Origin of the sequence: Collinsella tanakaei, from assembly GCF_016902615.1 — a bacterium.
Taxonomy (GTDB): domain Bacteria; phylum Actinomycetota; class Coriobacteriia; order Coriobacteriales; family Coriobacteriaceae; genus Collinsella; species Collinsella tanakaei_A.
Genome location: NZ_JACJMB010000006.1, coordinates 57,672 through 112,282 on the forward strand (window position 1 = coordinate 57,672; position 54,611 = coordinate 112,282).

At 65.3% G+C, this 54,611-nt stretch carries 43 protein-coding genes (1 of these 43 only partly in view); 17 read left to right on the forward strand and 26 right to left on the reverse strand.

What is annotated here, in order from left to right; genetic code table 11:
• Window positions 1-812: the 3' portion of a MerR family transcriptional regulator gene (locus tag H6A21_RS03475; RefSeq protein WP_204560255.1), read on the forward strand. The gene continues 28 nt to the left of window position 1, outside the view; 812 of the gene's 840 nt are visible here — the last part of the coding sequence; the start codon falls outside the window, past its left edge; it ends in the stop codon at window positions 810-812.
• Between the two features lie 127 nt (window positions 813-939).
• Here H6A21_RS03475 and ffh read toward each other — a convergent pair whose 3' ends face one another.
• The 14 genes from ffh to H6A21_RS03545 all read right to left on the reverse strand — a co-directional run bounded on the left by ffh (window position 940) and on the right by H6A21_RS03545 (window position 16,230).
• On the reverse strand, window positions 940-2,427 hold the full coding sequence (gene ffh / locus H6A21_RS03480) for a signal recognition particle protein (protein WP_204560257.1): 1,488 nt from the start codon (window positions 2,425-2,427) through the stop codon (window positions 940-942).
• Window positions 2,428-2,567: 140 nt separating this feature from the next.
• Entirely contained in the window at window positions 2,568-3,482 is a 915-nt protein-coding gene (gene ftsY, locus H6A21_RS03485; RefSeq protein WP_204560259.1) for a signal recognition particle-docking protein FtsY, read from the reverse strand.
• Entirely contained in the window at window positions 3,482-7,018 is a 3,537-nt protein-coding gene (gene smc / locus H6A21_RS03490; protein WP_204560267.1) for a chromosome segregation protein SMC, read from the reverse strand. The genes ftsY and smc overlap by 1 nt, the downstream gene beginning before the upstream one ends.
• A gap of 12 nt (window positions 7,019-7,030) precedes the next feature.
• On the reverse strand, window positions 7,031-7,756 hold the full coding sequence (rnc, locus tag H6A21_RS03495) for a ribonuclease III (RefSeq protein WP_204560269.1): 726 nt from the start codon (window positions 7,754-7,756) through the stop codon (window positions 7,031-7,033).
• A 5-nt stretch (window positions 7,757-7,761) separates the two neighbouring features.
• Window positions 7,762-8,004: an acyl carrier protein gene (locus tag H6A21_RS03500; protein WP_204560271.1), complete on the reverse strand. Its 243-nt coding sequence runs from the start codon at window positions 8,002-8,004 to the stop codon at window positions 7,762-7,764.
• Window positions 8,005-8,093: 89 nt separating this feature from the next.
• Window positions 8,094-9,116, reverse strand: a complete 1,023-nt coding sequence (plsX, locus tag H6A21_RS03505) for a phosphate acyltransferase PlsX (RefSeq protein WP_204560273.1) — start codon at window positions 9,114-9,116, stop codon at window positions 8,094-8,096.
• A 101-nt stretch (window positions 9,117-9,217) separates the two neighbouring features.
• Window positions 9,218-9,397, reverse strand: a complete 180-nt coding sequence (gene rpmF, locus H6A21_RS03510; RefSeq protein ID WP_204560275.1) for a 50S ribosomal protein L32 — start codon at window positions 9,395-9,397, stop codon at window positions 9,218-9,220.
• Window positions 9,398-9,539: 142 nt separating this feature from the next.
• Entirely contained in the window at window positions 9,540-10,091 is a 552-nt protein-coding gene (locus H6A21_RS03515) for a YceD family protein (protein WP_204560277.1), read from the reverse strand.
• The gene (locus H6A21_RS03520) at window positions 10,091-10,588 is read right to left on the reverse strand and encodes an ATPase (protein WP_204560279.1); all 498 of its coding nucleotides are present in this window, start codon (window positions 10,586-10,588) and stop codon (window positions 10,091-10,093) included. Before H6A21_RS03520 ends, H6A21_RS03515 begins: the two co-directional genes overlap by 1 nt.
• A gap of 249 nt (window positions 10,589-10,837) precedes the next feature.
• Entirely contained in the window at window positions 10,838-11,347 is a 510-nt protein-coding gene (gene coaD, locus H6A21_RS03525) for a pantetheine-phosphate adenylyltransferase (protein WP_204560281.1), read from the reverse strand.
• Window positions 11,348-11,376: 29 nt separating this feature from the next.
• On the reverse strand, window positions 11,377-11,970 hold the full coding sequence (gene rsmD / locus H6A21_RS03530; RefSeq protein ID WP_204560283.1) for a 16S rRNA (guanine(966)-N(2))-methyltransferase RsmD: 594 nt from the start codon (window positions 11,968-11,970) through the stop codon (window positions 11,377-11,379).
• Window positions 11,967-14,144: an ATP-dependent DNA helicase RecG gene (gene recG / locus H6A21_RS03535; RefSeq protein ID WP_204560285.1), complete on the reverse strand. Its 2,178-nt coding sequence runs from the start codon at window positions 14,142-14,144 to the stop codon at window positions 11,967-11,969. Before recG ends, rsmD begins: the two co-directional genes overlap by 4 nt.
• Window positions 14,145-14,154: 10 nt before the next feature.
• On the reverse strand, window positions 14,155-15,813 hold the full coding sequence (locus H6A21_RS03540; protein WP_204560286.1) for a DAK2 domain-containing protein: 1,659 nt from the start codon (window positions 15,811-15,813) through the stop codon (window positions 14,155-14,157).
• Window positions 15,814-15,843: 30 nt separating this feature from the next.
• Entirely contained in the window at window positions 15,844-16,230 is a 387-nt protein-coding gene (locus tag H6A21_RS03545; RefSeq protein WP_204560288.1) for an Asp23/Gls24 family envelope stress response protein, read from the reverse strand.
• A gap of 344 nt (window positions 16,231-16,574) precedes the next feature.
• On the opposite strand from H6A21_RS03545, the gene H6A21_RS03550 reads away from it, so the two are divergent.
• Window positions 16,575-17,060, forward strand: a complete 486-nt coding sequence (locus H6A21_RS03550) for a histidine phosphatase family protein (protein ID WP_204560290.1) — start codon at window positions 16,575-16,577, stop codon at window positions 17,058-17,060.
• 57 nt (window positions 17,061-17,117) lie between these two features.
• Window positions 17,118-17,462 carry a phenylpyruvate tautomerase MIF-related protein gene (locus tag H6A21_RS03555; RefSeq protein WP_342636048.1) on the forward strand — a complete coding sequence of 115 codons (345 nt, stop codon included), beginning with the start codon at window positions 17,118-17,120 and terminating at the stop codon, window positions 17,460-17,462.
• A gap of 182 nt (window positions 17,463-17,644) precedes the next feature.
• On the opposite strand, the gene nudC is transcribed toward H6A21_RS03555, so the two are convergent.
• Window positions 17,645-18,751 (reverse strand): NAD(+) diphosphatase, encoded by a 1,107-nt coding sequence (nudC, locus tag H6A21_RS03560; RefSeq protein WP_204560293.1) that lies wholly within the window; start codon window positions 18,749-18,751, stop codon window positions 17,645-17,647.
• Between the two features lie 140 nt (window positions 18,752-18,891).
• Here nudC and H6A21_RS03565 point away from each other — a divergent pair, with 140 nt between their 5' ends.
• On the forward strand, window positions 18,892-19,626 hold the full coding sequence (locus H6A21_RS03565; protein ID WP_204560295.1) for an acyl-[acyl-carrier-protein] thioesterase: 735 nt from the start codon (window positions 18,892-18,894) through the stop codon (window positions 19,624-19,626).
• Between the two features lie 8 nt (window positions 19,627-19,634).
• Here H6A21_RS03565 and H6A21_RS03570 read toward each other — a convergent pair whose 3' ends face one another.
• Window positions 19,635-20,138, reverse strand: a complete 504-nt coding sequence (locus H6A21_RS03570; RefSeq protein WP_204560297.1) for an NUDIX hydrolase — start codon at window positions 20,136-20,138, stop codon at window positions 19,635-19,637.
• Window positions 20,139-20,371: 233 nt separating this feature from the next.
• Between H6A21_RS03570 and H6A21_RS03575 the strand changes: the two genes are divergently transcribed.
• From H6A21_RS03575 to H6A21_RS03590, 4 genes are all read left to right on the forward strand, one after another.
• The gene (locus tag H6A21_RS03575; protein WP_204560299.1) at window positions 20,372-20,992 is read left to right on the forward strand and encodes an HAD family hydrolase; all 621 of its coding nucleotides are present in this window, start codon (window positions 20,372-20,374) and stop codon (window positions 20,990-20,992) included.
• 225 nt (window positions 20,993-21,217) lie between these two features.
• On the forward strand, window positions 21,218-22,339 hold the full coding sequence (locus H6A21_RS03580; protein ID WP_204560301.1) for an ABC transporter substrate-binding protein: 1,122 nt from the start codon (window positions 21,218-21,220) through the stop codon (window positions 22,337-22,339).
• 5 nt (window positions 22,340-22,344) lie between these two features.
• Complete coding sequence (locus tag H6A21_RS03585) at window positions 22,345-23,394, forward strand: FecCD family ABC transporter permease (protein WP_204560303.1); 1,050 nt, start codon at window positions 22,345-22,347, stop codon at window positions 23,392-23,394.
• Entirely contained in the window at window positions 23,391-24,548 is a 1,158-nt protein-coding gene (locus H6A21_RS03590) for an ABC transporter ATP-binding protein (protein WP_204560304.1), read from the forward strand. The genes H6A21_RS03585 and H6A21_RS03590 overlap by 4 nt, the downstream gene beginning before the upstream one ends.
• Window positions 24,549-24,770: 222 nt before the next feature.
• On the opposite strand, the gene H6A21_RS03595 is transcribed toward H6A21_RS03590, so the two are convergent.
• From H6A21_RS03595 to rpmB, 8 genes are all read right to left on the reverse strand, one after another.
• Window positions 24,771-25,568, reverse strand: coding sequence for a gamma-glutamyl-gamma-aminobutyrate hydrolase family protein (locus H6A21_RS03595; protein WP_239462623.1), 798 nt, complete (start codon window positions 25,566-25,568; stop codon window positions 24,771-24,773).
• 258 nt (window positions 25,569-25,826) lie between these two features.
• A complete protein-coding gene (locus tag H6A21_RS03600) occupies window positions 25,827-26,585 on the reverse strand; it encodes an amino acid ABC transporter ATP-binding protein (protein ID WP_275052451.1) in 759 nt (252 codons plus the stop codon).
• Between the two features lie 20 nt (window positions 26,586-26,605).
• Window positions 26,606-27,436, reverse strand: coding sequence for an amino acid ABC transporter permease (locus H6A21_RS03605; protein WP_204560305.1), 831 nt, complete (start codon window positions 27,434-27,436; stop codon window positions 26,606-26,608).
• Window positions 27,433-28,092, reverse strand: coding sequence for an amino acid ABC transporter permease (locus H6A21_RS03610; RefSeq protein ID WP_204560307.1), 660 nt, complete (start codon window positions 28,090-28,092; stop codon window positions 27,433-27,435). Before H6A21_RS03610 ends, H6A21_RS03605 begins: the two co-directional genes overlap by 4 nt.
• A gap of 120 nt (window positions 28,093-28,212) precedes the next feature.
• Entirely contained in the window at window positions 28,213-29,211 is a 999-nt protein-coding gene (locus tag H6A21_RS03615) for a glutamate ABC transporter substrate-binding protein (protein ID WP_204560309.1), read from the reverse strand.
• A gap of 171 nt (window positions 29,212-29,382) precedes the next feature.
• Window positions 29,383-31,200 (reverse strand): ABC transporter ATP-binding protein, encoded by a 1,818-nt coding sequence (locus H6A21_RS03620; RefSeq protein WP_204560311.1) that lies wholly within the window; start codon window positions 31,198-31,200, stop codon window positions 29,383-29,385.
• Window positions 31,200-33,509, reverse strand: coding sequence for an ABC transporter ATP-binding protein (locus H6A21_RS03625; protein WP_342636049.1), 2,310 nt, complete (start codon window positions 33,507-33,509; stop codon window positions 31,200-31,202). Before H6A21_RS03625 ends, H6A21_RS03620 begins: the two co-directional genes overlap by 1 nt.
• A gap of 333 nt (window positions 33,510-33,842) precedes the next feature.
• Window positions 33,843-34,031 (reverse strand): 50S ribosomal protein L28, encoded by a 189-nt coding sequence (gene rpmB / locus H6A21_RS03630; protein ID WP_066832438.1) that lies wholly within the window; start codon window positions 34,029-34,031, stop codon window positions 33,843-33,845.
• 870 nt (window positions 34,032-34,901) lie between these two features.
• On the opposite strand from rpmB, the gene adhE reads away from it, so the two are divergent.
• The gene (gene adhE, locus H6A21_RS03635; protein WP_204560312.1) at window positions 34,902-37,547 is read left to right on the forward strand and encodes a bifunctional acetaldehyde-CoA/alcohol dehydrogenase; all 2,646 of its coding nucleotides are present in this window, start codon (window positions 34,902-34,904) and stop codon (window positions 37,545-37,547) included.
• Between the two features lie 86 nt (window positions 37,548-37,633).
• A complete protein-coding gene (locus H6A21_RS03640) occupies window positions 37,634-38,398 on the forward strand; it encodes a phosphotransferase (RefSeq protein ID WP_204560348.1) in 765 nt (254 codons plus the stop codon).
• Window positions 38,399-38,844: 446 nt separating this feature from the next.
• Here H6A21_RS03640 and H6A21_RS03645 read toward each other — a convergent pair whose 3' ends face one another.
• Together H6A21_RS03645 and H6A21_RS03650 are read right to left on the reverse strand one after the other, a co-directional pair.
• A complete protein-coding gene (locus H6A21_RS03645) occupies window positions 38,845-39,519 on the reverse strand; it encodes a thiamine diphosphokinase (protein WP_204560314.1) in 675 nt (224 codons plus the stop codon).
• Window positions 39,516-40,223 (reverse strand): HAD family hydrolase, encoded by a 708-nt coding sequence (locus H6A21_RS03650; protein WP_204560316.1) that lies wholly within the window; start codon window positions 40,221-40,223, stop codon window positions 39,516-39,518. The genes H6A21_RS03645 and H6A21_RS03650 overlap by 4 nt, the downstream gene beginning before the upstream one ends.
• A 670-nt stretch (window positions 40,224-40,893) precedes the next feature.
• Here H6A21_RS03650 and glgB point away from each other — a divergent pair.
• The 7 genes from glgB to H6A21_RS03685 all read left to right on the forward strand — a co-directional run bounded on the left by glgB (window position 40,894) and on the right by H6A21_RS03685 (window position 54,406).
• Window positions 40,894-43,113 (forward strand): 1,4-alpha-glucan branching protein GlgB, encoded by a 2,220-nt coding sequence (gene glgB, locus H6A21_RS03655; RefSeq protein WP_342636051.1) that lies wholly within the window; start codon window positions 40,894-40,896, stop codon window positions 43,111-43,113.
• 41 nt (window positions 43,114-43,154) lie between these two features.
• Window positions 43,155-45,584, forward strand: a complete 2,430-nt coding sequence (locus H6A21_RS03660; RefSeq protein WP_204560319.1) for a glycogen/starch/alpha-glucan phosphorylase — start codon at window positions 43,155-43,157, stop codon at window positions 45,582-45,584.
• A gap of 129 nt (window positions 45,585-45,713) precedes the next feature.
• Complete coding sequence (locus H6A21_RS03665) at window positions 45,714-46,859, forward strand: glucose-1-phosphate adenylyltransferase (protein WP_204560321.1); 1,146 nt, start codon at window positions 45,714-45,716, stop codon at window positions 46,857-46,859.
• 4 nt (window positions 46,860-46,863) lie between these two features.
• Complete coding sequence (gene glgD, locus H6A21_RS03670) at window positions 46,864-47,970, forward strand: glucose-1-phosphate adenylyltransferase subunit GlgD (RefSeq protein ID WP_204560323.1); 1,107 nt, start codon at window positions 46,864-46,866, stop codon at window positions 47,968-47,970.
• A 130-nt stretch (window positions 47,971-48,100) separates the two neighbouring features.
• The gene (glgA, locus tag H6A21_RS03675) at window positions 48,101-50,467 is read left to right on the forward strand and encodes a glycogen synthase GlgA (protein ID WP_204560325.1); all 2,367 of its coding nucleotides are present in this window, start codon (window positions 48,101-48,103) and stop codon (window positions 50,465-50,467) included.
• 261 nt (window positions 50,468-50,728) lie between these two features.
• A complete protein-coding gene (locus H6A21_RS03680) occupies window positions 50,729-54,037 on the forward strand; it encodes a 4-alpha-glucanotransferase (RefSeq protein ID WP_204560327.1) in 3,309 nt (1,102 codons plus the stop codon).
• Window positions 54,038-54,160: 123 nt separating this feature from the next.
• Window positions 54,161-54,406, forward strand: coding sequence for an FmdB family zinc ribbon protein (locus H6A21_RS03685; protein WP_204560329.1), 246 nt, complete (start codon window positions 54,161-54,163; stop codon window positions 54,404-54,406).
• Window positions 54,407-54,611 lie beyond the last annotated feature (205 nt).

Sequence of the window (54,611 nt, forward strand, 5' to 3'; positions counted from 1 at the left end):
ACCGTATCGGAGAGATCTCGAAGCTGTTCGGCATCGGCCAGGATTCGCTGCGTTACTACGAACGTTTGGGCATACTCAAGCCGCACCGCACCGCCAACGGCTACCGCGTCTACGACCTTAACGACATGTACAAGCTCTCCATCATCAAGGACCTGCGCAGACTCGACATGCCGATGGCGCAGATCGGAGCGTACCTGAACGACCAGTCGCTCGCCAAGACCGAGGAGATGCTCACCCGCGAGCTCGAACTGATAAGCGAGCAGGTCCGCAGCCTCGGTGAGCGCGCTTGGGCCGTCGAGAGGCGCGCGCGAGCACTCGAGCGCGCCCAGTCCGCCGAGGTGGGCGTCTACGTCATCAAGCGCTACCGGACACGGCAATGCGTGCGGCTCGCCACGCGCCTGGAGCGCGACGAGGAGATGGACTTCGCCATCCAGCGGCTCTATCGCGAGCACGAGGCGCTGCTGCCCGATCTGGGCAGCATGAGGATCGGCGGTGTCCTGTCGGGGGCGGAAATCGAGGCGGGGCGCACGAACGTGTACGACTCGGTGTTCTTCATCCTCGAGGACACCGACGTCCCCGCCGATTTCGAGCTGCCCGCCGGCAGATACCTCACGGTGCGCTACCGGGGCCCCTACGAGCAAAACGGTCCCATCGCCCGCGCAGCGCTCCGCTATGCGCGCGAACAGGACCTCACGGTATCAGGCGACCCCATTGAGCTCTACGAGATAGACAACCGCGACACCGCGCGCGAGGAGGAATTCCTGACAACCATCGAGATCCCCCTCGGTGCGGACGAGCGACGCGGTGCTTGATCGGGCAGCCTCACCGCACAAGCAAACGGGCCTTCAGCCGACAGATCCGTCGAGCTGAAGGCCCGTCACGTTCATGCAACGTGGCACCAAACTACCCCGTCCCGAATGAGGACAGATGGGACATAGGTTACTTGTTGCGCAGCTGGCGCTCCATCTCGCGGAGCATGTCCATCTCGGAGCCGCCGCCCGCGCCCGGAGCCCCCATGCCGGCAAACGGGTTGGCCCCGCCCATGCCGCCGAGGTTGCCCATGCCGGGAATCCCGGGCATGCGAAGCTTCTTGCCCTTTTTGCCCTTCTTCCCCTTCTTGCCGGCCGCGGCCTGATTGGCCATGCTGCGCACGCGGCCCATCATCTTGTTCATCTCGCCCCACTGCTTCATGAGCTGGTTCACGTCGGCGGGCGTGGTGCCCGAGCCGCGGGCGATGCGGGCACGGCGCTGGCCGTTGATGATGGAGGGACGGTTGCGCTCCTCCTTCGTCATGGACATGATCATGGCCTCGTTGCGCGCGAAGATGCTCTCGTCGAGGTTGCCGCCCATCTGGTTCAGCATCTTCTGGCCGCCCGGCAGCATACCGAGGATGCCCTTCATGCCGCCCATCTTCTTGACGGCCTTCATCTGCTCGAGCATGTCGTTCATGGTGAAGCCGTCGCGCAGCATGCGCTCCGCAGAGGCGAGGGTCTCCGCATCGGCGGCCTCCTGGGCCTTCTCGATGATGCCGATGACGTCGCCCATGCCGAGGATGCGCTTGGCCATGCGGTCGGGATGGAACGTCTCGAGCGAGTCGGGCTTCTCGCCCATCGACACGAACTTGATGGGCTTGCCGGTCACCGCACGGACCGACAGCGCGCCGCCGCCGCGGGCGTCGCCGTCGAGCTTGGAGATGATGACGCCGTCGAAGTCGGTGCGCTCGGCGAAGGTGGACACGACGTTGACGATGTCCTGACCGGTCATGGCGTCGACGACCATGAGGACCTGGTCGGGCTTGACCGCGCGCTTGATGTCGACGGCCTCCTGCATCATCTGCTCGTCGATCTGCAGGCGGCCGGCGGTATCGACGATCACGACGTCACGCATGGTGGCGACGGCCTCGCGGATGGCGTCCTGGGCTATCTGGACCGGATGCGCGCCGTCACCGCGGAAGACCGGCACGCCGATCTCGCCGCCGAGCGTGGCGAGCTGGTCGGCGGCTGCGGGGCGGTAGACGTCGCAGGCGGCGAGCAACGGCGAACGCCCCTGCTTCTTCAGCAGGTAGGCGAGCTTCACGGCAGCGGTCGTCTTACCGGAGCCCTGCAGGCCGACGAGCATGATGACGTTCGGGATGCGGCTCGAGAACACGAGCTTGCTCTCGGTGGAGCCGAGCAGCTCGGTCAGCTCGTCGAGCACGATCTTGACGACGTTTTGCGCCGGGGTGAGCGATTCCATGACCTCGGCGGTCATGCAGCGCTCCTTCGTCTTGGCGACGAAGTCCTTCACGACCTTGAAGTTGACGTCAGCCTCGAGCAGCGCCATGCGGATATCGCGCATCGCGCTCGTGATATCGGCCTCGGTGAGCTTGCCCTTGCCGCGCAGGCGGTCGAAGGTGCTGTTCAGGCGGTCGGACAGGCTTTCGAACATAGCGATTCTCCTAGCAGCGAAGATACTGGCAGAAAACGGGTAGCGACCCGATCGCCTGCGCATGCGGTCCGCAGGTGATCGAGGGGTGCAGCGGGGCGAAAAAGAAAGATGGCTCTCCCCTACCGCCGCCGCGCGAGCGGCTACTCGGCGCCCACGAGGGCGCGGCAAAACGCGTGGGCGTCGAAGGTCTGCAGGTCGTCGACCTGCTCGCCCACGCCGATGCGCAAGATGGGCAGCTTCAGCTTCGAGGCGACCGCCATGGCGATACCGCCCTTGGCCGTGCCGTCGAGCTTCGTCATGATGATGCCGTCGATGCCGAGCGCCTCGTTGAACTCGAGCGCTTGCGACAGGCCGTTCTGACCGGTAGCAGCGTCGATCACGAGCACGACGGAGACCGGCATGGGGCCGGCCGCGCACTTCTCGGCGCGCTTGCGGGTGACGTTCACGACCTTCGCGAGCTCGCGCATGAGGTCGGAGGAGGTGTGAAGGCGCCCCGCCGTGTCGATGAGCACGAGCTGGCTCCCCTCGCGATCGGCAGCGTCCAGCACGTCGTAGCACACGCTCGCCGGGTCGGCACCGCGCTCGCGCTTGATGACGGGTACGCCCGCGCGCTCGCCCCAGACATCGAGCTGCTCGATGGCGGCGGCGCGAAACGTGTCGGCGCTGCCGATGACGGTCCTGATACCCGAGCGCGCCGCCGAGCTCGCGATCTTGCCGACGGTCGTGGTCTTGCCCGCGCCGTTGATGCCGACAAAGAGCACCACGGAGGGCACGTCGGAAAACGGGTCGCGCGCAGGCGGGATAAACGTCTGCTCCAAGCGGTCAGCCAGGGCGTCTTTCAGCTGACGGGCGGTCGTGAGGTTCTTCTTGGCCGCAAGGTCGCGCAGATCGTCGGTCACCGACATGGCGACGTCAGCGCCCATGTCCCCCATGACGAGCGTGTCCTCGAGGTCCTCCCAAAACGTCTCATCGACGTCGCCGCCGAAGTAGAAGACCTCGTTTAGGGCCTCGCGGCTGCGCTCGAGGCCGCGCTTCAAGGTATCAAAGAAACCCATTATGCATTCACTACCTTTCCGGTTTCGCGGTCGAGCCGCTGGCTCACCACGCGGCTCACGCCGTCGGCCTGCATGGAGACACCATACAGCACATCGGCGTCCTCCATGGTGCGCCGCTGATGGGAAATGACGAGCAGCTGCGTCGTCTTGCGCAGATGGTCGATGGCGCCGATGAGCTTGCCGAGGTTGGAGTCGTCAAGCGCCGCCTCCACCTCGTCGAGGACGTAGAACGGCACCGTGCGCGTACGGTAGACGGCAAACAGCAGCGCGAGCGCCGTCAGGCTCTTCTCGCCCCCGCTCATGAGCATCATCTTCGTGATGCGCTTGCCGCGCGGCTGGGCGACGACCTCGACCCCCGTCGTCGAAGGATGGTCGGGATCGGTCATCTCCAGGTGCGCGTTGCCGCCCGGGAAGAGCATGCCGAACACCTCTCGGAAGTTCGCATCCACCTTCTCGAACGTCGTGACGAACTGGCGGCGCATCTTGCGGTCGATCGCGGCGGTGATCTTCGTCAGGGCCCCGCGGGCGCTCTCGAGATCGGCGAGCTGAGCGGCGATGTAGTCGGCGCGCTCACGCAGCCGCTCGTACTCCTCGAAGGCGACCTGGTTCACCGGGCCGAGGTTGTTGATCTGACGCACGAGGTCGGCAAGCTCGCGCTCGCAGGCGGCCCGGTCATCGGGAGCGGGCAGCATGAGTGCCTCCTCCAAAACCGTCGCGCCGTCGGCGGTGATGGCGGAGATGGCGTTTTCCACCTGCACCTCGAGCTTGCCGCGCTCGATGGCCACCTGGGAGACCTCGGCGGTCGCGGCGTCGACCGCCTCCTTGGCCCGGTCGACCTCGGCGCGGGCGCCCTCGATCGTCTTCTTGAGCGACGCAGAGTCCGCCTCTTCGATGGATGCCTGGTCGCGCAGGCGCGCCGCCCAGTCCATGGCGCGCTCCGAGATGGCCATGTAGCGGTCGTGCAGCGGGTCCACGCGCAGGCGGAGCACCTCGAGCGAGCGCGATGCCTGCCTCGTGGCGCGGATGCGGCGGTCGGTGCTCTCCAGGCGGCGCTCGAGCTCGGGTCGGCGCGCCTCGAGGCTCTTCAGCCGCTCGGCTGCCTGCGCGGCGCGCACCTTCGCATCGGCGAGCTTGCCTGCAGCCTCGGAGTCGTCGCGCCGGACGCGCTCGAGCTCGTCGGTTGCCTCCTCGACCTGGCTCGACAGCTCGTCGACCTCGGCGCGCGCCTCGTCGCGAGCGGATGCGAGCTCATCCAGGCGGGGCTGCGCCGCACGCACCGAGGCGCTAGCCTGCTCGCGGCGACGTTCCACCTGCGTGCGCTCGGAGGTGGTGCGCGAGAGGTTCTGCTCGAGCCGACCGATCTCGGAGAGGATCGAGGAGCGCTCGCCCTCCAGGCGCGCGATCTCTCCGGCGAGCTCGCCATCGGTGCTGCGGGCGCGGGCGAGGGCCTCCGACGCCTCCGTCACGAGGGCGATCGCGCGCTCCAAGCGGGCAGAGAGCTCGGGCTCGATGTCCTCGAGTTCACGGATGCGACGCTTGCGCTCGAGCGTGCCCGCCGCGGCGTCGCCTGCCGAGCCGACGCGCACGACACCGCGCGCGCTCACCCGCGCTCCGTCCGCCGTCACGTAGGTCACGCCGGCGATCGCCGGCGCACACAGGGCGTCCTCGAGCGAATCGACGACGTAGACGCCGCCGAGCAGGGCGGCGACGGCGGGGCCAAAGCCGTCTCGCACACGCAGGCGCTCGACCAACCGGTATCCCGCGGCACCCTCGACCGCGGCGGCGGCGTCCGCCTCGCGGGACAGCAGCACCGCCTCGCCCGAGGAGGAGCGCTGCTCGAGTGCGAAGGTCGCGAGCGAGCCGAGCGCCTCGGCGTTATCGACCACCAGCGCGTCGATGTCGGATGCGAGCAGGCGCTCGACGAGATCCTCGAGCTCGCGGGGCGCCTCGATGATGTCGCCCAGGTGCGCGCGGACGGTCCCGGCGTGCGTGCGGGCGACCTTCGAGGCGAGCGGGCTGGAGGAATCCATACGCTCGTCGACGCGTTTCAGGCTCGCGAGCTCGGAGGTCACCTCAGAGGCGGCGGTGCGGGCCTGGGTCTCCTGGGCACGGCGATCATCAAGGGCGGCCTTGGCCGTGTCGGCGGCCTGCCGCGCCTCATCGCGACGGGCGTGCGCCTCATCGAGGGCGTCCGCGAGCTCATCGGCACGCTCGCGCCTGCTCTCCAGCTGGGCACCGAGCGTCTCGATCTGCTCTTCGAGCTGCTCGAGCCGAGAGGCGAACATGGAGTCCTCGAGCTCGGCGTTCGAAAGGGTCTCCTTCACCTTCACGTATTCGAGCGCGGCGTCATCGGCGGTGCGCTGCGCGTCGCGACGGGCGCGCGTGAGGCGACTCAGCAGTTCATCGAGCTCGACGCGACGCGCATGCAGCGTGTCCGCAGCGGGTTCGAGCTCGGCCACATCGGCGCGGGCGACCTCGGCGGCGGCACGGACCTCGTCGAGCTGGCGGCCGATATCCTCAAGATCCGCCACCACGCGGCGGCGCTGGTGCTCGGAGCCCGAGAGCGTGCCGCGCATCTCCGAGAGGCGGGCCACCATGTTGCGGCCCTTCTCCTCGAGCAGGCGCATATCGGAGCCGATGCGGCCCACGATATCCTGCATATGGCGGCGCTGCTCGCCCAGATCGCCTACGAACAGGCCCTTCTCCTCGAGCATGACCTGGAGCTTCTCGAGCTCGTGTTGCTTTTCGGAGAGCCGGTAGCGGGCGAGCTCGAGGGCGGCGTCAGCCTCCTTGCCGCGGGCCTCGAGGTCGCCCCAGAGCGCCTGCAGGCCGCGCAGCTCGTCGACCGCGAGAATCTGGGTCAGCTCATGGGCGCGCGCGGTGAGGTCGCGGTGCTTCCGGGCGCGGTCCACCTGGCGCTCGAGCGGCTTCAGCTGGCGGTTCACCTCGCGGTTGATGTCGCGGGCCCGCTTCAGGTGCTCGTCCATCGAGGCGATCTTTCTGGCGGCGCGCTCGCGGCGGCGCTTGTGCTTGGAGATGCCGGCGGCCTCCTCGATGAGGCTGCGGCGCTCCTCGGGGCGGCTCTGCAGGATGGCATCGAGCTTACCCTGGCTGATGATGGAGTGCGTGTCCTTGCCGAGACCCGAATCATGCAGGATGTCCTGGATGTCCATCAGACGGCACGGGCTCGAGTTGATGAGATACTCTGACTCGCCGGAACGGTACATGCGGCGCGTGACGGCGACCTCGTCGAAATCGACGGGCAGCACGTGGTCTGAGTTATCGAGCACGAGGGTGACCTCGGCGACGCTCACGGGCTTGCGCGCCGATGAGCCGGAAAAGATGACATCCTCCATGGCCTGGCCGCGCAGCTGCTTTGCGCTCTGCTCGCCCAGGACCCAGAGGATGGCATCGGAGATATTCGATTTACCCGAACCGTTGGGTCCGACGATGACGGTCAGACCCGGCTCGAATGACATGTGGGCGCGGTCGGCGAACGACTTGAAGCCCTTGAGCGTGAGGGATTTGAGATACACGGGTGAGCCTCGCTATCCCTGCTTGCGCTTCAAGATGACGCCGTTGTGCGTGTATCCCATGCGCTCGAGGGCATCGAGGGCGGCCGCCGCCTCCGCCTCCTTCTTCGACGAGCCGCTGCCGCGTCCGCGGCGAACGCCGTCCACGAGCGCGACCGCGGTGAAGGTGGGCTCGTGCGCGGGACCGCTGCTGCCGACGAGCTTGTAGGCGGGCGGCTCCATATGGTCGCGCTGCACGCATTCCTGCAGAAACGACTTCGGGTTCGAAGGGTGCTCGGCGCGCTCCGTCGCCAGATGCGGCTTCAGGGTACGCGTGATGAACGCCTCCGCGGCCTCCCAGCCGCCATCGAGATACAGGGCTCCCACGAGCGCCTCGTAGACGTTCTCCAGCGCCGAGTGAAGCCCGCGTGCGCCCGTTCCGGTCTCCGAGGCGCCGAAGATGATGCACTCGTCGATACCGAGCTCCTGGCCGACCTCGGAAAGCGTCATGCCGCTCACGAGCGATACCTTGAGCCGCGTCAACTTGCCCTCGTCGAAATCGGGATAGGCCTCATAGAGCGCTACGGCCACAACGGAACCCAGGATGGAGTCGCCGAGGAACTCGAGACGCTCGTAGGAGGCGTCCACCGGCTGACCCTCGACGGCAGAGGGATGGGTGATCGCGGAGCGCAGGAGCTGATGGTCGGAGAAGGTGTGGCCGCAGATCTCCTCGATCCGCGTGAGTCTTGCGGAAAGGGTCACGGACGCTAAGCCTCCTGAGCGGACTCGATGGCCTCGATGGCATCGGCGACCGAGGCGATGGACATGAGCTTCTCATCTGCGATCTCGAGCTCGAACTCGTCCTCCATGGCGGTCACGAGCTGCAGGCGGTCAAGAGAATCGGCCTCAAGGTCGTCGAAGGTGGTCTCCATGGTGATGCGGTCGGGCTCCACGCCCAACACGTCGGAGGAGATGTCGACGATCTTAGCGAAGATTTCAGAACGGTCCATATGCGTACTCCTTTCCTTGCCGGCCACAGGCCGTCACGGCGTGTAAGCGAAACGATTCTACCCAAAAACAGCGCGCGGGCGTGCGGGCGCTAGCGGACGATGTTGTCCATGGAGGCGGCGAGCATCTCGACGAGGTTGCTGCGCACCGCGCGGGCGGCGGCGAGCGTGCCGTTCTTCACGGCCTCGACGCTCGTGGCGCCGTGACCGATGAGGACCACGCCCTGCAGGCCGAGCAGCACCGCGCCGCCGTAGGCGTCGCCGGAGAGCTTCTGCTGGATGGCCTTGAGATCGTTTTTCACCAGCAGCGCCGCAATCTTGCCCTTCGTGGACGCCAGCAATGTGTCCTTCAGCTCATGCAGGATGAGCTTCGCGGTGCCCTCGATGGACTTCAGGGCGACATTGCCGGCGAAACCGTCGCACACCACGACGTCGACGTTGCCGGAGGTGAAGTCGCCGCCCTCGCAGTTGCCCGCGAAGCCCTTCACCTTCTGCTTCATGAGCGGGAAGCACTCTTTCGTGAAATGGGAGCCCTTCGTATCCTCCGTGCCGTTGGAGAGCAGCCCGACGCGCGGGTTCGCAATGCCGCAGACGATGCGGGCGTAGGTGGCGCCCATCTGCGCGAAGCGAACGATGTCCTCCGGCTCCACATCCGGATTGGCGCCGAGATCGCAAAAGACGGTGTGCCCTCCTTTGCGGTTCGGGATGGCGCTCACGATGCACGGGCGGATGGGCCGCTTCTCGCCGTCATCGGTCAGATACTTGAACGGCGTCACGTAGGCGGTCGCCGCCGCCGTCATGGCACCGGTCGCGCCTGCCGAGAAGAACCCGGCGGCCTGCCCCTTCTTGACGGCGCGGCACGCGAGCACGATCGAGCTTTTGCGCTTGCGCATGACGGCCTGGATGGGATCGTCCTCCATCGTGATGACATCCGGGGCGACGAGCGCGCTCACGCGCTCACGACTCTCGACGAACGGCTCGACGAGCTCGGCGGGACCGACTGCGAGCACCTCCAGATCGGCATCGGCAGCGAGCGCCGCGTCGATGCCATCGAGTACAACCTGCGGCTCCTCGTCGCCGCCCATGACGTCGACTGCGATACGAACCTTCTGCATGCTTCCCCCTTATACAAGAAATGGCCGACTCGGGGAGTCGGCCATGCACATCCGATTCAGTTCACACTGCATCTCACTGCGCGATCGGGTGGTCCACCGAGCTACTCGGTGACGATGACCTCACGATCCTTATAATAACCGCAGTTGGGGCAGACGTGATGGGGAAGCTTGACGGCGCCGCAGCGAGGGCAGACGGAGCGGGAGGGGGCGTCAATCTTCATGTTTGCGGAACGACGGGTGTGGGTGGCTCCGCGGCCCTTCTTTTGCTTAGGTACTGGCATGATGACCTTCCTTAATAACTATCTCCGAGCACGATTACGCGCAAGTAGCGATATTAGCACACGAGACGGCATTGTACAGCACTTTATAATCTCCACACGCGCCACGAGGCCGCCCAGACAATCGCTTCACAACTCGGGTGTCCTAATCGAGCTTTAGGTTTTTGAGTGCCGCGAAGGGGTTCTCGTCGCTGTCGACCCACGCCTGCTCGGCGGCCTCGGCGCAGCCGCACGGACCCTCGTTCAGATTCGCGCCGCACATCGGGCACAGCCCGGCGCAGTCGGGCCGGCAGAGCACCACGAACGGCGTATCCATGACCATAGCGTCCCAGATGGCGCCCGACAGGTCGACGGTGCGGTCGGGACCGACGAGCTCGAAACCGTCCTCGTAGGCCTCAGCGTCCTCGGGCTCCTCGAACAGGTAGTACTCCTCGATCTCGCCGGAGATATCGAACGACGCCGGCTCGAGGCAGCGGTCGCACTGCCCCTCGGCGTGGCCCCGGACGATGCCGCTCACGAGGATGCCGTCTCCGGCATTCGTGAGCACCACGTCATATGAGACGCCGTCGGCGAGCGTGAACTCCTTCTCGCCGGTCGAATACGAATCGATGGGAAGCGATCCGGTGAGCGGGAGCGAGTCGCCCGGGTTCTCGAGCGTCTCGCCGATCTCGACGATAACGGGCTTGAGCGTATCCATTACCACTGACCGTTCTGGTTGTTGGCGCCCTCGTTCAGCTGCTGACGGCAGCGCGCCACGGTGGACGTGAGCGACTTCAGGTTCTCCTCGAGGTGCGTGAACACCTGCTCCGCGTAGTCCTCGGCGGCATAGCGCGTCTCGCGCTCGTACTGCTGGGCGCGCTCGCGGATGTCGTCGGCCTGCTGCTGGGCAAGGCGCACGATCTCCTGCTCACCGGCGATGGTGAGCGCCTGCTGCTGGGCGTCGGCAATGATGGAGTCGGCCTGTGCCGTCGCGCTCGCCATAAGCTCGTCGCGCTCCTTCAGGATGCGACGGGATTTCTGCCACTCCTCCGGATAGCTCATGCGAATCTCGTCCAGGATGTTGAGAAAGACATCGGTCTCGATGACTTTGTACTGAGCGGATTTACCGAAAGGCGGCCTGGCTTCTTCGATGTAGGCCCAGAGCTCATCGACAAGGCTTTCAATCCTCTCGCCGGGAAAATTGTCGCCAGCCATCAAGTCTCCTTCCGTCGGCTCCTATCAACCGCACATAATACCACACAGAGTTCTTGTACCCGTTATGAGCACACAGGCGAACGCACCCTCCCGGCGCTTGCCGCGAAACCCTCAACAAGACGTTCAGATGCGCCACTCGAAGCGAGGCGCGAAAGGCGTCGCGCGGACGCGACGCGACATAGCACGCAAAGGACTTGCAGCGTTATACCCAAAACCTAGCCGGCGCCGACGCTCCGCGCCCGATTGCGCCTATCTGGCTGCGTCAGAGAAATGGTCGCGTAGCGCATCGGCCACGTTTTGGGGCACGAGGCTCGATACGTCCCCGCCGAACGAGGAGATCTGGCGCACGACCGAGGAGGAGATGTAGCCGTACTGCGGCGCGCTCATGACGAAGATGGACTCGAGCTCGGCATCGAGCCGGTAGTTGAGGTCCGCCTGCTGCAGCTCGTACTCGAAATCCGTCATGGCGCGCAGACCCTTGACGAGAGCACCGGCCCCGACTTCGCGCGCGAAGTCGACAAGCAGCCCGCAGAACGGGCGGACCTCCACCCCGTCGATACCGGAGAGTGCCTCGCGGGCGAGCTCGACGCGCTCCTCGAGCGAAAACGTCGTACCGACCCCGTTTTTGCCGATGGACTCGGCCACCGCGACCGTGACGTAGGGGAACAGCCGGCGGGCGCGGCGCACGACGTCGATATGGCCGAACGTGATGGGGTCGAACGTGCCGGGAACGAGCGCGTGCTCGATGTTACTGATCATGGGTGCACATCCTCATGTTGGATAACCGGTTATGCAAGCGGGCTGCCAGGCGATGCGAGGCGAAGCAGGTCGACGCATGTGGACCCGTAGCGCTTCTCGCGCACGACCTCGAACCCGGCGGGCGCAGGCGCAGCGTCGCCGGCGGCATGCTCGCAGAGCAGAAGCGCCCCGGGAGCGAGCAGCCCCTGGGCCGCGCACGCGCGCGCCAGGCGTTCCGCGGGCTCCGCCCCATATGCATAGGGGGCGTCGACGAGCACGAGGTCGAAGGGACCGCCCGCGATGCGGCCGCGCTCGGCATGGGCGAGCACGTCGCCTGCGACCACCCGATAGCGGGCGGGCGCACACCGTACGGTACCCAGATTCTCACGCACGAGCGCGGCGGCGGTGCGGTCCACATCGAAAAACGTCGCGAAGGCGGCACCGCGCGACAGCATCTCGATGCCGAGGGCGCCCGAGCCGGCAAACGCATCGAGCACGTGCATGCCCTCGATGCCGTCCTCCCGGGCAGCGTCGATCATCGACGCCATCGCCTCGCGTACCCGATCGGTCGTGGGCCGCGTCACATCGCGACCGCTCGGCTCCTTGAGCTTGCGCCCGCGCCACTCACCGGCAATGACCCTCATCCGCCGCTGACCTCCTTGAAGATATCTCCGTACCTGTCGATGACGTCAAAGCGTAGCGGAATGAGCGTCCGCGCGGCAAGCGTCGGCGATTCCCGCAAAAGCTCCACGGCATCCGCATGAGCGGCCTCGATCAGATCGGCGTCGGCATCGAGGTCGACGAAGCGCAGGGTCACCCCGCCGTGCTGGCGCAGGCCCAAGATCTCGCCCTCATGGCGCAGGCGCAGATCGAGCTCGGCGAGCTCGAAGCCATCGGTGGTCCTCTCGAGAGCCTCCAGGCGCTCGTGGGCAGGCGCGGGCCGCCCCTTGCGCGACGTGGGCGCCATCACGAAGCACCGACCGGCAAGCGAGCCGCGCCCCACGCGCCCGCGCAGCTGATGCAGGGTCGCCAGGCCGAAGCGCTCCCCGTTCTCGATGATCATGACCGTAGCGTTCGGGACGTCGACGCCCACCTCGACCACGGTGGTCGACACGAGCACCGAGATGTCGCCAGCGCGGAACCGGTCGATAACCTCGTCTTTCTCGCGCGCGCCCATGCGGCCGTGGAGCATCTCCACAACCGCGTCGGGAAAGATACGGGAAAGGCGCTCCACCTCGGTGTCGACGGCGTGGAGCGCAGGCGCGCGCACCTCGCGCCCGTCGTCGTCGCGCTCGATGCCCGGGACGTCCTCGAGCTCTTCTGCCCCGTCGCGCTCGCTGACAAGAGGGCAGATGACGTAGGCCTGCTGCCCTGAGGCGAGTGCCTCGCGCACCGCACCGAGGGCAAGATCGCGATTCGTCTCGTCAAGCACGCGCGTCGCCACCCCGGCACCGGGGTTCGGCCGGTGGCGGATGATACTCGTATCCAGGTCGCCGTAGATGGAGAGCGCAAGCGTGCGCGGGATGGGCGTTGCCGTCATGACGAGCAGATCTGCCCCCGGCCCCTTGGCGCGCAGGCTCGCGCGCTGGTCGACGCCGAAGCGATGTTGCTCGTCGATGACCGCAAGCGAGAGGTGCGAAAACGCGATGTCCTCGGAGAGCACCGCATGGGTGCCGAACAGCACGTCGAGTTCCCCGGCAGCGAGCCCCTCGACGATACGGGCGCGATCGGGCGCGGGCGTGGCGCCGGTGAGCAGCGCCGAGCGGATACCCGCCCGCTCGAGCACGGGCGCGCACGTGGTGGCGTACTGGCGCGCGAGCACACCGGTGGGCGCCATCACGCACGCCTGCGTCCCCGTATCGGCCGCTGCGGCGAGCGCCACCATGGCGACCGCGGTCTTGCCCGTGCCGACATCGCCCAGAAGCAGCCGGTTCATGACGTGATCGCCATCGGCCATATCGCGCAGGATGTCGTCGGCCGCCGCCTGCTGTTCATCTGTGAGCGAGAAGGGCAGCGCGCTGTAGAGCCTCTGCACGTGCTCGCCCGGCGTATGCGCCACCGGGCGGATGTCGAGCAGGTTCGCATCGCCGCGCAGGCGCAAGGCGAGCTGGAGCATGAGGGTCTCGTCGTAGGCGAGCCGCCGACGCGCCAGGTCGCGCTCCCCCATCGACGAGGGGAAGTGGATGCAGCGCAGCGCCCGCGACCGACTCATGAGGCCGCGGCGGGCGCGCAAGGACGCCGGCAGTGCGTCGCAGAAGGTCGCGGCGCTCTCGAGGGCACCGGAGACGATGCGGCGCATCCAGGCCTGGCTGATGCCCTCGCCCACCGGGTGCACCGGCAGGATCGTGCCGCCCGTCGCATGCGCGTCGAGCTTCTCGAAATGCGGGGAGGACATCTGCTTGAAACCGTAGGCGAACTCAATCTTGCCCATAAGGGCAAGGCGGTCGCCCTGCGCGAGCTCGCGCGCGATCCACGGCTGCTTGAAGAACGCGACTTGCAGGATACCCGTGTCATCGGTGAGATAGACCTCGGTGACGGTCAGGCGCGGGCGGGGCCGTTTCTGCACGATGCGGTCGACCGTCGCCACGACGGTGCAGACCCGCCCGAGCGGTGCGGTCTCGATCGTGTAGGCGCGCGTGAAATCGAGGTAGCGCCGCGGGATATGGTAGAGGAGGTCCCCCACCGACTCGATGCCGAGCCGGCGAAGGGCCTCCTCACGCGATTCCGATGCGTATTTGAGACGGGAGATGTCCTGCTCGAGGACAGAGCTGCGCGCAAGGCGCGCGGCGGCCCGGGGCACGCTGACGGCTTCCGTCATGGCGTTGCGCCTACTCGATGGAGAAGATGACCGGATAGAGCGGCTGCTCACCGCGATGCGGATCGATCTCGAGGTCGGGATAGGCGTCCTCGATGGCACCCACGAGGTCCTCGAACTGCTCGTCGTCCATATCGGCGCCGGCGAGAATCGTGAGGGTGTCACCCTCCTCCTCGTCCTGCATGCGGGCGATGCAGTCGAGCGTGACCTGCTTGACGTCGTTTCCCACCACATCGATGGAATCGCAGATGATGCCCATGACGTCACCCGCATGGATGGGGCTGCCGTCGGCCGCCTGCGAATCGCGCACCGCAGAGGTCACCTCGCCGTCGCGCACCGCGGCGGCGGCCTCGGTCATGGCCTCGACGACCTCGTCGAGCGGGGTTTCGGGCATGACGGCGAACAGGGCGGAGAACGCCTGGGGGACGGTCTTGGTGGGAACGACCGCCACGTGCTTGTCCTCGCATGCGGAGGCAGCGGCCTCGGCGGCCATGCGGATGTTGCCGTTGTTCGGCAGGATGATCACGGACTCGGCGTTCACCTTGTTGACGGCGTCGAGCAGGTCGGCGGTGGACGGGTTCATGGTCTGGCCACCGGAAACGACGACATCGACGCCCATGGAGGTGAGGATGTCGGCCTCGCCGGAGCCGGCGGCGACGGCCACGAAGCCGAGGGGCCTGGCGGGTTCGGATGCCGCCTCCTCGTCCGCGTGGATCTTGGCCGTGCGCTCATGGGACTCCATGTCCATGTTGTGGATGAAGACCTCGTAGATCTGGCCGAACTGCAGCATGTGCTCGAGCACGAGGTTCGGGGTGTTGGAGTGCACGTGCACCTTGTAGTCGGGATAGGAGCCGACGAGCAGCTCGCAGTCGCCCATGGACGCGAGGAACTCCAGGCACTCCTCCTCGTCGAAGCGCTTCTCCGCCTTGAAGAGGAACTCGTTGCAGTAGCGGTACTGCGAGCCCTCCCAGTCGTCGTTTGCCTCGATCTTCACGCGATCGAGCGCGCTGTCGCGTGCCGAACCGGCGTCGAAGGTCGTCGAGAAGTCCTCGATCTGGGCGGCACGGCCCTGGGCGGCGGCAACGAAGTTCTCCAGGAAGATCGCGAAACCGAACGCGCCGGAGTCGACCACGCCGTTCTCCTTCAGAACGGGCAGCAGATCGGGCGTGCGGGCCACCGACTGATACGCCTCCACGACGATGGCGTCGAGCGTCTCGTCGACCGAGAGCTTCTTCTTCTCGCACTCGTCGGCCTTCGTCGAGATGTCGCGCAGCACGGTGAGGATCGTGCCCTCGACCGGCTTGCGGACCGCCTGGAAGGCTACCTTCACGGCGCGGCGCAGCGCCGTCGCGATGTCGGCGGACGTCGCGGGGCTGCCGGCGCCGATGAGGCCCTCGGCCACACCGCGCAGGATCTGCGAGGTGATGACGCCAGAGTTGCCGCGCGCGCCCATGAGCGAACCGTGGGTAATGGCCCCGGCGATGGCCTCCATATCGGCATCGGCGGGAAGCTCGGCGAGCTCCTTCACCACCGAGCCGAGCGTCAGCGACATGTTCGTGCCCGTGTCGCCATCGGGGACCGGGAACACGTTGAGCTTGTTGATGTCCTCCGCCTTGTCGGCCACTGCCTTAGCCGCGATCGGGAAGCACGTGCGAATGGTTTTCGAGATCATCTTGCTTTATCTCCATTACTCGATAGGTGCTCAGCCGCGCGACTTGAGCGCGTCGATGTGGATGTAGATCTTGAGGTTCGCGGGGTCGATCTGCGCGATCTCGGCCAGGGTGAACGACACCGAGCTGGCGAGGTTGTGGCAGACGGACTTCATGTTCACGCCGTTATCGAGCACGATGTGCAGATCGAGGGTCAGGCCCTCGTCGGTCGTGGAAACGAGCACGCCCTTGCGCAGGCGCTGTCCGGGAAGCAGGCGCACGGACTCCATGCCCTGCTGCTGTTCGGCCATGCCGACCACGCCGTAGCACGACATGGCCGCATAGCCGGCGATATCGGCGATCACGTCGTTGGAGACGCTCAGGCTGCCGGGAATATTCTCAGACACGGTAAATCTCCTTCCTGAATGCGCGGGACGCATCGGACATGGAAGCATTCATCAGCCTATTCTACAACGTAGCGGCATCTGCGAACGCAAGGACTCGACGCTCCACATGTACGGTTGTACCCAGACGGCGGGCGGCGGGACGCCGCGGTTGAAAATGGATCGGGAGAAGCCGGCGGGGTCGCCGCGGGCAAATGGTTTCCATCGAGGCTATTTCTACCGCAGGCCGCTTTGCCGCACTGCGCATCAGCACCCCTCGAGTACAATGCCTACAGGGTCCGTGGGCGCACGGGTCGAATGGCCGGGGAGGTCCACGAGCACCGTACCCGATCGACGCCCGCGGCAGAAGGGATCTGCCACCGAAGGTAAGGATGGTCACCGTGATCAAAAAGCTCATCCTCGTTCGCCACGGTAAGGCCCAGGGCTTGCAGCCGGGTCAGTCCGACTTCGACCGCGCGCTTACCGACGAGGCCCGCTCGGTACTCGCCTCGGTCGATGGATTCATGCGCTCGTTCTACCTGCTCGACGCCCACAGCGCCTCGCACGCGACCCTGTGGTCGAGCCCGGCGGTCCGCGCCATGCAGACGGCGCACGAGGTGGACCTCGCACTCGGAGCCGGCCACGACATCGTGCCCGTCGACAGCATCTGGGAGCAGGACGCGGACACCTTCGCCGACCAGATAGCCGCCACCGACGCCGACTGCCTCATCGCCGTGGGCCACATCCCCATGCTGAACGACATGATCGAGCGCCTCTGCGGCGTGGAGCTGTCGTTAAAGCCCGGTGGCATGGCCGCCATCGATATGGATGAGACGGGCAGAACCGGTGAGCTCGAATGGTTCGTCCAGGGCCCTGCCATAGATTAGGCGGACCCGGACCCGATAGGAGATCCGACGCGACATCAAGGAGGAGCGCCCATGCCCGTGATTCAGCTTCATACCTCCGCCCCGATCGACGACGAGGCGCGCATCACGTTGAAGACCGCCTTCGGTCAGGCCATCGCGGCGGTGCCCGGCAAGTCCGAGCAGTGGCTCATGTGCCTGTTCGACGACGAGGTTCCTATGTATTTCGCCGGCGACGACTCCAAGCCGTGCGCCTATCTGGAGATAGACGTCTACGCGACCTCCGAAGTTCCCGCCACCGCCTGGGAAAAGCTCACCGAGCGCCTCACCCCGGAGGTCTCAGATACGCTCGGCATCGATCCCGCTCGCATCTACATCCGCTACGGCAGCACCGCCCATTTCGGCTGGAACGGCACGAACTTCTAGCAGGTGAGTCAGGGCTGTCCTCATCGGGGACGGGGTGGCACCAAACTACCCCGTCCCCGATGAGGACAGCATCCAACTGGGAGCCGTTAGGAACATCATGATGTTCCGTCAGGGGTAAAACATGTGTCCCTCTTCTCGAAGGGAAAACGAAGTCCTTCGCGTGCCCCTCTGGACTGCGCCCCCTACGACAACGGCGCGCCGAGCCACCACTCGATCATATGCCGCGCGATCGAAGCGCGCCCCGGCGGCTCGATCGCGCCCGAGGCGACGGCGTCCGCGAGCTCGTCGCGCGTGAACCACCGGGCACTCTCCACCTCATCATGGTCGACCTGCACCGCGCTCGATACCGCATGGGCGCAGAAGCCCAGCATGATCGACGCGGGAAACGGCCAGGGCTGAGACCCCAGGTAGACAACCTCATCGATCGCGACCCCGACCTCTTCGGCCGCCTCGCGCCGCACTGCCCGCTCGAGGCTCTCTCCCGCCTCGACGAACCCTGCGGACACCGAGAAGAACCCCGGGCGCCAGGCGCGGTTGTGCTGCAGCAGCAGCCGGTCGTCATCGTCCACGATGGCCGTGATGACCGCGGGCTCGATGCGTGGAAAGAGCATGCGGTCGACATCATCCGGATTCGTGCACCGCTGCGCCCAGCCCGACCAGATCGGACGCACGGCGGAGCCGCAAGCAGGGCAGAACCGCTGCGACGCGTGCCAGGCGCAGACCGCGACCGCGCTGGTCGCGAGGCCGACATCGCGCGCGCCCGCGCACGGTGCGAACGAGCGCAGCTCGACCCAATCGTATCGCTGGAGCACCCATTCGGCATCGCAGGCGGGCTCCCCGCCCAAATCGAGGTCGGCGCCCATGCCGCCCGCAGGATGGGCGGCCGTCCGCGTGATGTCGAGTGCGATATACGACATCGGATCCGCCCCCGCCGCATCGCGCCCCAGATACACCGCGAGCGTCCCGGGGCAGGTCGCCAACTGCCGGGCGGCATGAGCATCGAGCCATGCGGGGGCGAGCGGGGCCGCGGGCGCGCATGCGTCGGGACGGGGTGCCGCGGGATCGTCTGCGCAGGCGAGCGCAGCGGGCGCGCTTGACGCCACGTCGCGCGCCACCGCGATCAGGCCATGGTTCACAAGCATGACGCGGGTCGTGGCGGTGTTGAGGAGCCGCTCGATCAGATGCTCGTCGGGCCGTGACGCGACGTCGAGGTCGACCATCGATTGCGCCAACGGCAGATCGCGCAGGCAGCCCGCCGCGCGCACGCGCTCCAGAAATCCCTCACCCATGGAATACCTCCGTTCATGCACATCCAAGTATCGCACAGGCGCCAAAGCACCTCGCATATGGCGCCGCCACCGTGCAAAAGGACACAGTGCTAGACTCATACGGACACAAACGACCCCACTATTACGCAGGGAGACAACCCATGGCGATCATCGACCTCGCGCAGGACCTCACGACCTTCGAGTACCCCAGCGCGGTCCGCTACAGCGAGGTCGGCCACCGCGGCCTCATGACGCTGCCTGCCGTCATCAACGCCTTCCAGGATTGCAGCACCTTCCAGTCGGAGGCGCTCGGCGTCGGCATGGCCTGGCTCAAGCACGTGCAGCGCGCCTGGGTGCTCACCCACTGGCATATCATCATCGACCGGTACCCGTCGCTGTGCGAGGAGATCTCGGTCGGCACCTTCGCGACGAGATTCCGCGGCTTTTCCGCCCATCGCAACTTCTACCTCAAGGACGGCAGCGGAAGCCTCATCGCCCGCGCGAGCTCCACCTGGGCCTTCATCGACCTCACGACCGGCAAGCCCATCCGCCCCACCGCCGAGCACGTCGCGCCCTACGGCACTCATGAGCCGCTCGATATGCCTGCTGAGAGCCGCCGCATCCGCGTGCCCGAGCATCTCGAGCCCGGCGAGCCCATCTCCGTGCGTCGCGGCCTCATCGACACGAACGAGCACGTCAACAACTGCCAGTACGTGCAGATGGCGATCGAGATGCTCCCCCGGGAGACCGCGCCGCGGGCCGTGCGCGTCGATTTCAGGCGCGCCGCCGTGCTCGGCGACGTCATCTACCCCGCGATCGCCCAGGAGGAAGAGCGCACCGTCGTGACCCTGAGCGACGCCGATGGCGATACCTACGCCGTCGTCGAGCTGAGCTAGCGCCCCCATCACGACCTGAACAGGCAATGCGCGTCCCCGTGGCGCAGGCGCGCCCGGTACTCGTCGACAAGCGCCATGCGCTCCCGCGTGGTCTCCGAGAGATCCTGCGGAAGCTCGCCGCGGTAGAACCAGCCGACCTCGAGGCTCTCCTCATCCCCCACGCGCGCCGCCTCGGCACCCGCCTTCGCATGGCAGCAGAACAGCAGCTCAAGATACTGGACCTTGTCGCCGTTCGCGTAGGTGATCATGCGCGGATCGGCCACCACGCTCACAAGTTCGTCCGGCTCGATGGCGACGCCGGTCTCCTCGAGCGCCTCGCGCACGATGGTCTCCGCTGGCTGCTCGCCGGGCTCGTTGATACCCGAGACGAGCGCCCACCGACCCGTGTCGGAGCGCCGGCCCAGCAACACGCGCCCGCGGTCGTCCTCGATGTAGCCGGTGACCCCGATGAGCCACAGCGGGTCGTGGCCGATCTTCTCGCGCAGTCGGATGATGAACTCAGGCGTCGGCATGGCAATCCCCTCGCATTCGTGCAATCACGTGGCGCTCTTCGCATCGTAGCGCTTATACCCTGCCGCAAGGCCTTCCCTGCGCACGCGTCATCGAAAGGTACCCGAGCCCGGCCTTGCATGCCCTCGCGCGCAACGCCGCGCGCGAGGCCGCAGGGTCATTCGCATCATGCGATAATCAAGCGAGCGGGCACCCTGCAGCGGCGTCCGCGCACATCACGACATCGGGAGGCATCATGGTGAACATCGAGCACGTCATCTTCGATATGGGCAGCGTTCTCATGACCTTCGACGGCCCCGCGTTCTCGCAGGCCTTTACCGAAAACGAAGAGGACGCGAACCTGCTGCAGGACGCCCTCTTCGGCCGCCCCGAGTGGGCGCTGCTCGACGCCGGCGCCATCGACCACGCGACGATGCTGCGCATCGCCAAAGCGCATCTCGCACCCCGCCTGCACCCCGCGCTCGAGGCGTGCTTCGAGCAGTGGCCCGAGCACTCCGAACCCCTCGCGGGGGTATGCGAGCTCGCGCAGAAGCTCGTGGATGCCGGCATCGACATCTACCTGCTGTCGAATGCGTCGACCACCATCGACCGCCAAATCGGGCGCTGCCCGGTGAACGACCTGTTCGCGGGACGCGTGGTGTCGAGCTTCGAGCATATGATGAAACCAGATCCCGCCATCTACCGGCTGCTGTGCGAGCGCTATGGGCTTCATGCCGGCTCCTGCCTGTTCATCGATGACAACGCCGACAACTGCACGGGCGCCGAGGTGGCAGGCATGCAGTCGTACCGCTTCGATGGCGACCTCGGCGCACTTGAGCGCACCCTTGCCTCACGCATATCCCTCCTGCGCCCCTGACGACGAAAGCGGGCGGGCGCGGCGGGCGCGTTCGCGGCGCATTCGGTCTATCATGGACCAATAGGCTACCTTACGACTATCAAAGAAATGAGATACCGCATGTTCCGAGTTCCCTGTCACCCGCAGCGCAGCATCACTGCCTGTCTTGTTGCCATCGCCTGCACCCTGGCGGTAACTGGATGCACCGGAAACCCTGCCGCTTCCGGCACTGCAGCCGGATCGGCCATGGCAACGAACGGGAGCGCGGCTGTCATTTCAGCCCAGCCCGCGTCATACGACCCAGAGTTTCGCACCATCGACCTCGGGTGCGATCTCGCCCATACCGGCCGGATGCAGCTCGACTACGCGAAGAACTTCACGGTCGATGAGTTCGAGGGCGGCGTTCGCCTTGTCTGCGAGGCGAACGGCGAGCGCTTCCTCGTCGTTCCCGCCGGCGCCAGCGCACCGGATGGGCTGGATCCCGATATCGCCGTCATTCAGCAGCCGCTCGACAGCGTCTACCTCGTCTCGACCGGCATGATCTGCCTGATCGACGAGGTCGGCGCTCTCGATGCGGTCACGGTCTCCTCCGTCTCTGCCGAAGACAGCCCGAACGCGGACCTCACCGCCGCGCTCGAGGACGGGCGCACCGACTTCGGCGGTAAATACAGCGCCCCCGATTTCGAGCTCATCGCCGAGCGCGGCTGCACGCTCGCCATCGAGAACACGAAGATCAACCACGCCCCCGAGGTGAAGCAGAAGCTCCAGGACCTGGGGGTCACGGTGCTCACCGAGCTGTCGAGCTCGGAACCGGAGGTGCTCGGCCGCCTCGAGTGGATGAAGCTCATGGGCGTCCTGTTCGGCCGCGAGGACGAGGCGAACGCGCGCTTCGACGAGATCGCCCAGCGCGTCTGGGCCGTCGCCGACCAGGCGCCGACCGGCAAGACGGTCGCGTTCTTCTACATCAACGACGACGGTGCCGCCGTGACGCGCCGGTCGACCGACTACTTCGCCCAGATGATCCAGCTCGCCGGTGGCGACCCCATCTCCTTCGACCCGGATGCCGAGGCAGAAGGGTCCTCATCGATCCAGGCGGTCATCGACCTCGAGACGTTCTATGCCCAGGCGAAGGACGCCGACGTCATCATCTACAACACGACGGTCGACACCTCTGTGAAAAGCATCGCGGACCTCACGGCGAAAAACCCGCTGTTCGCCGACTTCCGGGCCGTCCAAGACGGCGAGGTCTACGCCTGCGATGAGAACATGTACCAGGCCATGACCGATATGGATGCCATCTTAGAGGACCTGCGCTGCGCGCTTACCGGGTCAGGCGAGTCCGCAGGCTTCATCTGGAAGTTGGACTAGCGCCGATGGGGCGCACCGAGGCGCACAGGACCGCACGCACGGTCGACGCCCGTGCCGCGCGCGCGATGGTCGTGTGCGCGGCCCTCGTGGCAGCACTCGCGCTCCTCGCGCTCATGAGCCTATGCATCGGCAGCGCGTCTATCGAGCTTCCCGATATCTGGCGCCTCATCGCCGCCGGCCCCGCCAGCTCGACCGAATCGTGCATCATCTGGGATATCCGCCTGCCGCGCATCGTCACCTCGATCCTGCTCGGCGGCGCGCTGTCCCTGTCCGGCATGCTGCTCCAGACCTTTTTCAACAACCCCATCGCCGACCCGTTCGTCCTCGGCATCTCGTCGGGCGCACGCTTCACGGTCGCCCTCACCATGATCGTCGTCCTCGGCGCGAACGGGATCATGGGGCCCTGGATGTCGGTCGCCGCCGCGCTCACGGGCTCGCTTGCGACCATGGCCCTCGTTCTGCTCATCGCCCGCCGCGTGCGCACGCAGAGCATGCTCATCGTCGCCGGCGTCATGGTCGGCTACATCTGCTCGGCCGCAACGAACTTCCTCATCGCCTTCGCCGACGACCAGAGCATCGTCAACCTGCAGAACTGGTCGCAGGGCAGCTTCTCGGGGTCGCGCTGGTCTGACGCCGTCCTAATCGCCGTGTTCGTCGTGGCCGCTTTGGGCGTCGTGCTCGCGCTGTCGAAGCCGCTTGGCGCCTACCAGCTCGAAGAGACCTACGCGCGCAGCGTCGGCGTGAACGTGCTTGCCCTGCGACTGGCCATCGTGCTTATCTCGAGCCTGCTTTCCGCCTGCGTCGTGGCCTTCGCCGGACCCGTCTCCTTCGTGGGAATCGCCGCTCCGCACATCGCGAAGCTGCTCTGCGGCACATCGCGCCCCCTGCTCGTCACGCCGGCGTGCTTTTTGACGGGAGCGGTGTTCTGCTGCGGCTGCGACCTGATCGCGCGCACCCTGTTCTCCCCCGTCGAGCTGTCGGTCAGCGCCGTAACCGCCGTGTTCGGCGCCCCCATCGTCATCGCCCTCATGCTCAAGCGGAAGGGGATGCGATGATGGGACCCGACCGCACGTACGACACGAGCCGCCCCGCCGCCCTCGAGCTTGATGGGGTATCCGTGGGCCATGGGCGCCATGCGCTCGTGCGCCACATCTCCTTCGCGCTCGCGTCCGGCGAGGTCATGGCCCTGATCGGCCCCAACGGGTCGGGCAAGACGACGATCTTGAAGACCATCGCCGGCCAGCTCGCCCCGCTCGCGGGCACCATCGCCCTCGGCGGCAGAGACCTGCGCACCCTTCCCGCGGCCACGCGCGCCCGCCGGCTCGCTGCCCTGTTCACCGCACGGCCCCGCACCGAGCTTCTATCCTGTAAGGACGTCGTCGACGCGGGGCGCTACCCCTACACCGGGCGGCTCGGCATCCTGTCGGAGGCCGACGAGGCCTGCGTGCGCGCCGCCATGGAGGCAACCGGCACATGGGAGTTACGCAACCGAGATTTCGCCCACATGAGCGACGGGCAGCGTCAACGCGCCCTCATCGCACGGTCGCTGAGCCAAGATCCCGACGTGCTCATCCTCGATGAGCCGACGTCGTATCTCGACATCCAGGCCCAGCTCGACATGCTCCGGCTCCTGCGCGAGCGCGCCCGCGCGCGCGGCATGGCGGTGCTGTGCTCGCTGCATGAGATAGATCTGGCCAGCAAGGCGGCGGACCGCGTCATATGCGTACACGACGGCACGGCATCTGCCGCAGCCGCACCGGACGAGGCGTTCACAGCCGCGCGCATCGAGGCGCTCTACGGCCTGCGGGAGGCGGCATACCTTCCCGCCTTCGGCAGCTTCGAGATGGATCGCCGCGAAGGGGCGCCCCGGGTCTTCGTCATCGCCGGCGGCACCGCCGGTGTCGATACGTTTCGCGCCCTGCAGCGTGCGGATATCCCCTTCGCGACCGGTGTGCTTTCGCCCGATGACGCCGACGGCATGCTCGCCCGGAGCCTCGCTGCCCGCGCGATATTCTCAGAACCGTTCGAGCCCGTCGGGCGCGAACAGGTCGAACGGGCACGAGAGGTGCTCGGACGCTGCGAGGCGCTCATCTGCTGCGTGGAACGCTTCGGCACCGTGAACGCAGCGAATGAGGGGTTGCTCGAGTTCGCGAAGGCGCACGGCATCCCCTGCTACCGCTCGGCCGCACACTACCTCGCGCATCGCTGAGGGGCCGCATCGGCTCACGCATGCCGCCAACCGGGCTTCGCGCGCAGCCGTATCAACCGGCATTCATGCCTTGATGACTGCATACGTTTCCACGTCGCTTCACGCGCGCGGAGGCACCCGGTATCATAAGCGCGCATGGCGCGCCGCAGCGCACGCGGAATGTCCATCTATCCGCCCAGAGGACACCCCCCCTGAGGTCCATGCACCATACGGGTGAGGTCGCTAGCCGAGATCATCCCCGCGCGCAGCGGCCACGAAGCTCTTCCAGAGGTTGAAATCGGTCGGGAGGCTTCGCCATGTGTACTCAGGGTGCCACTGCACGCCCAAGCAGAAGCGCTCGGAGGGAACCTCGATGCCCTCGGGAACGCCGTCCGTGGCACGGGCCACCAGCTCGACCCCGCGCCCCAACGTATCGACGCAGCAATGGTGGCTCGAATTCACCTGAATCGACGTGGCGCCACCGACCGCCCGGTAAAGCAGCGACCCCTCCTTCACCTCGACGGGATGCGCCGGGTCGGAGAGGATCGGCGCATGACGCCAGAGGACCATGCCGTCGGCAGGCGTCATCCCGGGGACATCCATGCAGAGCGTGCCGCCGAGGGCGACGTTCAGGATCTGCGCGCCTCGGCACGTCGCGAACAGCGGCTTATGGGCAGCGAGCGCCGCGCGGACGAGCTTCATCTCGAAACGGTCGCGCGGCGGGCACAGCAGCGCGGCGTCATACGGGCCCTCGTCGCCCCAGAGCTTCGGGTCGACGTCCTGCCCACCGGGGATGGCGATGCCACCTGCCATGTCGACCATGCGCGCGAGCACATCATCGTCCTCGGTCAGCGGCATCATGAACGGCAGGCCGCCGGCAGCAAGGATCGCATCGAGAAACACGGTCGCCGCAGCCTCCTCCGGCGCCAGTTTCTCGGGCATCTTGAGGCACGGCGCGGTAACCTCGAGCCGCGGTGCCACCAAGATGAGCGGGCGATCGGAAGTTGCGCGCAGCGAGGCTGCCTTCTCAACATCTGCCATGGGCAAGAAATCCCTTCATCCAGATATGTTTTTGCAAGCGAAACAATAGCGCGAAGACAGGAAGATGGAAAGCATCGTACGACCCGTTCCCATAATCCTGCACTCGAGGGCATGCTCAAGCATTCCCGAGAAAAACCTCCGACGGCAGGCGTTCGACGCCAAGGCGCGCGGATGCCACGGCATTCAGCTGCCGCAGCGCGCACCCGCAGGCGCCCGACACGACATCGCCAGATGCGGGATGCTTCTGTCGGCGCTTCCCTAGTGCCCCTTGATGGAGTTCAGGAAGTCCTGGGCGCGCTTGGTCTTCGGATGATCGAAAAACTCGTCGGGAGCGCCCTGTTCGACGATTTGGCCATCAGCCATGAAGACGACGCGGTCCGAGACGCGCCGCGCGAAGTTCATCTCGTGCGTCACGACGACCATCGTCATGCCGCCCCGCGCGAGCTCGACCATGACGTCGAGCACCTCGTTGATCATCTCGGGGTCGAGGGCGCTCGTCGGCTCATCGAACATCATGGCCTTCGGGTTCATGGCAAGGGAGCGGGCGATGGCCACGCGCTGCTGCTGTCCACCCGAAAGCTGAGCGGGAAGCTTGTTCGCCTGCTCCGCCACGCCGACGCGGGCGAGCAGCTCCATGGCGCGCGCCTCGGCCTCCTCGCGCTTCATGTGCAACACCTCGATGGGACCCATCGTCACGTTCTCGAGGATGGTCTTGTGCGCGAAAAGGTTGAACTGCTGGAACACCATACCGAGCTCCGCGCGCATGGCTGCGAGCTCGCGGCCCTCGCTCGGCAGCGGCTTGCCCTCAATCAGAACCTCGCCCGAATCGATGGTCTCCAGGCGGTTGATCGTGCGGCACATCGTCGACTTGCCCGAACCGGAGGGGCCGATCACCACAAGCACCTCGCCGCGGGCGATTTTGAGGTTGATATCGCGCAGAACGTGCAGGTCGCCGTAATGCTTATCAACATGGCGCAGCTCGATGACGGGGGTCTCGTCAACATGCTCCATAGTCATAGGTCCGATCCCTTCAGTCGCTAACGGATGATCTTCACGCCCAGGCGCTCGGCCACGAGCGCAGAGAGCTTGTTGATGGCAAAGTTCACGAGGATGTACACCACGGCGACCGTGAAATACATCGATACGAGCGCGTCGTAGTTCGTGATGAGCACGCGGGCGTTCTGCATGAGGTCCGGATAGCTCACGACGTAGGCCAGCGTGGTGTCCTTGACCACGACGACGAGCTGCGAGATGAGCGAGGGGATCACGAAGCGGATGGCCTGCGGCAACACGATCTTCATCATGATGCGCCCCGGGCGCATGCCGAGCGACAGCGCGGCCTCGACCTGCCCTCTCGGCACGGCGTTCACGCCGGCGCGCAGCACCTCGGCAAGCACGCCTGACGCTGCGAGCGCGACCGGCAGCGTGATCATCCAGAACGACGAGAGCCTGATGCCGTACTGCGGGACCACCAGGAAGAAGAAGTAGATGAGCAGCAGGCTCGGCACGCCGCGGAAGAAGTCGGTGACCACCCGGCAGACGGCGGCGACGGGCTTGATGCCGCTCGTGCGCCCGAGCATGAGGACGGCGCCGAGGACGAGCGCGATCACGCCGGCCGCGAGCGCCACCGAGATGGTGCCGCGGAATCCCTGCAGCAAGAAGCGCCAGGTCGTGGGCTGGGCGAGAAACGTCCAGTAGCGCGGCGCCAGCTGTCCGGTGATGTAGAACTGGCGGATGATGAGCCCGATGCCGACGATGACGAGCACCGCGGTGATCGCAGTGCCGATCGCGACGCGGCGACGGGTGCGCGGACCGGGCTGCTCGTAGAGGGCATCGCGGATGCTCAGCGGTTTCGCATGGTTGCTCATCTGAGGATCCTCACCTTCTTGTCGAGACGGTTACCGATAAACGCGATCACCGCCGCCGTTCCGGCATATCCGATTGCGGCGATCAAAAACGCCAGGATGCCGCCGGTCGAGCGCGTGTTGATGTAGGACACGATGCCCGTGAGCTCATCGGGGGACATGGGAACCTGGGAGCCGAGCGAGGTCGAGAGCATGACGGCAATAAGGAGGTTCGTCATGGGAAGCACCGCCGAGCGCAGCGCTTGCGGGATGACGATCTTCCAGATGATCTGCCCGAACGTCATCCCCAGCGAGCGGGCCGCCTCGATCTGGCCGACGCCGATGGTGTTGATGCCGCTCATGAAGTTCTCCGATCCGAACGCGGAGCCCATGAGGATGACGGTCACGATCACGCACGTGGTGTAATCGAGCACGAGCCGCAGGTTGGGCAGGGCGTACACGATGATGATGAGCAGCGCCACGCCGGGGATGTTGCGAAACACCTGGACGTAGAAGTCGCCCACCACGCGCAGCGGCCGCAAGGGCGACACGCGCATGACGGTGATGGCGATGGAGAGCACCATCACGAACGCAAAGGTGACCGTGGTCATCCACCATGTTGTCAAAAGGGCGGTCAGATAATCCTGACCGTACGTTGAAAGCAGCTCGGACAGTCCCATCCGACCTCCTAAACACATGGGGCCCGGTACACGACGCAGGCCCCAAGAAATCGCATACGTTTAGTTGCTGTGCGGGATGCGCAGATGACGGCGGGGCCGCCTCGAGCACCCGAAGACGGCTTACGCGCCGATCGCAGGGGGCTCGGGCGCGGTCTCGATGTCGGCACGCTCGCCGATGCAGACCTTCCACAGATCGGACCACGTGCCGTCCTGCTCGATTATGGTCAGGAAGTTGTTGATGAAGGCCACGCCGTCAGAGTCGAGCGGCAGGCCGATGCCGTAGGCGTCGACCGGGCCGAACGGGTCGCCCGCGAGCTTGTAGGCGCCCGGGCGCTTGACCATATCGCTCAGCAGCACGGTCTGGTCGATCACGTAGGCGTCCACACGGCCCTGCTCGAGCGCGGAGCGCGCCTCCTCATCGGTCGTGAACTCCTGCACGACCGCCTCGGGCGCATACTCCTCGAGCACGGTCGGGCCGGTGGAGCCGGACTGGGCGGCAACATTCTTGCCGGCGAGGTCGTCGACACCGTTGATATCGGTGTTGTCGGCCATGACGAGAATGCCCTGCTGGGTGGTGTAGTACGGGCCGGCGAAGGAGATGACCTTCTTGCGGTCATCGGTGATGGAGTAGGTTGCAAACACCGCATCGACCTGGTCGTTGGTGAGCACGGACTCACGGGTATCGGAGGTGACCTGGGTGAGCTCGTAGGCGTTCTCGTCGCCCAGGACGTAGCGGGCGAGCAGCTGGAACAGGCCCGCGTCGAAGCCGCGTACCTTGCCGTCCTTCTCGTTCATGAGGGAAAAGAGCATCGAGGTCTGCACGCCGCCGACGCGCAGCTTGCCGGACTCGTTGACCTTAGTCGCCCAGGTACTCGAGGTGATGGTGTCGTCGTCGGCGATAGGGCCGGAGGCGACCAGGGTGTCGTACTGCTCGGCGTCGAGCTTCTGCTCCTCGGATTCCGTATCGGTGGAGTCTGAAGCGGTCCCGGAACCCTCGGGTGCGGGCGCCTCGGTATCGCTGCAGCCGGCAAGGCCGAGCGTCAGCGCACCGGCGGCGCCGAGGCCCATGAGCGCCTGGCGGCGGTTGAGCATAACCTGATCGAGCATCTGCTTGGACATGAGATGGTCCTTTCAGTCGTGTGTGCGCGATGCGACACACACACCCGCACATCAGCACATATGACTATTGTATTCGCTCATCATACCCAGCAAGTCGAAATTAGAAACTTGAAACATTCAAGTTGGGGCGGCGACGCACCCTTGTGCATCGTCGCCCGCATCATCGCAGGGCTACTCCTCCACCCCGCCGTTTTCGAACTGAGAGTTATAGAGCTCGGCGTAGAAGCCGCCGCGTGCGAGCAGCTCCTCGTGGCGACCGGACTCCACGATGTCGCCGTCGCGCAGCACCAAGATCATGTCGGCGTTTCTGATCGTCGACAGGCGGTGCGCGATGACGAAGCTCGTGCGACCCTGCATGAGAGCGTCCATGGCGCGCTGGATGCGCTCCTCGGTGCGCGTGTCCACGTTCGACGTCGCCTCATCGAGGATGAGGATCGGACGGTCGGCAATGAAGGCGCGCGCGATCGTGAGCAGCTGCTTTTGGCCCTGGCTCACGTTCGAGGCGTCCTCGTTCAGCTCGAAGTTGTAGCCGCCGGGCAGTGTGCGGATGAAATGGTCCGCGAGCGCGGCGCGCGCTGCGGCATAGACCTCGTCATCGGTGGCGTCGGCGCGACCGTAGCGGATGTTCTCGAGCACCGACCCCTTGAACAGCCACGTGTCCTGCAGGACCATGGCGAAGTTCTTGCGCAGGTCGTCGCGGGCGTAGTCGCGCACATCGACCCCGTCGACGCGGATCGCGCCGGCGTTCACGTCGTAGAAGCGCATGACCAGCTTCATGAGGGTCGTCTTGCCCGCACCCGTCGGACCCACGATGGCAACCGTCTGGCCCGGGGCGACATCGCACGTGAAATCGTGGATGATCGTCTTGTTCGGCACGTAGCCGAACTTCACGTGGTCGAAGCTGATGGCGCCGCGCGTGGTCTGGGGCAACTCCGGCGTCGTCGCGTCGGGCGACTCCTCGGGCTCAGCCAGAAACTCGAAGACGCGCTCGGCGGCGGCAGACAGCATCTGCATCATGTTCGACACCTGCGTGAGCTGCGTGATGGGCTGCGTGAAGTTGCGCACGTACTGCATAAACGCCTGGATGTCGCCGACCGTGATGGCACCGGTGACCGCCAGGAAGGCGCCCACCGACACGACGGCCACGTAGGCGAGGTTCGCCACGAAGTTCATGATCGGCTGCATGAGGCCGGACAGGAACTGGGCGCGCCAGCCCGCGTCGTACAGCAGGTTGTTCTTCTTGTCGAAGTCGGCGACGGCGCGCTGCTCGCGGTTGAATACCTTGATGACGTTTTGGCCGGAGAAGCTCTCCTCGATGATGCCGTCGACCTGGCCGAGCAGCGTCTGCTGCTGGCGGAAGTAACGCTGCGAGGAGCGCACCACGATGACGATGAGAACGAGCGAGACCGGGATCGTCAAAAACGTGATGCCGGCGAGCGCGGCCGAGACCGAGATCATCATCACGGTCACGCCGATGATCTGCGTGATGGACGTGATGAGCTGCGTGACGCACTGGTTGAGCGACTGGCCGACGGTGTCGACGTCGTTGGTGATGCGGGACAGCACGTCGCCCACGGAGTTGCTCTCGAAATACGACAGCGGCATGCGGTCGATCTTCTCCACGATCTCACGGCGCATGCGGTAGCACACGCGCTGCGTCACGCCGGTCATGAGCCAGCCCTGAAGGAAGTTGAAGGCAGCGCTCGTGATGTAGAGGCACAGAAGCCCGGCGAGGATGTAGCCGATACCGGCGAAATCGATCGATCCCGTCCCCAAGATCTTCGCGGAGACGCCCTCGAAGAGCTTCGTGGTGGCGCTGCCCAGGATGCGCGGACCGATGACGTTGAAGACGACGGAGGCAATCGCGCAGATGAGCGCGATGATGAGCGGGATCCGCTCATGGGCGAGATAGCCGACAAGGCGGACGGCCGTGCCCTTGAAATCGCGGGCGCGCTCGGAGGCGGGACCGCGGCGAGCAGGACCTGGCATCAGCGCTCACCTCCTTTCACAGACGGGTCTTGGATGACATCGGCTTCAGCGGAAGCATCGTTCGCTTCGGCAAGGCCGAGCTCGGATGCGGACAGCTGGCTCTTGGCGATCTCGAGGTACTCCGGACAGCTCCGCAGCAGCTCCTCGTGCGTGCCGCGGCCCACGATGCGCCCGTCATCGAGCACGAGGATCTCGTCGGCATGCATGATGGTCGCGATGCGCTGCGCCACGATGATGATGGCGGCGCCCGAAGCAGAGCGCGTAAGCTCGGCGCGCAGCGTCGCATCGGTCTTGTAGTCGAGCGCCGAGAACGAGTCGTCGAACACCAGGACCTTCGGATGGATCGCCAGAGCGCGCGCGATGGACAGGCGCTGGTTCTGACCGCCGGAGACGTTCGAGCCGCCTTGACTGATGGGGCTCAGGTAGCCATCGGGCTTCGCGTCGATGAACTCCTCCGCCTGCGCGACGCGGGCGGCCTCGACCATATCGGCATCGCTCATGGACTCGTCGCCGTACTTGATGTTGCTTTCGATGGTGCCGGAGAACAGCATGCGCTTCTGGGGAACGTAGCCGATCGTGCGGCGGAGCTCCTCGAGATCGATGTCGCGGATATCGACGCCGTCAAGGGTGATGGAGCCCTCCGTCACATCGTAGAGGCGCGGGATGAGCTGCACGAGCGTGGACTTGCCGCAGCCCGTGGAGCCGATGATGGCGGTCGTCTTGCCCGGACGCGCCGTGAAGCTGATGTGCTCGAGCGTCGGCATGTCGGCATCCGGGTAGGAGAACGTCACGTCGTTGTAGGAGACAACGCCCCGCCAGCCCTCGCCGTTCTCGCGCGTGACGCACCGCTCCGGCGACGGGTTGTGGATGGACGTATTCGTGTCGAGCACGTCCAGCACGCGCTCGGCCGCCACGCCGGCGCGCGGCAGCATGACCGAAATCATGGTCAGGATCATGAAGCTCATGATGACCTGCATCACGTAGTTGATATAGGCCATGAGCGTACCCACCTGAAGGCCGCCGGTGTCGACGCCATGGGCGCCGAACCAGACGATGGCCACGGTCGTGGCGTTCATCACGATCATCATGACCGGCATGAGCAGCGACATGCAGCGGTTGGTGAAGATATAGGTAGAGGTGAGCTCGCGGTTCGCCTCGTCGTAGCGCTCCTCCTCGTGCTTCTGGCGACCGAAGGCGCGAATGGGCATGATGCCGGTGAGGATCTCGCGCGCGATGAGGTTGTTACGGTCGACAAGGATCTGCATGATGCGGAACTTCGGCAGCGTGACGCCCATAAGCACGCCGATGGCGATGGCGATGGCGACGATGGCGACCACGAGGATCCATTCCATACCGGTCGGCGTCGCGAGCACGCGCACGACCGCACCGAGGCCCATGCACGGGGCGAACAGGACGATGCGCAGGCACATGACGGTGATCATCTGGATCTGCTGGATGTCGTTCGTGGCGCGCGTGATGAGCGAGGCGGCGGAGAACTTGTTCATCTCGGCAGGCGAGTAGTCGAGCACACGCTCGTAGAGACGATGGCGCACATCGCGCCCGATCGCCGCGGAGGTACGGCTCGCATTGAACGCCGCGAGGATCGCGCACGCAGCGGAGGCGAGCGCATAGCCCAGCATGGTCAGGCCCTGCGCGAACAGGTAGTCGCGCTGGACGGCCGTAAGGTCGACGCCCGCATCCTCATAGGCCTGGCGCACGAACTCGATCGCGCGCGACTGCACGATGCTCTCCCCCGCGTCGCCAAGGGAGCTCGTGAGCTCCTTACGCGATTCCACGAGCTGCTCCTTCGCAAGCACGCCCGCATCCACGAGGCTGCTGAGATCGGAGATGTCGACCGTATCGCCGAATACGCGCTCGAGGTTTCCGGCGGTATCTGCAGGAGCCGTGGCACCCCGCTCGATCGCCTGGGCGAACTCACCGTAGGAGACACCCTGCTCGAACTGGTAGGCGAGCATCTCCGCCTCGCCGATGAAGGACTCGAGCTCCGTGCGATCCTCGGAGGTGCCCCCGAACGTACGGACACCGTCGGCATCCGCAGAACTGAAGGACGCCTCGACCTGGTCCGTCTCGTCATCCGACAAGAACAGCTCGACATCGGACAGATCACTCTCACGGATCTCATCCGGTACCGTGCTCGCAATACCGCCCTGGCTGATACCGACATCGACGATGTCGCTCATGATGCCGGGCAGGGTGAGCTCGAAGTTCGCCTGCGCGAACAGGAGCACGAGCGCGATGAGGAAGCTGAGCTTATGCTCCTTCAGAAACGAGAAGATCTTCACGCGCACTCCCCCTTTCTCCCCTTATGTGTCAAAGCCGATAGAACCGTGAACCGTCCGGGAGAAGACAGTCCGCATCATGCCGCTGCCAGGCGCCTCGGCGGCAAAAAAGCATACACAGCGCGCTCCCACCCGCGGATCACATGAAGGACATTTTTACCTGAAGGTGAGCGGGAAATCAGCCAAAACGGAAGTTCACAAGATGCCAACATTTCTTAGGCACCTAATGGTTAGGTACTGACTGCATTACCTATTCATAAAAAAGGGACCCCGAAGGGTCCCCGAGCGTTCATATAGTGTACCGTCAGATACGGTTCACGCGATGTTTGCCGAGAAGGTTAATTAGGAACGAGCCACCTTGCCGGACTTCAGGCAGTTGGTGCACACGTTCATCTTGCGGCGATGACCGTCGACGACAACGTACACACGCTGGATGTTGGGACGGAACTTACGGATGGCGACGCGGTGCGAGTGGCTAATGGAGCGACCAGCAACGGGGTGCTTACCGCAGATCTCACAAACCTTAGACATAATCGTTAACCTCCTTGGACGGCATAAAAACAGCCGCATGAACAAACAGCAATGAACTATAACACAGATTCGCCTATCTGCGGAATCTACACATTGAGCAGCGGACATGCCGGTGGCGCGCGTGACGTGAGGACGGACAAGCGACGCTGGGCCATGCCGAACGGGAAGATATCGCAGGTCGAGCGTGGAAGAACTATAGCAGATGCCCTGCGCCGCCGCGACCAAGAGATGCTAAATGCACAGGGTTTCGACTGCATGAGGTCCGCGCGCCGCGAAAAGTCGCGCAGGGCGATCAGGGCACGGCGATGAAAGCCGGCAGCTCGGTATCGCCATTCGGACCCACATGTATATCTAGAAAGGCGCTTGACCGAACGCACTCCTCCCCCGCGCGCGGACAGGCGGCGCGGCTGAATCACTCGGGAAGGAAGGGTGCGCAAAGCGCGCCAGGAGCTATCGCGAACGCGTCCCACGCGCGACGCCTCCGGGATGCAGCCTGCGTCACGCAGATGCATGGCGCGCACCCGATGGCGCAAGCGGATGGGCACGAAACGGGCAGACGCAATTCTTGCATACAGCATTCCATTACGTGACACCGGGAGTATTGAATCGTTTCAATTATTTAAGGATTAACGAGGGTCATTTGAGGCTTACATATCCCGTTTCCAAAGGTTAATTAGCTGGTTTTCTCAAATACATGCTGTCGCCCCCTTCACATTTCCGTCATGTCTGCTCCATATCTCAGCAGTTGAAGCGTTTCATTACTACCGTTTACGGCAATTATCATCCAATGTCGTCCTTTTGCTGTTCTGACCCCCTCGCCCTTGTATAGAATAGGAGTCATAGGCAGGCACCGATGAAAAGGAGCTCAGCATGGCAAAAAAGCCTACGGTTCATGCCAATCCCGAAGTCGTTGACACCGTGGATGCCTTCAAGGAGCGTCTCGCCTACGTGCGCGACGCCCAGAAGGTCTTCGCCACCTTCACCCAGGAGCAGGTGGACAAGATCTTCTACGAGGCGGCCATGGCGGCCAACAAGGCCCGTATCCCCCTGGCTAAGCTTGCGGTCGAGGAGACCGGCCGCGGCGTCCTCGAGGACAAGGTCATCAAGAACCACTACGCAGCCGAGTACATCTACAACGCCTACAAGAACACCAAGACCTGCGGTGTGATCGAGCGTGACGAGGCCTACGGCATCACGAAGGTCGCCGAGCCGATCGGCGTCGTGGGCGCGGTCATCCCGACCACCAACCCCACCTCCACCGCGATCTTCAAGTGCCTCATCTGCCTGAAGACCCGTAACGCCATCATCATCTCCCCGCACCCGGCGGCGGCCAAGTGCACCATCGCCGCGGCCAAGATCGTTCTCGACGCCGCCGTCAAGGCCGGTGCCCCTGAGGGCATCATCAGCTGGATCGACCAGCCGACCCTCGACCTCACCAACGCGCTCATGCGCAACGTCGACATCATCCTCGCCACCGGTGGCCCGGGCATGGTCAAGTCCGCCTACTCCTCCGGCAAGCCCGCCCTGGGCGTCGGCGCCGGCAACACCCCGGTCATCATCGACGACACCGCTGACATCAAGCTCGCCGTCAACTCCATCATCCACTCCAAGACGTTCGACAACGGCATGATCTGCGCCTCCGAGCAGTCCGTGACCGCGCTCGATTCCATCTACGACGCCGTCAAGGCCGAGTTCGAGGCCCGTGGCTGCTACTTCGTCAAGAAGGGCAAGGAGCTCGAGGCCCTGCGCGAGACCATGTTCAAGAACGGTGCGCTCGACCACCGCATCCCCGGCATGCCCGCCGCCAAGATCGCCGAGCTCGCCGGCATCCCCGTGCCCCCCAAGACCAAGATCCTGATCGCCGAGGTCACCTCCACCGACCCGGCCAAGGAGGAGTTCTCCCACGAGAAGCTCTCCCCGGTCCTCGCCATGTACCACGCCAAGGACTTCCAGGAGGCCGTGGACAAAGCCGAGCACCTCGTGCTCGCCGGCGGCCCGGGCCACACCGCGTCCCTCTACGTGCACCCCGCCGAGAAGGAGAAGATCGCCCTGTTCGAGGACGTCATGGCCGCGTGCCGCATCGTCATCAACACCCCGTCCTCCCAGGGCGGCATCGGCGACCTGTACAACTTCGGCATGAAGCCGTCCCTCACGCTTGGCTGCGGCTCCTGGGGTGGCAACTCCGTCTCTGAGAACGTTGGGGTGAAGCACTTGCTTAACGTGAAGACCGTCGCGGAGCGCCGCGAGAACATGCTGTGGTTCCGCGCTCCCGAGAAGATCTACTTCAAGAAGGGCTGCACGCCCGTCGCGCTCGACGAGATCGGCCGCGTCATGGGCAAGAAGCGCGCCTTCATCGTGACTGACTCCTTCCTCTACAAGAACGGCAACTGCAAGGCCATCGAGGCCAAGCTCGACGAGATGGGTGTCGCCCACGACGCGTTCTACGACATCTGCCCCGACCCGCGCCTGCAGGACGCCCAGAAGGGCGCCGAGCGCATGCGCCTGTTCGAGCCCGACGTCATCATCGCCGTCGGCGGCGGCTCCGCGATGGACGCCGGCAAGATCATGTGGCTCATGTACGAGCACCCCGAGGTCAACTTCGAGGATGCCGCCATGGACTTCATGGACATCCGCAAGCGCGTCTTCACCTTCCCGAAGCTCGGTGAGAAGGCCTACTTCGTCGCCGTCCCGACCTCCTCGGGTACCGGCTCCGAGGTGACGCCGTTCGCCATCATCACCGACGCCGAGACCGGCATCAAGTGGCCGATCACCGACTACGCGCTCATGCCGAACATGGCCATCGTCGACGTGGACAACGCCATGACCGCCCCGAAGGGCCTCACCTGCGCCTCCGGTATCGACGTCATGACCCACGCCATCGAGTCCTACGTCTCCATCATGAGCTCCGACTACACGCGCGGTCTGTCCATGCGCGCCGCCAAGCTCGTGTTCGAGAACCTGCCGGCCGCCTACGAGAAGGGCGCGGCCGACCCGCACGCCCGCGAGGAGATGCACAACGCCTCCTGCCTCGCCGGCATGGCCTTCGCCAACGCCTTCCTGGGCGTGAACCACTCCATGGCCCACAAGCTCGGTGCCTTCCATCACCTGCCCCACGGCCTGGCCAACGCCGTCATCCTGACCCGCGTCATGCGCTACAACGCCGCCGAGAAGCCCGTCAAGATGGGCACCTTCTCGCAGTACCAGTATCCGCACGCGCTGCACGACTACGCCGACCTCGGCCGTTACTGCGGCTGCACCGGCGCTGACGACCACGAGGTGTTCGAGAACTTCATCGCCAAGCTCGAGGACCTCATGGACCAGATCGGCATCAAGAAGACCATCGCCGAGTACGGTGTCGACGAGAAGTACTTCCTGGAGACCCTGGACGACATGACCGAGCAGGCCTTCAACGACCAGTGCACCGGCGCCAACCCGCGCTACCCGCTCATGAGCGAGATCAAGGAACTCTACCTTGATGCATACTATGGTCGTGAGCCCCAGAGCTACGAGGCCTAAGGAACGACTTCATATCCGGCGCCTGCGCGCATCCCACGCAGGCGCCCCGAATGGTGCACACCCGAAGAAAGGACGGTAGTACCATGATTCAACTTCCCGACACGAAGGTCGAAATCGCTCAGCGCAGCAACAAGGTCGTCTACGACCTCGGCGACACCATCGTCAAGGTCTTCAACGAGACCAAGCCTGTCTCCGATGTCTTCAACGAGGCCCTGAACCTCGCCCGCATCAACGAGTGCGGCATCCGCTCCCCGAAGGCCCTCGAGGTCGCTCAGGTCGAGGGCGGCGGCTGGGCGCTCGTGACCAGCAAGATCCCCGGCGTCACGCTCGCCGAGAAGATGGCCGCCGAACCGGGCCGCTTCTACGAATATCTCGAGCAGTTCGTCGACCTGCAGATCGAGATCCACTCCTATCGCTGCCCGCTGCTGCAGCGCCAGGTGGACAAGTACGATCGCATGATCAACTCCCTCGATCAGCTGAACGCCTCAACGCGCTACGACCTGCTCCAGCGTCTTGACGGCATGAAGACCCGCCGTCGCGTCTGCCACGGCGACTTCAACCCCTCGAACGTCATCGTCGCCGAGGACGGTCAGCTCTATGTCTGCGACTGGGCCCACGCCACGCAGGGCGCTCCCGCGGCCGACGCCGCGATGACCTACCTGCTGTTCGCCCTCGAGGACAAGCAGCAGGCCGAGGCCTACCTCGAGATGTACTGCAACCGCGCCGACGAGCCGGTTCAGATCGTCCGCAGCTACATGTCCATCGTCGCCGCCTCCGAGCTTGCCCGCAAGCGCGGCGGTGCGAACGATGAGTTCCTGATGAGCTGCATCGACGTCTTCGATTACCAGTAAGCGGTAGGCGAAGCCAACGCAGGGCCCCTCAGGGTATCCCCGCGAGCACCCACGGCCACAGGCCCTAAGGTGCCGCAGGAGCCCTGAGGGGCTTTTCTGTTTACAGGGGGCGGATGTCCTGCTGCCGCAAAGCGCCCTCATAACCGCCTTCGAACCCCACAGGCACCTATCCATACATAGACTGCGCGCTATACGGGAGTTTTATCCATGGTTTTGAGCGCTGAGAAACCGCGGGCCATCCCGCGGGACAAAAACCCGTCGAGTGGGACTTCATAGCGATCAGATGGGTTTATAGAGCTGCCAAAAACAGGCTCTAGCCATTAACCCAGTGTATAGCGAGTAAAAGATTATGCTCTGCAAGCATCGTTTGGAAGGAAGAGCGAGATGCATACGTCCCACTCGACGCGTTTTTGTCCAAAACGCCCTGGCGGCACCGCCCGCGAGCATCAGCGGCAGAAGCACCAGCAGATAACCGTACCGGCATGGCAGGTTATCGTCGCGGGATCGCGCTCGATGACGTTCGAGATGCCGAGGTCTGAAAGAAGCTCCACGCCGTGGTGATCGAGTTCCCAGCGCATGCCGCGCTCGGAGACCGTGGCCTCGGGCGAAAGCGGGATGAACGAGAAGCGCTGCGAGCAAGCGCCCTCGATGGCCCACACCTCGCCGGCGTGCAGCACCTTGCCCTCGAAACCGTCTTCGATAAGCTCGACCGGCCCCGGCCAGGCAGCAAGCCGCCCGAAGACGCCGAGCAGGTGGTCGGGGTTTCCCCCCGCAAGGCAGGTGCACACGAGCGCGGGCGCGCCCCAGCGCTCTCCGACGGCTCGCAGGGCGAGCGACAGATCGGTGAAATCCTTATGGGGGTCGTAGCGCTCCACGGAAAAGAAAGCGTCGTCGGATGACTCAGCCCGGCGCACAAGCGCCGCCCCCGCCGGGCTCACAGAGTCCGCATCGCCGCAGAACAGGTTGACATCGACTTCTGCTCCGCTCGCAGCGTCCAGGCCACGGTCGATCGCCACCACGGCATCGCATCCGCGAACCGCGCGCCGGATCGTATCGGCACCGGCCGGCTCGGTCGAGCCGCCGATCAGCGCCACGCGGCGCACCGTCGGCTCGCCCCTCATCGCGCACCCCACGCGCACACGTCCTCAAGCGCCAGGTCGCTGAACTCATCGATGAAGATCTCGCAGTTCGCCTGGACATCGGGACGGGCGGAACGGCCCTCGGCGTCGAAGATCCCGACGCGACGGTAGCCCGCAGCTCCTGAGCTCTTGAGGCCGAACACGGCGTCCTCGAACACCCAGACGCGCTCATGGCCGGGAACGTCGATGCCCCGCGCCGCGCACAGCCGCTCGAGCGCCAGGTTGTACACGTCCGGCTGGTCCTTCGAGGCACCGGCTTCACCGGTCGTGACGATGATGTCGAAATAGCCGGCAAGGCCGTTTGCGGCAAGGCCGCAGCGAACGGCGGGCTCGGGGGTGGAGGTGGCGATGGCCATCGGAATCCCGGCTTCGCGGACGGCCTCAAGGAAGGAAGCCACGCCCGGGCGGGCGGGCACCACGGCCCGATAGCGCTCGAGCAGCATCGCCATGAGCTTGTCGTAGACCTCCTGCCCGTTCGCGCCGACGCCCCACGTGTCGTGGTACGCGCAGCACTCCCCCATCATCGACAGGGACTCGAACTGGGCGAAATCGTCCGGCGTCGTCTCGATGCCGTAGCTTGCAAGCAACTCGCCCTGGACCTGAATCCACATGCCCATGGACCGAAGCAGGGTGCCGTCGCAATCGAAGATACACGCGCTCGGAAGCGCGCGTGCGCTGTCAGCCATCGAAGTGCCTCCTCGTCCGCGCGGCGCCCTGGCCGCGTATCGAAGCTCGCGTAAGGCGGCCGCACGGGCAAGCAGCACCGCCAGGCCGGCCGCCGACTATCCTACCAAATCATCAGGAGTAACGCCGCTTGCGGACCGTCGGGAGCGGGCAGCTCGTGCCAAGGCGGTCGAAGCCACCCGCCTGCATCCAGAAGGGCCGCCTCTCCTTGCACACCGCCGCCTGACAGGAGCCAAACACCCACTCCGCAACGCGAAGGCGCGCCCAAGCGCAAAGGGGCTCCCCGCGCGCCGCCGCCCCTCCTTATGCGGCACCGCCCGCCGGCACGTGAAAACTTTCAGATTGACCACCTGTGCGATGGTGTCTACCAGCACAGATACCATAGTTCGCCAACCCCCGCGGCACACCCGGCCACCGTGCGCCTATCGGACAAAAGTGACCGTCCCTCCTGTTCATGCAGCCAGTGTGATGAGTTAGTGATAAATTATGAATCGTCGTGGTTTTCTGGACCCACCAGCGATCGCGTGGCGCCTGCGAGCCGCGACATCCTACCCATGCCGGGCGACGCCCAGCGTCACCCCTAACGATTGGACGGATAAGTTGGACCGCACATGTGTTGAATCCAAGAAATCGAAAGCGGCCTCGAAGACGTCTGAGACAGAGCCCTGCCTCATCATCACCGAGGACGATATCCATCTGTTCGCCCAGGGCTCTTGGAACCGCAGCTGGGAGAAGATGGGTGCGCACCCGGATATCCAGGGCGGCAAGGAGGGTTGGCGCTTCTGCGTCTGGGCCCCCGACGTCAAGAGCGTGAGCGTCATCGGCGACTTCAACGATTGGGACACCGACGCCAACCCCCTCGAGGAGCTTCCGACCGGTGGCCTGTGGCAGGGATTCGTCCCCGGCCTCGCGCAGGGCGACCTGTACAAGTACGTTATCGAGACCGACGAGGGCAAGCTGCTGTACAAGGCGGACCCCTATGGCTTCTATGCCGAGAAGAATCCCGGGACCGCATCGCGCCTGATGGACATCCGCGGCTACGACTGGGGCGATAGCACGTGGATGGATGCCCGCGCGAAGTCCGACCACATGAAGAAGCCCCTTAACATCTACGAGGTCCATCTCGGTTCGTGGCGCCGCCACGGCGACGAGCCCCAGGGCGAGCCGGACGAGAACGGCAACTACCCCGGGCCGATGGATCCCTTCCCCGCGCAGCGCGGCGAGTACTACACCTACGACGACCTGTCGGTCGAGCTCGTGGACTACGTCCGCGACATGGGCTACACCCACATCGAGATCCTGCCCGTCCAGGAGCACCCCTTCGACGGCTCCTGGGGCTACCAGGGCACCGGCTACTACGCCGCCACCTCGCGCTACGGTGAGCCCAAGCAGCTCATGCACCTCATCGACGCCTGCCATCAGGCCGGCATCGGCGTCATCCTCGACTGGGTGCCCGGCGGCTTCTGCGCCGACGCGCAGGGTCTCGCGACCTTCAACGGCCACATGCTCTACGAGCGCGAGATCCACCCGAACTGGGGCACGCACAAGTTCGACTTCGGCCGCGGCGAGGTCCGCAGCTTCCTCGTCTCCAACGTCCTGTTCTGGATCGAGCAGTTCCACGCCGACGGCATCCGCATGGACGGCGTGTCGAGCATGCTCTACCTGAACTTCGGCGTGGACGACCCCGGCCAGAAGAAGTTCAACAAGTACGGCACCGAGGAGGACCTCGATGCCTCCGCGTTCATCCGCCAGGTGAACCACACCGTCGAGACGCTCTTCCCCGACGTCATGATGATGGCCGAGGAGTCCACCGCCTGGCCGCTCGTCACCTACCCGGCCGAGGATGGCGGTCTTGCCTTCCACTACAAGTGGGATATGGGCTGGATGAACGACACGCTGCACTACATGCAGACCGACTTCCCCTGGCGACCGGGCGCCCACAGCCTGCTCACGTTCTCGATCATGTACGCCTTCTCCGAGAACTTCATCCTGCCGCTGTCCCACGACGAGGTCGTGCACGGCAAGTGCTCGCTGATCGGCCGCATGCCCGGCGACTGGTGGCGCCAGTTCGCCGGCCTGCGCACGCTCGCCTTCTACCAGATGACCCACCCCGGCGCGAAGCTGAACTTCATGGGCAACGAGATCGCCCAGTTCATCGAGTGGCGCTACTACGAGTCCATCCAGTGGTTCCTGACCGAGCAGTACGAGACCCACGCCAAGCACCAGCACTTCATCAAGGCGCTCAACCACCTCTACAGCGACCAGCCCGCGCTCTATGAGCTGGGCTATGTCCAGGAGGGCTTCGAGTGGATCGACCCCAACGACAACGAGCAGTCCATCATCTCGTTCGTCCGCCACGGCGACAACCCCGATGACGACCTCGTGATCCTCATCAACTTCGACCCCGCCTACTACGAGACGTTCCAGATGGGCGTGCCGCGCGAGGGCGACTACATCGAGATCTTCAACTCCGACGCCGAGGAGTTCGGCGGCTCGGGCAAGGGCAACACCAAGGTCATGTCGAGCCATCCCGAGCCCATGCACGGCTTCGAGGACTCCATCGAGCTCACCGTCCCGCCGCTCGCCGGCATCGTGCTGAAGCGCCAGGGCCCGTCGAGCTACGTGCCGCCGAAGCCGAAGAAGGCCGTGAAGAAGACGACAACCAAGAAGGCGGCATCGACGAAGACCGCGACCGCGAAGAAGGCCGCAGTCAAGAAGGCCGCCGCGACGAAGAAGGCAGCGACGACGAAGCGCGCAAGCGCCGCCTCGAAGGCCGCAGCCGACAAATCCGCTTCCACCTCGCAGGCCACGGCCGCGAAGAAGACGACAAGGAAGACCACGAAGGCCGCCTCATCCGCGGCCACCGCTAAAAAGGCCGCGCCGCAAGCCTAAGCGCTTCGTGCGGCAAAACGACGAAAAGGGAGATCACCTGCATGTCTAAGATTTTCGAGACCACCGAGGATTTCAAACGCGATTACCGCGCGATGCTCATGGCCGAGGTGGGCAAGGACTACAGCGACGCCAAGAACGCCGAGCGCTACCGTGCCCTCGCCAAGCTCATCGCCGCGCGCGCGAATCGTCAGTTCGCCTTGGCTGATTCCGAAAACGGCAAGAGCGACCAGAAGAAGGTCTACTACTTCTCGCTCGAGTTCCTCATCGGCCCCCTGCTCGACAACTACCTGCTGAACTACGGCATCCGCGACGTCGTGGAAGAGGGCTTGGCCGAGATGGGCATCAGCCTCGACGACCTGCTCGCCGAAGAGGGCGACCCGGGTCTTGGCAACGGCGGTCTGGGCCGTCTTGCCGCCTGCTTCCTCGACTCCATGGCAGCCGAGGGCATCCTCGGTTTCGGTAACGGCATGCGCTATCGCTACGGTCTGTTCAAGCAGGAGATCCGCGACGGCCGCCAGGTGGAGGTCACCGACAACTGGCTCGCCAAGGGCTATCCCTGGGAGACCCGTCACCCCGAGAGCGCCGTTATCGTCCGCTTCGGCGGCGACGTCGTGCGCCACGAGAGCCCCGACGGCACGTTCCGCTTCGACGTCGTGGGCGGCGACCTCATCGAGGCCGTTCCCTACGATGTGCCCATCATCGGCTACGGCGGCAAGACCGTGAACCGTCTGCGCCTGTGGAGCGCCGAGCCGGCGAGCGCCGACTTCGACCTGGACGCCTTCAACGCCGGCGACTACGCCAAGGCCAACAAGTTCCGCACCGACGCCGAGGCGATCTCTGAGATCCTGTACCCCAACGACGCCGGCGAGCACGGCCGCATCCTGCGCCTCAAGCAGGAGTACCTGTTCGTCGCCGCGGGCCTCGCGTCGATCCTGCGCACGTTCAAGACCGATTACGGCACCGACGCCTGGGATCGCTTCCCCGACCTCGTCGCCATCCACACGAACGACACCCATCCCGCCATGTGCGGCGCCGAGCTCATGCGCCTGCTCATGGACCAGGAGGGCCTCGATTGGGACACCGCCTGGGGTATCGTCACGAAGTCCGTGTCCTACACGAACCACACCGTGCTGCCCGAGGCGCTCGAGAAGTGGCCCATCGACACGTTCCGCCGCCTGCTGCCGCGCGTCTACATGATCATCGACGAGATCAACCGCCGCTACATGGAGTCCTTCCCGCGCGATATCGACAACTGGCAGGACAAACTGCGCAACACCGCCATCCTGTGGGACGGCCAGGTGCGCATGGCGAACCTCTCGGTCATCTGCTCGCACTCCGTCAACGGCGTGGCCCAGCTGCACACCGACATCCTGAAGCGCGACACGCTCCACGACTTCTACGAGCTCACGCCCGAGAAGTTCAACAACAAGACGAACGGCATCTCGCCGCGCCGCTTCCTCGCGAACGCCAACCCGTCGCTCTCCCGTCTCATCACCTCCAAGATCGGCGACGGCTGGCTGACGGACGCCAGCCAGCTGAAGCGCCTGGAGAACTACGTGGACGACAACGAGTTCCTCGACGCCATGAGCGCCTCCAAGCGCGTGAACAAGCAGCGTTTAGCCGACTACGTGAAGAAGACGACCGGCGTCGAGCTCGACGTCGACTCCATCTTCGACGTCCAGGTCAAGCGCTTCCACGCCTACAAGCGCCAGCTGCTGAACATCTTCAAGGTCATGCACATCTACAACCGCATGCTTGACGACCCGACCTACAAGCCCCACAAGACGTCGTTCATCTTCTCGGGCAAGGCGGCGAGCGCCTACACGTTCGCCAAGGAGGTTATCCGCCTCATCAACTCCGTGGCCGATGTCATCAACGCGGACGACCGCGTGAACGACTACATCAAGGTCGCGTTCATCCCGAACTTCGCCGTCTCGAACGCCGAGCTCATCTACCCCGCCACCGATATCTCCGAGCAGATCTCGACGGCCGGCAAGGAGGCCTCGGGAACCTCGAACATGAAGCTCATGATGAACGGCGCGATCACGCTCGGCACCCTCGACGGCGCCAACATCGAAATCGCCGAGCTCGCGGGCCTCGAGAACGAGAAGATCTTCGGCCTCAAGGTCGACGAGGTGGAGAACCTGCGCCGCGGCAACTACTTCGCGTGGGACGTCTACAACAACGACCGCGACGGCATCGGCCGCTGCGTCGACGAGCTGACCGACGGCACGTTCGCGCGCCTCTCCGGCAACTTCGAGAGCATCCAGGCCGAGCTCATGAACAACAACGACTACGACTTCGTGCTCGCCGACTTCGCGAGCTACGTCCAGGCGTGGGAGGAGCTCACCGCGGTCTATGACGACCAGCGCACCTGGCAGCGCATGGCCCTCATGAACATCGCGAACTCCGGCCACTTCTCGTCCGACCGCACCATCCGCGAGTATCGCGACGAGATCTGGCACGCCTAGGGGCGTGCGCGCCTGGGCCGGCGCATACACGGCTTTTGCGGGCGGGTGCCCTCACATGCGGGAGCACCCGCCTGAAAGCAGACATACGGTAAGGCAGTTATTGCACGGTACGCAATGAAGGAGAATTCGATGAGTAAAAAAGAATGCATCGCTATGCTCCTCGCAGGAGGACAGGGAAGCAGATTGGGGGCGCTCACATCTAAGATCGCGAAGCCGGCGGTCTCGTTCGGCGGCAAGTACCGCATCATCGACTTTACGCTGTCGAACTGCGCCAACTCCGGTATCGACACGGTGGGTGTGCTGACTCAGTACCGCCCCTATCGTCTGCACGCGTACCTGGGCAGCGGATCTGCCTGGGACCTCGACGAGCGCGGCGGCGGCGTCTCGATCCTGCCCCCTTACGCCACGCAAGAGGGCGGCGCGTGGTACAACGGCACCGCTGACGCCGTGACCCAGAACCTCGACTACATCAAGCTCCATGACCCCGAGTATGTCCTGATCCTCTCCGGTGACGCGCTGTACCGCATGGATTACCGCGAGATGCTCGACAACCACATCAAGAACGAGGCCGACCTCACCATCGCCGTCATGCCGGTACCCTGGGAGGACGCGAGCCGCTTCGGCATCCTTACGACCGACGACCAGGACCGCATCACGAAGTTCACCGAGAAGCCCGATAAGCCCGATTCGAACCTCGCGTCCATGGGCATCTACATCTTCTCGTCCGACTTCCTCATCAAGGCGCTCGAGGAGGACGCGCTCGACCAGCGCTCCAGCCACGACTTCGGCGGCGACATCATCCCGAAGGCCCTCGAGGAGGGCAAGCGCCTCTTTGTCCACAAGTTCCACGGCTACTGGAAGGATGTCGGCACCATCGCCTCCTACCACGAGACGAGCATGGGCCTGCTCGGCCAGAACCCCGAGTTCGACATCTACGAGAAGGCCGCGCCGATCATGAGCAACGACACGACGCGCCCGCCGCACTACATCGGCCCGAACGGCCGCGTCGACGACTGCCTCGTCTCCAACGGCTGCGAGGTCTTCGGCACCGCCAGGCACTCCATCCTTTCCACGGACTGCGTAATCGAGGAGCGCGCCATCGTCGAGGACTCCGTCCTGCTTCCCGGCGCCGTCGTGAAGAGCGGCGCGCACGTCGTCCGCGCGATCCTCGGCGAGAACGCCGTCGTGGAGGAGGGCGTGAAGCTCGGATCGGTCGACATGCAGAAGGACACCGCCGTCGTCGGCAACGACGTCGTCATCGGGAAGGGGGAATGATCCGATGATCAATAACAAGGCCATCGGTTACATCACAGCCAACTACACGGCCCTCAAGCAGGAGATGCTCCTGCAGAGCCGTCCCATCGCCTCGGTCCCCGTCATGGGCCGCTACCGCCTCATCGACTTCCCGCTGTCCAACATGGCCAACGCGGGCATCAAGACGGTCGGTCTCGTCATGCCGGGCAACTACCGCTCCATCATCGACCACGTCGGCCACGGCAAGGACTGGGGTCTCGACCGCAAGCGCGGCGGCCTGTTCCCGCTGCCCGGCAACCCCTACGGCACCACGAAGCCCGGCATGCGCTTCCTGCTGCGCGACATCATCTCCAACAAGACGCTCTTCCAGCGCGCCACGGAGCCCTATGTCGTGATGATGGGCTCGAACATCATCTTCAACATGGACCTCAACGCCATCATCGAGGCGCACGAGGCCTCCGGCGTGGGCCTCACGATGGTCTACGTCAAGGCCGAGCGCGACCATGAGGAGGCGTGCTCGCTCGTCATCGGCGACGCCGGTCGCGTCCAGGAGGTCAAGGAAGGCTGCAAGTACGGCGACAACAAGTTCGTCGACTGCTTCATCATCAACCGCGACCTGCTGCTCGAGATCATCGACCGCTATGCCTCTGCCGACTACCTCGACATCTTCGAGGCCATCGCCGGCGACTTCGCGCGCATCGACGTGTGCAGCTACGAGTTCAAGGGCCTCGCCGTCGGCATGTTCGACGAGCGCACCTACTACCAGCGCTCCATGGAGATGCTCGACCCGGTCATCAACAACCAGCTGTTCCGCAAGGACCGCCCGATCCTCACCAAGGCCCACGACGCGCCCCCGGCGAAGTACGCCGCCGGCTCCATCGCCTGCAACTCCCGCATCTCCGCGGGCTGCGAGATCATGGGCACCGTCCGTAACTCCATCCTCTCGCGCGGCGTCGTGGTCGAGTCCGGCGCCAACGTCGTGAACTCCATCATCAACCAGGGCGTCATCATCAAGAGCGGCGCGCGCGTGGAGAACGCGATCATCGACAAGAACAACGTCGTGCCCGCCAACACCGAGCTGCGCGGCACCCCTGATGCCATCCTCACGGTCGGTAAGGCGCCCATCGCATAAGACGTTACACTCTTGACACCTTACCGACCCCCGTCAGCACGACCGCGACGGGAGCGGTATCATTGAAATCGCCGCCCGGCTCGCTTCGCCGGGCGGCGATTCACCAACACGACAGAATACGGAGTATTCCATGGCAAACGAAAAGCTTCATATCGTGTTCGCCTCCGCCGAGGCGGCACCGTTCGTGAAGACCGGTGGGCTCGGCGACGTCGCGGGCTCGCTTCCCGCCGCCCTGGCCGCGGCCGGTGCCGAGGTGATCGTCATGGTGCCGAAGTACGCCACCATCGCCGATACCTACAAGAACCAGATGGAGCATGTCGGCCAGTTCTATGTGCCCCTGGGCTGGCGCAACGAGTACTGCGGCCTCGAGCGCCTCGTGTACGACGGCGTGACCTACCTGTTCCTCGACAACGAGCACTACTTCAACCGCAGCTACCCCTACGGCTTCTTCGACGACGGCGAGCGCTTCGCCTTCTTCTCGAAGGCCATCTGCGAGAGCCTGCAGTACCTGCCGGACGGCTTCGTCTGCGACGTGCTCCACTGCAACGACTGGCACACCGCGCTCGCCCCGGTCTTCCTGCGCGAGTTCTACATGGGCAACCCCCTCTATCAGAACGTGAAGACGGTGTTCTCCATCCACAACATCGCCTTCCAGGGCCAGTTCACCGACATGCTGCTCGGCGACGTGCTCGGCCTCTCCCATATCGAGCCCGCCGTGCGCCAGCTGCGCTGCGACGCCCGCTCCATCAACTACATGCTGGGCGCCCTCAACTACTCCGACGCCATCACGACCGTCTCCCCCACCTACGCGTGGGAGATTCGCACGCCCGAGTTCGGCGAGGGCCTCGACGGCGTCCTGCGCCGCCGCGAGTCCATCCTCTCCGGCATCCTGAACGGTCTCGACGTCAAGCGCAACGACCCCGCGACCGATGACCGCATCCACCAGAACTACACCCGTGACGACCGCTCGGGCAAGGCCGCCTGCAAGGCGGCGCTCCAGGCGGAGCTCGGCCTGGAGGTGCGCGACGACCGTCCCCTCATGGCCATGGTCACGCGCCTTACGCGCCAAAAGGGCATGGACCTCGTCACCTACTCGCTCGACCGCATCCTGTCCGGCGGCGTCCAGGTGGCCGTTCTCGGCACCGGCGACGCTGAGTACGAGGAGGCGCTTCGCTACTTCGAGCGCACCTACCCCGGCACAATGGCCGCGCGCATCGAGTTCGACCCGTTCCTGTCGCAGCGCATGTACTCCGGCGCCGACATGTTCCTCATGCCGTCGCTGTTCGAGCCCTGCGGCCTGTCCCAGATGATCGCCATGCGCTACGGCACCCTGCCGATCGTGCGCGAGACCGGCGGCCTCAAGGACACCGTCATCCCCTACAACAAGTTCACCGGCGAGGGCACGGGCTTCACGTTCACGCACTTCAACGGCGACGAGATGGGCGATGCCGTCTTCCGTGCGGCGCGCACGTTCTGGGATGACAAGGACGCGTGGAATCACCTCATCGACAACGCCATGGATGCCGACTTCAGCTGGAAGCGCTCCGCCGAGCAGTACATGGACCTCTACTACGGGCTGCATCCCGAGATCGCGCGCTTCGTCCCTTTTGTGCCTGAGCCGGAGCCCGAGCCCGTGGCTGAGCCCGTGGCTGAGCCCGTGGCTGAGCCCGAGGTCGAGCCCGAGGCTGCACCTGAGCCGGAAACCAAGCCGGAAGAGGCCGTCGAGGAGGCTCCCGCCAAGAGCGAGACGCCTGCCGGCGAGGCTCCTGTCGCTGCCGAGGCGCCGGTCGCCGAGACTCCTGCCGCTACCGAGGCGCCTGCCGCCGAGGTCGCACCTGAGGTGAAGCCGGGGGAAGCGGTGGCCGCACCTTCGAAGAAGCCGGCCGCGAAGACCACGCGCAGGGCCGCAACGAAGACCACGGCCGCCAAGTCCACGACGACGAAGACCGCTGCCAAGACCACCACGGCCAAGACGACCGCCGCGAAGTCCACGGCCACGAAGACCACGGCCACGAAGACCACCGCGACTAAGACCACGGCCGCCAAGGCCACGGCGACGAAGACCACGGCCGCGAAGAAGACGGCCACGACCAAGGCTGCCGCGACCAAGGCTGCCGCCACCGAGGCCAAGCCCGCCGCCAAGAAGACGACGAACAAGGCCGCCTCCGCGAAGACGGCTGCGGCAAAGGCTGCAGAGCCTACAGCCGAGACCGCACCTGAGGCTTCCGCGCCCAAGGCGACGGCGACTAAGACCGCCACGAAGGCCGCCGCGACGAAGACCGCGACCAAGGCGACCGCCGCGAAGACAACCACGGCCGCCAAGAAGTCGACCGCGTCCACGAAGGCTGCCGCGGCTCCGACCGAGGCAGCTGAGAAGCCGGCATCCAAGGCCGCTTCCGCCCCTGCTGCCGCTGAGAAGCCCGCCGAGGAGCCGAAGGCCCCGAAGGCGACATCCGTCTCTGCGGCCCGCAAGGCGTCGACCCGTAAGCGTCGCTAACGCGCACCGCATCGCGCTTGCCGCTTCATAGCCGCCCGTCCCGGATCGCCGGGGCGGGCGGTTTTCTCATTAACCGAACAACCCGCCTCGCGATAAGCGAACACGAAAAGAACCATCCCGAGGGTGCCCGTCAAACAAACTCTCCGGATGAGTCTCATGGGCAGCCATGCATACGCTAAACTGTACGTTTGGCGTTATCGCCGCAGGTTCGAACATCGCCCCTCACGGGTGCCGCGAGGGGGTCACACGCAAGGACGATATATGAAGCTTAGGCATAACAGCAGGCTCCCGCAGTACCGCACCCCCTTCGGCGCGGTCACCGCGGGCACGCCCGTGACGCTGTCGCTCGAGGTCCGCAAGGAGGATGCCGCGGGTATCCAGTGCACGCTGCGCACCTGGGTCGACGGCGAGGGCGAGAAGCTCTACCCGCTCGACCGCAATGACGACGGCACCTATTCGACCACCGTCACGTGGGACGAGCCGCAGATCGTGTGGTACAGCTTCATCGTGCGCACCGTCGACGGCTTCGAGCTGCGCGTCGGCGCACCGCAGGGCCATGTGGGCGGCGAGGGCGTGACCTACGACTACGAGAACGTCCCCTCGTTCCAGATCACGGTCTTTCGCCATCGCCAGACGCGCCCCGCCTGGTACGAGCGCGGCATCGTCTACCAGATCTTCCCCGATCGCTTCGCGCGCGATGAGGACTGGAAGCAGCGTGCGCTCGAGCGCCGTGCCCACCCGCGCCGCGGCTGCGAGCAGCGCATCGTCGAGGACTGGGACACCCCGCCGATCTATGACCGCGACGAGACCGGCTCGATTCGCAGCTGGGACTTCTACGGAGGGTCGCTGCGCGGTATCGAGGAGCACCTCGACTACCTTGCCGAGATGGGCGTGACGGCCATCTATCTGAATCCCATCTTCGAGGCGGCCAGCAACCATCGCTACGACACGGCCGACTACATGAAGATCGATCCCCTTCTCGGAACGGAGGAGGATTTCCGGAGCCTCTGCGCCTCCGCGCGGCGCCACGGCATCGGCATCATCCTGGACGGTGTGTTCAACCACACCGGCAGCGATTCCATCTACTTCAACGCATTCGGCAACTACCCGGAGCCCGGCGCCTGGTCGAAAGACCCCGAGTCCGACTGGAAGGACGCCTTCCGCATCAAGGAGGACGGCACCTACGACTGCTGGTGGGGCGTGGGCAACATGCCCGCCGTGAACCAGCAGTCCGAAGCAATCCGCAACCTCATCTTGGGCCCCGACGGCGTGATCCGCCACTGGCTGCGCGCCGGCGCGCGCGGATGGCGACTCGACGTGGCCGATGAGCTCTCCGATGAGCTCCTGGCCGACATCAAGGCCGCGGCGGTCAGGGAGCGTGCCGATGCGCTCGTGCTTGGCGAGGTCTGGGAGGACGCCTCCAACAAGATCGCCTATGGCAAGCTGCGCCACTACCTGCTTGGGTCCGAGCTCGACTCGGCCATGAACTATCCGTTCCGTGACATGGTGCTCGGCCTTCTGCTTGGCGAGGAGAGCGGCTACACCGCCCATGACGCTGCCGAGGCCATCGAGACGCTGCGCGAGAACTACCCCGACGAGGCCCTCGCCTGCGCGCTCAACCTGCTCGGCAGCCATGATCGCGCCCGCATCATCTCGCTGCTCGGCGGAGTCCCGAACCCCGATAGCGTCTCGGAGGAGGAGCGCAGCACCTACCGTCTGACCGACGAGCAGCTGAACCTCGCCAAGAGCCGTTTCTGGCTGGCCTCGCTCATCCAGATGACGTTTCGCGGCGTCCCCTCGATCTACTACGGCGACGAGGCGGGCGTCCAGGGCCTCACCGACCCCGGCAACCGCGCGACGTTCCCCTGGGGACACGAGGACAGGGACTTCTTCACCATGGTGAGGAACACCGCGGCGCTGCGCCGCGCGCTGCCGCTGTTCACGACCGGCACCATCGAGGCCGAGGCGCTCGATGACGATATCCTGACCTTCACGCGCCGCGGCGAGGACGGCCAGGCAGCGACCGTCGTGGTGAACCGCAGCCTCGCGAACATGCATACCGTGCACGTTCCCGCCTGCGGCGAGCGCATGCTCGACGTCATCAGCGGAATCGATCTTGTGGCCGAAGATGACGGGACCTGCGAGCTGACGCTCTGGCCGCTCGGCAGCGCCGTTGTCTACGGCCACGACCAGCAGCGCCTGCAGAAGCCGCTCACGCGCGGCTGGGGCGTCGTCTGCCACATCACCTCGATCCCGGCAGAGCTCGGACCGGGCACGCTCGGCGCGCCCGCACGCCGCTTCATCGACCATCTCGCGGCCATGGGCGCCCGCTATTGGCAGGTGCTGCCCGTGAACCCGACCGACCAGTTCGGCTCCCCCTACGCCGGCCCCTCCGCCTTCGCCGGCAACATCGACCTGCTCGAGGAGACCCGTGAGGAACTCGAGGAGGCCTATGAGGCCTTCTGCCGGGCAGGCGGCGAGAAGGATCCGGCCTACCGGGCGTTCCTGTCCCGCAACGAGGTGTGGCTCGACCCCTACTGCGCCTTCATGGCCCTGAAGGACGCCTCGCGCGGCGCCAGCCGCCATCGCTGGCCGCGCGCCTACAGGCACTACGACGTCCGTATGCTCGATGACGCCCGCTTCATCGACGCGGCCGGGTTCTACGCCTTCGCGCAGTACCGCTTCGACACCGAATGGGCCGAGCTGCTCGCCTACGCGCATGTGCACGGCATCGAGATCATCGGCGACATCCCCATGTATGTCTCCGACGACTCCGCCGACGCGTGGAGCGAACCGGGCATGTTCACGCTCTCGCGCGACGGCAAGCCCACCGAGATCGCCGGCACCCCGCCCGACCGCTTCTCCGCGACCGGTCAGATCTGGGGCAACCCGACGTATCGCTGGGACGTCATGCGCGATGACGGCTACACCTGGTGGATCGAGCGCCTGCGCCGCTCGCTCGCCCTCTACGACCGCGTGCGCCTCGACCATTTCCTCGGCTTCCAGTCCTTCTTCTCGATTCCCGCCGGCAAGGACGGTAGCGCCGGTCGCTGGCTACCCGGCCCGGGTATCGATCTGTTCCGCCGCGCCGAGCGCGAGTTCGGCAAACTCCCGCTTATCGCCGAGGACCTGGGATACCTCACCCCGGCGGTGCGCGCCCTCACGGCCTCCTGCGGCTTCCCCGGCATGGACGTGCTCGAGTTCGAGGACTACGACGTCCGCGACGGTGTGAAGCCCGCCTCCGAGAAGGTCGTCTACACCTCCACGCACGACACCTCCACCCTCGTCGGGTGGACGAGCGCGCGCTGGGCGCAAGACGCCGACACCGAACAGATAGAAGAGCTCGCCCTCGGCATCATCGAGAGCGCCTTCAAGAGCTCTGCCGACCTCGTCATGCTGCAGCTGCAAGACGTCATGCTGCTCGATGACGACGCCCGCATGAACGTTCCCGGCACGGCCGAGGGCAACTGGAGCTGGCAGGCGGACGAGGAGACGCTTGTCGCCTCCATCGAACGCATCCGCGACCTCGCGGACGCCTGCGGACGTTCGGATACGGTGGAAGCTCGCTGATTCTATCCTCCGTATCGTTGCATATTGCGAGGATTTGGGTACAGTATTCACGGTAAAACGCATCCCCCGCCGCACCTGACGTGCGGCGGGGCTTTCATGAGAAGCGACAGAGGGGAAAGATCCATGGCACGCTATGACTATCGCTGCACCTCGTGCGGCTCCGTCTTCGAGGTTGAGCACGGCATGACCGAGCACCCGAGCATCACCTGCCCCGACTGCGGCAGCGCAGCCGAGAAGGTCTTCAGCGCGAGCGGCATCGAGTTCAAGGGGTCGGGCTTCTACAACACCGACCAGCGCGGCGGCTCGGCGAGCACCGAGGCGACCTCGGGTTCGAGCTGCGCCTGCGACTCCTGCCCTCACGCCAATTAGCCTGCAATCCACCGGGGACGGGTGTCCTCTGGGGGGACGGGGTAGTTTGGAGACGCCCGGCACCGAGCGGTGCCGGGCGTCTCCAAACTACCCCGTCGGTAACGTACAATTTCTTGCGCACTTTGACAGCAGCATAGCGTCCAGATAGACAGGAGGGCACGGCCCGCCCCGGTATGATTCGAGTTGCCTAGATTCGATCAGACTG

What these genes read in the sequence shown, in the direction of transcription:
- ftsY (WP_204560259.1), bottom strand. Translation starts at nt 3,482, where the DNA reads ATGGGTTTCTTTGATACCTTGAAGCGCGGCCTCGAGCGCAGCCGCGAG.
- H6A21_RS03570 (WP_204560297.1), bottom strand. Translation starts at nt 20,138, where the DNA reads ATGCCGACGCCTGAGTTCATCATCCGACTGCGCGAGAAGATCGGCCAC.
- H6A21_RS03585 (WP_204560303.1), top strand. Translation starts at nt 22,345, where the DNA reads ATGGGGCGCACCGAGGCGCACAGGACCGCACGCACGGTCGACGCCCGT.
- rpmF (WP_204560275.1), bottom strand. Translation starts at nt 9,397, where the DNA reads ATGCCAGTACCTAAGCAAAAGAAGGGCCGCGGAGCCACCCACACCCGT.
- H6A21_RS03660 (WP_204560319.1), top strand. Translation starts at nt 43,155, where the DNA reads ATGTCTAAGATTTTCGAGACCACCGAGGATTTCAAACGCGATTACCGC.
- H6A21_RS03595 (WP_239462623.1), bottom strand. Translation starts at nt 25,568, where the DNA reads ATGGCAGATGTTGAGAAGGCAGCCTCGCTGCGCGCAACTTCCGATCGC.
- glgA (WP_204560325.1), top strand. Translation starts at nt 48,101, where the DNA reads ATGGCAAACGAAAAGCTTCATATCGTGTTCGCCTCCGCCGAGGCGGCA.
- H6A21_RS03620 (WP_204560311.1), bottom strand. Translation starts at nt 31,200, where the DNA reads ATGCCAGGTCCTGCTCGCCGCGGTCCCGCCTCCGAGCGCGCCCGCGAT.
- H6A21_RS03680 (WP_204560327.1), top strand. Translation starts at nt 50,729, where the DNA reads ATGAAGCTTAGGCATAACAGCAGGCTCCCGCAGTACCGCACCCCCTTC.
- H6A21_RS03580 (WP_204560301.1), top strand. Translation starts at nt 21,218, where the DNA reads ATGGCAACGAACGGGAGCGCGGCTGTCATTTCAGCCCAGCCCGCGTCA.
- H6A21_RS03610 (WP_204560307.1), bottom strand. Translation starts at nt 28,092, where the DNA reads ATGGGACTGTCCGAGCTGCTTTCAACGTACGGTCAGGATTATCTGACC.
- H6A21_RS03645 (WP_204560314.1), bottom strand. Translation starts at nt 39,519, where the DNA reads ATGAGGGGCGAGCCGACGGTGCGCCGCGTGGCGCTGATCGGCGGCTCG.
- H6A21_RS03545 (WP_204560288.1), bottom strand. Translation starts at nt 16,230, where the DNA reads ATGCGTCCCGCGCATTCAGGAAGGAGATTTACCGTGTCTGAGAATATT.
- H6A21_RS03590 (WP_204560304.1), top strand. Translation starts at nt 23,391, where the DNA reads ATGATGGGACCCGACCGCACGTACGACACGAGCCGCCCCGCCGCCCTC.
- H6A21_RS03520 (WP_204560279.1), bottom strand. Translation starts at nt 10,588, where the DNA reads ATGGCTGGCGACAATTTTCCCGGCGAGAGGATTGAAAGCCTTGTCGAT.
- H6A21_RS03540 (WP_204560286.1), bottom strand. Translation starts at nt 15,813, where the DNA reads ATGATCTCGAAAACCATTCGCACGTGCTTCCCGATCGCGGCTAAGGCA.
- H6A21_RS03565 (WP_204560295.1), top strand. Translation starts at nt 18,892, where the DNA reads ATGGCGATCATCGACCTCGCGCAGGACCTCACGACCTTCGAGTACCCC.
- H6A21_RS03650 (WP_204560316.1), bottom strand. Translation starts at nt 40,223, where the DNA reads ATGGCTGACAGCGCACGCGCGCTTCCGAGCGCGTGTATCTTCGATTGC.
- rpmB (WP_066832438.1), bottom strand. Translation starts at nt 34,031, where the DNA reads ATGTCTAAGGTTTGTGAGATCTGCGGTAAGCACCCCGTTGCTGGTCGC.
- H6A21_RS03575 (WP_204560299.1), top strand. Translation starts at nt 20,372, where the DNA reads ATGGTGAACATCGAGCACGTCATCTTCGATATGGGCAGCGTTCTCATG.
- recG (WP_204560285.1), bottom strand. Translation starts at nt 14,144, where the DNA reads ATGACGGAAGCCGTCAGCGTGCCCCGGGCCGCCGCGCGCCTTGCGCGC.
- H6A21_RS03515 (WP_204560277.1), bottom strand. Translation starts at nt 10,091, where the DNA reads ATGGATACGCTCAAGCCCGTTATCGTCGAGATCGGCGAGACGCTCGAG.
- H6A21_RS03685 (WP_204560329.1), top strand. Translation starts at nt 54,161, where the DNA reads ATGGCACGCTATGACTATCGCTGCACCTCGTGCGGCTCCGTCTTCGAG.
- coaD (WP_204560281.1), bottom strand. Translation starts at nt 11,347, where the DNA reads ATGATCAGTAACATCGAGCACGCGCTCGTTCCCGGCACGTTCGACCCC.
- glgD (WP_204560323.1), top strand. Translation starts at nt 46,864, where the DNA reads ATGATCAATAACAAGGCCATCGGTTACATCACAGCCAACTACACGGCC.
- plsX (WP_204560273.1), bottom strand. Translation starts at nt 9,116, where the DNA reads ATGCAGAAGGTTCGTATCGCAGTCGACGTCATGGGCGGCGACGAGGAG.
- adhE (WP_204560312.1), top strand. Translation starts at nt 34,902, where the DNA reads ATGGCAAAAAAGCCTACGGTTCATGCCAATCCCGAAGTCGTTGACACC.
- H6A21_RS03615 (WP_204560309.1), bottom strand. Translation starts at nt 29,211, where the DNA reads ATGTCCAAGCAGATGCTCGATCAGGTTATGCTCAACCGCCGCCAGGCG.
- ffh (WP_204560257.1), bottom strand. Translation starts at nt 2,427, where the DNA reads ATGTTCGAAAGCCTGTCCGACCGCCTGAACAGCACCTTCGACCGCCTG.
- H6A21_RS03665 (WP_204560321.1), top strand. Translation starts at nt 45,714, where the DNA reads ATGAGTAAAAAAGAATGCATCGCTATGCTCCTCGCAGGAGGACAGGGA.
- H6A21_RS03500 (WP_204560271.1), bottom strand. Translation starts at nt 8,004, where the DNA reads ATGGACCGTTCTGAAATCTTCGCTAAGATCGTCGACATCTCCTCCGAC.
- H6A21_RS03600 (WP_275052451.1), bottom strand. Translation starts at nt 26,585, where the DNA reads ATGACTATGGAGCATGTTGACGAGACCCCCGTCATCGAGCTGCGCCAT.
- rsmD (WP_204560283.1), bottom strand. Translation starts at nt 11,970, where the DNA reads ATGAGGGTCATTGCCGGTGAGTGGCGCGGGCGCAAGCTCAAGGAGCCG.
- H6A21_RS03605 (WP_204560305.1), bottom strand. Translation starts at nt 27,436, where the DNA reads ATGAGCAACCATGCGAAACCGCTGAGCATCCGCGATGCCCTCTACGAG.
- nudC (WP_204560293.1), bottom strand. Translation starts at nt 18,751, where the DNA reads ATGGGTGAGGGATTTCTGGAGCGCGTGCGCGCGGCGGGCTGCCTGCGC.